A 57,671-nucleotide genomic window follows, 5' to 3' on the forward strand; every position below is an offset into this window, starting at 1 on the left:
GTACGCGTACCTGCAGACTACGACCCGCCCGCTGCCGCGGCAGGGATTGCCACATAGTCAGCGCCGCAGGCCGCTTCGAGAAAATCCGCTGTGGGATCGCGTCGAGTCAGGTCGAGCGGCCAGTGCCAGTGACGACTGTTTGGCTCGGCCAACTTTTCGAAGTGCTCGGCGACCGCCGCAATCAGTGTTGCGTCCGTGACCGGATCGAGCCCCTGATAGGGATGGCCGTTGTAGTTGCCTCGATAGGTCAGCACGGCTGCCACGCTCGAATTGCGCGCGTAGATGCTGCGGATCAGCTCGCATTCGAGATCCTGCTCGGCCGCCTCGCTCAGCGCATAGCGAATCGCCAACGCAATGGCGAACTCGAGCCCCGGAGTGGGGATGCCATGTTTTCTTGCCAGTGCGATGCTGCCGAGGATCCGTTCGCGCCTGCGCAGCTTGCGCAGCGGGTCGCGCCCCACGCGCTTGCAGGGATCTTTGAACGAAGAGCGGCAGCGCTCGATGAACGGCCGCATCATCATTGTGATGATCGCTTCCAGTTCCGGGCTCTCCAGCAGCAGCGCCGGCCGGATCTCATTCTCGATCAACTGCCGGACCAGCGCCATCACCCGCTCGTCTCCCATGCCGCGCCCGATCGTCGCATGACCCAGCAGGCTCGAGTACCAGGCGACGATGGCGTGTGTGCCGTTCCACAAACGATTCTTGATGGTTTGTATCTGGGCGATGTCGTCGACCGTCTTCACTTGCCGCAGACGGCGCAAGGCAGCGCCGCCGCCCTGCGCATACAGCAGCATGTCCGGCTCGCTGTTGAACAGGATCAGATGCAGCTGGTTCAGCGCCCGCGCCGGAGCCGAGGCATTGCGCAGCAGGTTTACGCGATCCAAGTCCAACGTAGGCTCGTCGCCCGTATCTTGCCTCGTGCTCTCCTGAGCGCTGTGAGCTGCAGCGAGGTTCTTCTCGAGCAGCTCACATTTGATGCGCAGTTGGCGCTGCAGCGATTCCCGCCCAAGGCGGGTAACGATGCGACTCACGACGGTCTCCGAGAAATGGGTCGCAGCCAGGACTTTCGCGCATTCGAAACGATTGGTCATTTCGAGCAGCGCAGTCTCGACGTGCCGGCGAACATAGCTCGCGCCGCCGACCTTGTTAAGCACCACGAGGATGGTGAGATCGCCTCGATCTTGCTGGCATCTGCGCAGCAGTCCGCGCGCAATCATCGGCGCCTGCTGTCGGATCGCCTGCTCAGGCAGCGCCAGACCGACGATCTCCGAATCGCAATACATCGCCGCGACGCCGTCCTCGTCGGCCATGTCGATCAGTCGCACATGCTCGATGGTCTGGTCGAACGAGTGCTTGCCGTAGCGGACGCTGAACTTGCCAAAGGCATTGACGGCGTCGCGCAGCAACTGGTCACCCGTAACACCGATGATCTCACAAGGGCGCGTGTAGCCATCCCAGTGCGAGAACACCTGCGTGAGATAACCGCCGCCCATCGCGCCGAAGCCGTGAATGCCGGCGCGCACTTGGCTGATCGCCTGCGGAAAGGGATCGATCACGGCGGGCACGTCGATCTCAGGCACGCAATCCGCCAGATCCGACAGGAAGTCCAGCATGCTGTCGTAAGCCTTGAAGGCGCGAGCCGCGATCTCCGCCCGCGGCGCCTTGATGTCATGAAGCAAGATCGGCTGACCGCCCGCATCGCTGGCCGACAACAAGCCGTTCTCGGAATCCTCGAACATCAGGCAGCGATCTGGCGAGCGGTTCAACTCCGTGGCGGCGCGCAGAAAGATTTCCGGATGCGGCTTGCCCCGCTGCACCTCGTCGCCACAGACCGTGATGTCGAAGTATTTCAGAACATTTGCATTGATCAGATATTCCTCGGCGATGGCGCGACGGCTGGAAGTGGCCACCGCCATCGTCAGCCCGCTGCGACGCAGACGCTCCAACACCCGTACCAGACCGAGCTTGACCGGCACGCCGTGGGTGCGAACGTGCTGCAGTTCCAGCTCATCCGCGCGACGCCTGATTTCGCGATACGGATAATCCTCACCGTAATGTTCCTTCGCCAGCGCTTCGGCGCGCGTGGCGCTCAGACCCAGCGAACCGATCAGCGTGCGATCTTCGATGGGCCGGCCGGCCAGCTCCAGCGAAGCCTGCCTGATCGTCTGGAAGCGCAGCCGCTCCGTATCGAACATGGTGCCATCCATGTCGAAGATGGCGCTCTCGATATGCTTGCCTAGGAAGTTGATCATCGGACTCAGTCACCTCCGTTGCCAGCGATGCAGCACCGCCACCAACCATTAACAAATCGTTCAGATACCTTACGGATTCGTGGAAAACGAAAACGGGTGCGGCCTCATGCAGCCAGCGCCCGGCCCAACTCGTCGAAGCGATGCAGACAGGATTCGTCGGGCGTCAGCCAGAGTGTGTCGCCGTGGCGAACCGCCAAGTCGCCCGCGGCGCGAGCAGCGATCGTGCCGAGCCCCGCGACCTCGACGTGCACGAACGTGTCCGCGCCGAGATGCTCCGCGAGACTCACCTTGCCCTGCCATCTGCCGTCGCTGGTCGACAGCGACAAATGTTCCGGCCGAATGCCGATCGTGGCCGCTGCATGTCGCGACGCTTCGACACCGCCAATAAAATTCATGCGCGGCGAACCGATGAAGCCCGCGACGAACAGCGAGGCGGGCCGGCGATAGAGCTCCAATGGCGAGCCGACCTGCTCCACTCGCCCCGCATTCAACACCACGATCCGGTCGGCGAGCGTCATCGCTTCGACCTGATCGTGCGTGACGTAGATCATCGTCGCGCCGAGCTGACGATGCAGCGCCGCGATTTCCATGCGCATGCTGACGCGTAAGGCTGCATCGAGATTCGACAACGGCTCATCGAACAGGAACGCCACGGGCTCACGCACGATGGCGCGACCGATCGCCACCCGCTGACGCTGACCGCCGGAAAGCTCGCGAGGCTTGCGATCCAGATAATCCTGCAGATTGAGCACGCGCGCGGCTTCGCTCACTTTGCGCTCGATGGTTTGCTTGTCGCGCCCCGCCATCTTGAGTGGGAAAGCGATGTTGTCGCGCACGCTCATGTGCGGATAGAGCGCATAGGACTGGAACACCATCGACAGCCCGCGCCAGGCAGGCGGCAACCGCGTGGCGTCGCGCCCATCGATCAGCAGTTGACCGCCGCTGACGTCTTCCAGCCCGGCGATCAGACGCAACAAGGTCGACTTGCCGCAGCCCGACGGGCCGACGAACACCACCAGCTCACCGCGCTCGATCTGCAGATCGAGGCTGGGAATGACCTCGTGTCCGCCGAAGCTCTTGGAAACGTTCTTCAGTGCAATACTGGCCATGACTCCTCCGCTACTTCACCGCGCCGAAAGTCAGGCCGCGGACCAGTTGTTTTTGCGACAGCCAGCCCAGCACGACGATCGGTGCGATCGCCAGGGTCGAGGCCGCCGACAGCTTGGCGTAGAACAGCCCCTCGGGCGCCGAGAAAGACGCGATGAATGCCGTCAGCGGGCCGGTGCTCGCCGCGGTGAGATTCAGCGTCCAGAACGATTCATTCCAGGCCAGGATGACGTTGAGCAACAACGTCGAGGCGATGCCAGGCAGCGCCATGGGCGCGAGGATGTGCAGCAGCTCGTGCCGGGGTGTCGCACCATCCATGCGCGCCGCCTCGAGAATGTCTCGAGGTATTTCCTTGAAGTAGGTGAACAGCATCCAGACCATGATGGGCAGGTTGCTGAGCATCAGCACGATGACCAGGCCAGTACGCGTGTCGAGCAGGCCGAAGCGCTTGAAGAGCAGGTAGATGGGCACGAGCACACCGACCGCCGGGAGCATCTTCGTCGAGAGCATCCACATCAGCACGCCACGCGTGCGCCGCGTCGGCGAAAAGGCCATGGACCAGGCGGCGGGCACAGCCACGAGCAGACCGATGAGAGACGAGCCCAGCGAGATGACGACGGAGTTCGTGAAGTGACGCAAATAGTCCGTCCGTGCCCACACCTCGGCGTAGTTCTCTGTCGTCCAGTCGAAGAACAGGAACTGCGGCGGTATCGCCACGGCGGCCGCTTCCGTCTTGAATGACGTGAGCACGGTCCACAGGATCGGAAAGAAGATTGCGAGGGCCACGACCCAAGCGATCAGGGTAACGAGCAGCTTGTGCCGATTGTCCGATGCGCGCGCCATCTGTCAGCTCTCCAGATTCTTGCCGACGAGGCGCATGAGAAAGATCGCCAGGATGTTTGCGAGCACGACAGCAACCACGCCGCCGGCCGATGCGCTGCCCACATCGAAACGCAACAAAGCCTGGGAATAAACCAGGTACGCGAGATTGGTGCTCTGATTGCCCGGCCCGCCATTGGTAGTCACCAGAATCTCGGCGAACAACGACAGCAGAAAAATGGTTTGAATCAGAATGACGACTGCAATCGCCCGCGCCAGGTGCGGCAGGGTGATGTGAACAAAGCGCGCGAAGGCGTTCGCGCCGTCCATCTCGGCCGCCTCCCGCTGTTCGGTGTCCAACGACTGCAGCGCCGTGAGCAGTATCAAAGTCGCGAATGGCAACCAGCCCCAAGCGACGATGAGCGTCAGCGAGAACAGCGGCACCTCCGCGAGCCAATCGATGGCACGCACGCCGAACACCTGCGCGAGCCAGGCGAACAGACCGTTCACCGGGTTCATGAACATGTTCTTCCAGACCAGCGCCGAGACGGTAGGCATGACGAAGAACGGCGAAATGATCAGCACCCGCACGATGCCCTGCCCGTGCATCGGCCGGTCGAGCAGCAACGCGAGCCCGATGCCGCCGGTCACTGTGATCGCCAGCACGCCCATGACCAACGCGAAGGTGTTCGCGAGCGACTGAAAGAACGCCGGGTCGGTCAGGAAATAAACATAGTTCTCGAGGCCCAGGAACTCATTGCCACGCGGCATCAGCAACTGATAGTCGTGCAGCGAATACCACAGCGTCATGGCCAGCGGCACGGCCATCCAGACCAGCAGCAATGCCACTGCCGGTGAAAGCATGAGACGGGCCGTGGCCCCGGTGTGGGTGCGTGCCATGAATCTCCTCAAGAAGGATGCTCGGCGCTTCCGTCGAGGAAACGGCTACTCGAGATAACGGGCGCGAGTCATCTCACGCTCGGCGATGTATTGCGCCTTGGCCAATGCGCGACGCGTGGAGATCTGACCCGCGACCGCGGCCGATATCTGCTGACCGACGACGGTACCGATGCCCTGATAAGGAGCGATCGAAACAAAATTTCCGCCCACGTACGGCACCGCCTGCTCGGAAGGCTGGCGCGTATTGGCCGCCTCGATGGCCTGCAGCACGATGCCGGCAAAAGGCGCAGCCTCTTGATACTCAGCACTCGCGTAGAGCGACTGACGAGTGCCGGGCGGCACGTCGGCCCAGCCGGACTCAGCGGCGACCAGCTGCATATAGGACTTGCCGGTGGCCCAGGCGACGAACGTTTTGGCCGCTTCGATTTTTTCCGAGGCCGCCGGAATCACGAAGCTCCAGGCCCACAGCCAATTGCCATGATTCCGCAGCTCGCCGCGCGAAGGAAACAAGGCGAAGCCCACGTCATCGGCCACCGTCGATTGCCGCGCGTCGGACACGAAAGATGCTGCGACGGAGGCGTCGATCCACATGCCGCATTTGCCCGCCTGAAACAGCGCCAGGTTTTCGTTGAAACCATTGGTCGAGGCGCCGGGAGGACCATATTTCCTGAGCAGGTCCACGTAGAACGAAACAGCCGCTTGCCAATCGTGCGACTGCAGCTGCGGCTGCCAATGCATGTCGAACCAGCGGGCGCCCCAGGAGTGCGCGAGCGTAGAGACAAATGCCATGTTCTCGCCCCAGCCCGCCTTGCCGCGCAGACAGATCCCATAGATACCATTGTCGCGGTCGGTAATCTTCTCGGCCGCCTCGCGAATGAAACTCCAGGTAGGACTCTCCGGCATCGCAAGTCCGGCGCGCTCGAACAGATCGCTGCGATACATGGTGAGCGCGCTCTCGGCGTAGAAAGGAGCGGCGTAGAGCTTGCCGTCGTGAGACAGCGAATCGCCGATGGCCGGTAGCAGATCGTCTCGGGCGAAGTCCTCGCCCAGATCGTCGAGCGGCACGAGCCAGTCGTGCGCCGCCCAGATGGGCACTTCGTAGTTGCCGACAGTCACCACGTCGTACTGGCCGCCCTGAGTGGCGACATCGATAGTGACCCGCTGGCGCAGCAGGTTTTCCTCGAGAGTCACCCAGCGCACCTCGATGTCCGGGTGCTGCCGCGTGAACTCGCCTGCCAGCTTCTGCATGCGAATCATGTCACCGTTGTTGACGGTGGCAATCGTCAGTGTCACTGCCTCCGCCTGCGCCGCACAGACAGTGGCAATGCCCGCACCAAGTGCGAGCAGGCGTTTTCTCGTTGTCATCAACAAGCCTCCTTCGTCAGGATTCGAACCTCCCCTGTGAGGCCCGCTCGGAAGGCTCGCCACTTGCGTGCACGAACCTTGAGTTGTCAACGAACAGCCGCCGTGTCTTGCCTGCGCGGTGGCTTGGGTGTTCGCCGAAAAACGTCAGTCGTGTGCGAACAAATCTCCTCTATCAGCGATGGGCAAAATGCGCCCGTCGGCACTGGCAACAATTTCGATTTGGGCAGCCGCAGGGCGTACCATCCCTGAACAGGATCGATGGACCGCTGGGCACAGGCAGCTGCTGTTCAGCTCCCGGCAATGCGCTCGCGACTACTGCGCAATGATGAGTCGCGAAGCTCGGACAACCGCGCGATGCTGGACGCTCATGTCGTCCACACGCGGGGCCCGTGTTATTTATGACTGCATTCTGTAGCAGTCGGCCGACAGTATAGTAGAACTTGCGCGGCGCGCCAACCCGTCGGGGCAAATTAGTGGCTCGCCTGTGATGGTGTCCAGCAATCCATTGATGCCAATGCATCATCCATTGACGTCAATGCATCGAGTCGTGACGGCGCTCACATCCTGCAGCGAACTTCAATCGATGCAGGATGTGACATTCGCGAAGGCAGTTACAGATCTGCCAGAGGTCGATCGGCGGCCGCTTCGTCTTTTATATCCAAAGCCGAGACGATCTGCTGCAAGCCCCTGCTCAGCCCGCGCAGCGTCGCCGGCGACAGCTCCGCAATGGCTTCGGGAAGCACGCCCTCTGCAGGCCCCGGAGCGCGAGCGATGGTCCGTCGCCCGAGCGTGGTGACGGACAATTCGACCCGCCGCTGATCCTCGACCCCTCGGGTCTTCTTCACCAACCCCGCGCGCACCAGCTTTTCCACGTGCAGGCTGCAGGTCGACTGATGGATGGAAAGTTTGTCGGCGAGCTCGGAGACACCCAAGCTGCCGTCGCGGGCCAACTCATGCAGCAGCCACAGCTGCGAGCCGGAAATTCCGCAGGTCCGCTGCACTTCGCGGAAATGCTCCCTCACGGAGCCATAAATGATTCGAAAGCTCTTCAACACCGCCATGCTCAGATCCGCCGTCTGGCGCGATCTGCCGATCGGGCGCTTGTTACTCATAAACTCGTGCACATTGCCTCTTGCTGCCGTAACTGCGCGAATCTTAGCAGAATCGCACGCTTCGCCATTGCATTGGCCTCAATGCATCTGCAGCGACGACGGGCCCACCGCAGGGCTCGTCGCATGTTCTCGATCTGCTACACTTGCACGCTCGCCACGCCGCCATCCGCCGGCATTTCGGCTCATTCGGCAACACTTACGTATCAGAGGTTCATGATGTCTGAGCTTTCCAGCCTCGCTCAGCTGCCCTTGTTCAATAACTCAGCGTTGGACTGGATGTTCGCGCTTGGCATCGCAGTGGCCGTGCTGCTCGTGCTGCTGGCGGTGCGACGAACTGTGCGCGCATATCACAAGAAATTGCTCGCCACGTCCCAGACGGAACTGCTCGAGATTCCCATGCAGGTACTGAGTCGCACCACGCTGCTGTCGCTGCTGGTCGTGTCGCTGTATGTCGCCGCGCAGTGGCTGACCACAGGCCCGAAGGTTGAGCAGATGCTCGGCTCGGCGATCACCATCGCGCTGTTCTGGCAAGTTGGCATTTGGGCGGTAGCGGCAGTGGCGGTTTGGCTCGAACGCAAGCGCCAGCGCAGCCTCGCGGTGGACCGCGCCGCCGTCGGCTCGCTCGGCATCATCGGCTTCGTGATCAATGTCGTGATCTGGGCGATGGTGCTGCTGCTGACGCTCGACAATCTCGGCATCGACATCACCGCGCTCATCGCGGGCCTCGGCATCGGCGGCATCGCGGTGGCGCTCGCGGTCCAGAACGTGCTCGGCGACCTCTTTGCCTCCCTGTCGATCACACTCGACCGGCCGTTCGTGGTCGGCGACTTCTTGATCCTCGGCGATTTTCTGGGCAGCGTCGAATACATCGGCATCAAGAGCACGCGGCTGCGCAGCCTGAGCGGCGAGCAGATCATCATTTCCAACAGCGATCTGCTGAGCAGCCGTGTACGCAACTACGGCCGCATGAACGAGCGGCGCGTCGTGTTTGGCACGCGCCTGACCCACGAGACACCGCTGGAGCAATTGGAGCAGGTGCCGGGCTTGATTCGCCAGATCATCGAAGGCCAGTCGAACACGCGCTTCGATCGCAGTCACTTCGCGAAGCACGGCGTGGACGCGATCGAGTATGAGACCGTGTATTACGTTCTGTCAGCGGACTACAACAAGTACATGGATGTACAGCAGATCATCAATGTCACTCTGCATCGCGAGCTGCAGAAGCGCGGCATCAGGTTCGCTTATCCGACGCAACGGCTGTATGTCGCTACGGAGAGTGGCGCCGCTAACGAGCCAGACGAGCGCCCCCTGCAAGCTCGCCGACAAAGATCGGAGGCCTGATCGACAGGAGCTGGCCGATCCTCTCGGCCAGCTCACCCCCGCCGGCGCGGCAGAGAGAATGCATTGCCACTTGCAATGCCCAGACCCATCTGGAACCCTCGCGCGATTGTCCAGGGAACAAGGGGACGGGGATGCGGCGGTTGCTTTTCGTGGTGGGCTCTGCGCTGATCTTTTCTGCGTCGTTCGCTCAGCAAACGCCCGGCCCCACTGACGACGACGAGTCCCGTTACGACATCCAGCAAGATGTCGCGATCAAGACGCCGGGCGGCGCAACCCTCTCCGCGGTGGTGGTGCGCATAAGGGATGTTTCAGACAAGCTCCCGACGCTGCTCACGCTCGATATCTACACCGACCCGGTGAACGCAGTAACTCGCTGCAAGTCCACCGCCCTGCGCGGGTATGTGTGCGTGCATGCGGACACCCGCGGCAAGCGCCTGAGCCCTGAGCCGATCGTTCCATACGAACACGACGCGGAAGACAGTCAGGCCGTGCTCGACTGGATCACCCGCCAACCTTGGAGCGATGGCCGAGTCGGCATGCACGGCGGCAGCTTCAGCGGATTCACGGCGTGGGCCGCTGCGAAGCGCAAGCATCCCGCGCTCAAAACCATCGCCACCTCGGCCGCTGCAATCCCAGGATTGGGGCTGCCGATGTATCGCAACATCTTCCTGAATGCGAACTATGGCTGGGCGTTCTATACGACCAATAACAAATATCTCGACGAGCGGACCTACAACGATCCGCAGCGCTGGTCCAACCTGTCGCGCAACTGGTTCGCGAGCGGCCGCCCCTATCGCGAGATCGACCAGGTGGATGGCACGCCCAATCCCTGGTTGCAGCGCTGGCTGCAGCACCCGACCTACGATGAGTACTGGCAACAGATGGTGCCTTACGGGCGCGACTTCGCGCACATCGACATCCCGGCGCTCACGATCACCGGCTATTACGACGACGGCCAGATATCGGCGCTGCATTATCTCAGCGAGCACTATCGTTACCGCCCCAAAGCGCAGCACTACGCAGTGATCGGACCATACGACCATTTCGGTACGCACGCGCCGAGAAAGGAGCCGGTGCTCCGGGGCTACGAACTCGACCCCGTGGCCCAATTCAGCACACCGGAACTGGTGTACGAATGGATGAATTACGTGCTGCGTGGCGGCCCCAAGCCGACGCTGCTCAAGGACAGGATCAACTTCGAAGTCATGGGCGGCAACGAGTGGCGTCACGCGCCCTCACTCGATGCAATGAGCGCGAAGCGCTTGCGGCTTTTCTTTTCGGATATACGCAACGGCGATCGCCTGCAGCTCGCCGCAACCAAGCCAGTCAAGAGCGGCAGCGTCTTGCATATCGTGGATCTGGCAGATCGCCGCGTGTACCACAACTTCAACTCCTATCCCTTTCCCATCGTCGGCGCAAAATTTCAGTACATCACCGAGCTGCAATTCATCAGTGAGCCATTTGCAGATTCCACTGTGATCAGCGGCGCGATCACAGGAACAATGAGCGTGGTGGTGAACAAGAAGGACTTCGATTTCGGCGTTACTGCGTACGAGGTGATGCCCGACGGGACGCTGTTCAATCTGGGCTATTCACTGCAACGTGCAAGCTTTGCCCGGGACCCGACTCGCCGACAGCTCCTGAGCCCGGGCAAGACCACCCGGCTGTCGTTCACAACGACCGTGGTGAGCCGCAAGCTCGCGGCCGGCAGCCGGCTTTTGATGCTCTTCGACGTGAACAAGAATCCCAGCGCTCAGGTGAACTACGGCACCGGCAAGGACGTCAGCGATGAATCAGTGGTTGATGCCGGAGAGCCGTTGCGCGTCCTGGTGCGCAACGACAGTTTCATTGACGTTCCCTGGAGCGATTGACTGCTTCGAGGCCCCGTCCGTGGACGATGGCGCTGTGCGGATATTTCGCACGATGTGAAACCCGCTGGTCCAGACGCGATGTAGTGTTACTCTCGGCGCCGGAGCAGCGGCCCGGTAGCGAGATGAGCGCAGAGGATCCCACGACAAAACCGGCTGACACAGACATTACCCACAGCAGAAGAGCTCGATGGCATGTTGCCGCGTCCGCCGCGGTGGTGGTCGTAGCGCTGGTGCTGTGGGCTCTGTACTGGCCGCGAAGCGACTGTGACCATCCCAGCTGCGCCCGCCAGCGCTATTCAGTGGCGCTCGAAGTCGACTCCCTCGCACACGTCGAGCCCATCAGCTTCGACGTGACCGAAGTGGACCAGCCGGTATCGCTGACCGAAATCCTGCGGGACGGCGGCATCGAGCTGAGCATCCACCTCGATGAGACCGCCCTGCCCTACGACCCGGCCAGCGGCCCGCTCGATCGCGCCGATCTGTTCCAGCTGGTCACGGCCTGGAAGAACAAGTCCGTGCCAGGGACGGATGCGACGCTCTACGCATTGTTCGTGAACTCCTTGATCGCCGACGATGGCGAACAGTTGTTCGGCATCATGTTTGATACAGCGGGGCGCGAAGGCTTTGCCGTGGCCCCCAGAACGACTGAACGTATCTTCCGTGAGCATGAGCCCGCCCAAATCGCGACGCTGCAACTGAGAACATTCGCTCACGAGCTGCTACACGCGCTCAATAGACATCACACCGATGCGGCGCAAACGCGCGAGGGCCGTCTGACGCTGGAAGCGCCGACACGTTGCATCTCCGAAATGCAGCCGCGCGGCTGGCGCTTGCGCGAGACACCGCTGATGACGATCAGTCCGAGCACCATCCGCTTCTTTCAAACCGCCAGAGCGCGCGACATTCTGCCGGGGCCAGCGAACTCGCCCTATGCCTCTCGGCGCGCCTCACCAACGGAATGTGACGATGTCCGGGCGCAAGTATCGGAGGATCGCTCGCGCCTGGCGTTGGCGATGCGCAGATTGCAAGTACTGCTCGGTTTCAGCAGCGCGGAAGCGGCTGAAGCGGAGCCAGCGCCACCCGCCGCGGACATTAGACTGCAGGCACAGTCGGCCGCGTATCCGCTCGGGTATCCAATCGCGATTCGAGTCACGGTCAATAACACAGGCGAGCAGTCCCTGCCGATCGTCGGCAGATTGAATCCCCGCTATGGCATGTTCGTGATCGAGCATCGACCGGTGGGCACGGATGAATGGCAGTCGGTGCTACCGCTCAACTGGTTCGAGCCGACCAGCGACGACAATGCTCGACTGGCCCCCGGAGCCGCCACCGAAGAAACCATTCCGATCTATTTCGGTGAGGATGGCTGGACCTTCGGCGCGGCGGGTGATTATGAGATTCGGGCTCGGCTGCAAGTCGGGCCGCCGCATGAGGATATCGTCAGCGAGCCGATCGCCATTGCTGTCGCCGGGCCGAGTACGCCCGATGATCTCGCCGCCCTGCAGGTGCTGCTCGACGCCGATGGTCAGCTGGCCAAGGACGTGGGCCGCTTGTTGTACTTCGGCGGACGCATCGGCGATAAAGATGACATCGAGCCTTTGGAGCGCACCGCCAAGACCTTAGGTCACACCTCCGTTGGCGGCGCCATGCGCTTGACCTTGCTGTCGCAGCGCCTGCGCAGGCCCATCGATCCGACCACGGGCGTTCGGCCTGCACCGAATTTCGAGGATGCGCTGGAATTGATCGAAGACACCTGCACCGACAGCGGCGTGGCAGCTATGACGTCCGAAGTCCTGGAGCAACGTTCGGGCCTGCCTGATCCACTCCGAGCGCGTGCGGAGACGGACGCTGCGGCATGGGATGGCATCACTGCCAGCGGACGCACTATCTCTACATATTCAGATCCATCGCTGCAACAACGCGGCCCGTCTTTGCATTTCTGTTTCAACGAATCCGAGCTGCGGGCACCGGTGCGGACCGCGGTTACAAAACTCGCCCGAGAATTGCGCAAAGAGCGCGCCTCGCGCGTCGTGGTAGTGGGCCATAGCGACGCGGTGGGAACCTGCCGTTACAACGACACGCTGGCACTTCGGCGAGCCCGCGCCGTGCAACGGGCGCTGACGGCATCAGGCTTGAGTCGTATCCCCATCGAAGTCGCCAGCGTCGGGGAACGCAGGCCAGTGAGCTTCTCGTCAGCGAATGAGGCCCAACAGTTGAATCGACGCGTCGAGATTCTCGTCGAAGGCGCGGCTGGCAACGACGCGAGCGCTCGCGTCATTCCAAAATGCCCCGCGAATCGCGTAGCGACGTCCCCGTGACCTCACTTCACCCTGCGTGCAATCGCATCCCAGTCCTGCACGTTCCAGCGGCGTAAGGTACATTCCATGAGACCGGTGGTGACGGCCGGATCTGCAGCAATGATCGACTGGGCAATTGCGTCGCTCTCTGCTTCGAACACCGCCGCGCCGCCATCCTCCGGAAAGCCGCCGGCCAGCCGCAGCTTTCCCTGCAAATGCAGCTGCAAAATGTATCGACCGTGCTCGCGCAACGGTTGCGATGCGGTCGGTTGTCCCTCGATCCAGGCGGGTCCTGGACGATACATCGCCAGGTACAGACTCGCCTTAGGCGGCGCCTGCTCTGCGCTGTGAGCGGCAAACGGCCGCATCAGGAATGCCGCTGCTCCAGCAAATGACAGCCGGAACAAGACTCTGCGCCCGATCTTATGCATATGCATGCGCCCATCCTCACTGACTCCCCCGGCAATACTGCGTTGACCGGCGCACTCGCGAAAGTGGCACAATCGACCGCATCATGGCGAAAACAGACACGCCTGCGGCCATTGGCATCCTCGCTTACGAGGGCTGTTCGGCATGGCTCACCGCCGGGCTGATCGAGCAATTCGCGATCGCGAATGTCGCGGCCGCCCACGCGCGCGGCAGCCGCACGATGAAGCTGCCGCCGTTTCGCTGCGAAATCATCGGAGCGTCGTCGGGTTTGATTCGTGGGTCGCATAACGTGCGATTCGAGCCGGCGCCGTTGCGGCGTCGCTATGATGCGGTCGTCGTGCCTCCACTTTGGGTCACATCTCCGCGCGAGGTTTCTGAGCGACTCATCGAGCTCGAGCACCTGAAGCCACTACTAGTCAAACTCGCCCGGCGGGCGAACATCATGTCGAGTGCGTGCAGCGGCGCCGCGTTGTTGGCGAACGCGGGACTGCTGGCTCGACATCGTGTGACGACTTGCTGGTGGCTGGCCCCATGGTTTGCCACGCGCTTTCCCGATGTGACACTCGTGGCAGATCGGCTCGTCATGACCGATCGGGATCGCTGGACCGCCGCCGCAGGCTCCGCATACATCCATCTGGGATTGGCGATCGTTCGTCGCCTCGCCGGTGCCCAGATCGCGAACCTGACGGCGCGATTGATGCTCGTTGAGCAACGTCGCGGCTCGCAGTCGCCATTTCTCACTCCGGCCGAGTTGCCTCAAGACGCCGATGACCCACTGATTCGGCGCGCCACGGCGCACCTTCGCAGTCATGCGACCGAACGCTTTTCCATTGTGACGCTCAGCCGCGCACTGAATGTCAGCGAACGAACGCTGTCACGGCGTTTTCAGAGCGCACTCGGCATGACCCCACTGACCTACCTGCAGACCCAGCGTGTGGCGCGCGCCAAACAGCTGCTCGAACGCGGCGAGACGCCGTTGGATCAGATCGTCGTCGCATGCGGTTATGAGGATGTTTCTTCCTTCCGCAAGTTGTTCAGCCGTCATGTGGGCATGACGCCGCGCGAATATCGCTCTCGCTTCGCAGAGAAATCCACGACGAGTGCGCAACAACTTACTTCAGACAGGATGGGAGTATAGTGTCCCAGTCTCGGGCGGGCAGTCGTCGTGAGCTCAATCGCTGATTTCGTACATACCCACACTTTCGACGAGCACGACGTGCGCGCCGAGCGCCGCACGCGGCTGGTCGTCTGGCTCACCGCCACCATGATGATCGTGGAAATCTTCGGCGGCTGGCTGTTGAACTCGATGGCGCTGCTGGCCGATGGCTGGCATATGAGCTCGCATGCGCTGGCGCTGGGAGTTTCGCTGCTCGCCTACTCCGTGGCACGGCGCTTTTCCGCAGATCGTCGCTTCAACTTCGGCACCTGGAAGGTTGAGGTGCTCGGCGGCTATACCAGCGCGGTGCTGCTGTTGGGCGTCGCTGCGCTGATGCTATTTCAATCGGTCGAACGCATGGCGGCACCGCGACCGATCCAGTATGACGAGGCGATCGGCATCGCAATCGTCGGCCTGATCGTGAATGCCGTATGTGCCGGACTGCTCCAGGTTGAAGGGCATCACCATCGTCACAACGAGCATGGGCATGCGCATCATCATGACCTGAATTTGCGCTCCGCCTATTTGCACGTCCTCGCCGATGCAGCCACTTCGGTCCTGGCCATCGTTGCGTTGACCGGCGGCAAATTCTGGGGAGCCGACTGGCTCGATCCGACCATGGGCATCGTGGGTGCTGTGCTCGTTGCCGTATGGGCCATCGGGTTGTTACGGGATGCCGGACGAGTCCTGCTCGATGCAGAACTGGATGTTCCTGTGGCGCATGAGATTCGAGAGGCGATCGAGCAAGGCCCGATTGCTGCCGAGATCAGCGACCTGCATGTCTGGCGGGTCGGCAAAGGCCAGTACGCCTGCATCGTAAGCGTGCTCACTTCGGTCCGAGCAGAGCCGGAAGACTTCAAGCAGCAACTGCGTGTGCACGAAGAGTTGGTGCACATGAGTATCGAGGTCAATTACGTGGGCAGCCGTCCGAATGGGTATCGCGGAGCGTCTTGCACGTGACGCGAGAGTGGCTGGAGCGAAATCAGATCGCGATCTACTTTGCGTCGGCGGCCCTCGCGGCAACTGCCGGACTCGCCGCCCCGGCGTCGACATCGGGCCTCGACGCGCTGGTGACGCCCGCGATTGCGGTGCTCATGTACGCAATGTTTCTGCAGATTCCATTTCTGAGTCTGCGTGACGCATTGGGCAACCGGCGCTTCATCGGTGCGCTGTTGCTGGCGAACTTCGTTCTGATACCGATGCTGGTGTGGGTGCTGACACTGCCGCTTACAGATCACAAAGCGCTTCTGATCGGCGCATTACTGGTGCTGCTGACCCCTTGCATCGACTACGTGGTTGTCTTCACCCATCTGGGCAAGGGCGATGCGCGGCTGACCCTGTCGGCCACGCCGATCCTGCTGTTACTCCAGTTTGCGCTGCTGCCCGTCTATCTATCGCTCATGCTCAGTGGCGATGAAGCCTTATCGATCCCCTTTACTCCCTTCATCGAGGCAATTTCGTAACTTTCTCAATCGCAGTGCCGCTGCTTCTCGCGGTCGCAAAACGGAAAAAGCGCTGAACGGCGCGCTCGAGTGCTGTGCGCTCGTGGCGTGACGGATGGCTGTGGATGCCGGTGCCAGCGATGGCCGCCGTGCTGGTCTTCGTCATTGCTTCTCAAATCGCCGGCATCTTGCAAGACGCAACGACGCTGATGGCGCTGCTTCCCGTCTACGCGGGCTTCGTCGTGCTCGCGCCTGTAGTCGGCGCTCTGGCTGCGCGCACGTTTCGCCTGCCCACAGCCGCCGCCCGAGCGGTCGCGTTCAGCTCGGCAACACGGAACTCACTGGTCGTGTTGCCTCTCGCCTTGGCGCTACCGCCCGAGCTGAGGACGCTGGCCGCCGCCACCGTCATCGCACAAACCTTGATCGAGCTGGTCGCAGAACTCATCTATCTCAAAGCGGTCCCTGCGTTGATACGATGAGATCTGCGAGCCAGGGCAGCTACTCGGGCGCAACCTCCGTGCACATGAACTTCGTATCCAGATAATCCTGGATGCCGTAGAACGAGCCCTCGCGCCCCAAGCCCGATTCCTTGACGCCGCCGAAAGGCGCGACCGCCGTCGAAATCAGACCGGTGTTGTGACCCACCATGCCGTAGTCCAGCGCCTCAGCGACTCTCCAGGAACGGCTCACGTCCCGGGTGTAGAGATAGGCTGCCAGGCCCGCACTGGTGTCATTCGCCATTTCGATGGCTTCCTGCTCGCGTTCGAAACGAACCAGCCCCGCCAGAGGCCCGAAGGTTTCTTCCGAGAAGAATTGCATGTCGCGCGTCGCGTTCTTGATGACGGTAGGCTGAAAGAAATTTGCACCGATGCGCTGTCCGCCCGCGAGCACCTCGCCGCCGAGACGGGTTGCATCGTCGACGTGACGCTGCACCTTTGCCACCGCCGCTGCGTTGATCAACGGCCCCTGATGCGTCACTCCGTCCAGGCCATCGCCGACGACGAGCGAGCCCACGCGCCGCGCCAGCCGCTGAGCGAACTCATCGATGACACCGCTTTGAACCAGAAAGCGATTGGCGCAGACACAAGTCTGACCGGTGTTGCGGAACTTCGACGCCACGGCGCCTTCGACCGCCGCATCCAGATCGGCATCGTCGAACACGATGAACGGCGCATTGCCGCCCAGCTCCAGCGAGACGCGCTTGACCGTCTCCATGCAGCGCGCAGCGAGCATCTTGCCCACGTTGGTCGAGCCAGTGAAGGTGAACTTCTTCACCCGCGGATCGGTGGTGAGCACATCGCCGATCGGCTGCGGCTCACCCGTGACGATATTGAAAACGCCACGCGGCACACCGGCCTCGTGACTCAGCTGCGCGAGCGCCAATGCGGAGAACGGCGTCAGCTCCGAAGGCTTGAGCACGACGGTGCAGCCGGCAGCAAGTGCCGGCCCGACCTTACGCGTAATCATCGCGGCCGGAAAATTCCAGGGCGTGATAGCAGCCACGACGCCGACCGGTTGTTTGAGCACGAGCAGGCGCTTGTCCGGCAAGTGTCCGGGGATGATGTCTCCGTAGATCCGTCTCGCCTCTTCCGCAAACCACTCGATGAAGGAAGCGGCATATGAAATCTCGCCGCGAGCTTCCGCCAGCGGCTTGCCCTGCTCGGCCGTCATCAATCGCGCCAGATCCTCGCGATGTTGAATGATCAGCTCGTACCAGCGCCGCAGGATGGCCGCACGCTCGCTTGCACCGCGAGCGCGCCATCCCTTGAACGCTTCATGGGCGGCAGCCACCGCCCGCTTCGTCTCGACCGCGCCCAATGCGGGCACTGAGCCGAGCGTTCGCCCGCTCGCGGGATTGACGACAGCGATGGCCTTCGAGGACGTCAGCCATTCGCCATCGATATACGCCGCCTCACGCAACAGCTCAGGACAAGCCAATGCAAGGCGATCGCGCTCCTCGCTGGAAACCTGGATGGTCATGGTCGCCTCACGCCGCCGCGATGGCTTCGGACAGGATTGACAGGCCGCGCTTCAGATCTGCGTCGTCGATGGTCAGCGGCACCAGAATGCGCAGCGTCTCGCCAAACGTTCCGCACGTAAGCACGATCAATCCGCGCTCGAGCGCGAGGCCGGCAATTCGTTTGGCGCGTGCGCCATCCGGCTCCTTGCTGTCGCGCGCCTTCAGCACATCGAAGGCCAGCATTGCACCGAGACCGCGGAGATTGGCGATGGGGGCGCCGTCGTTCGCGGCGAGCCTCGATTCCACGCTCGAGCGAATGATCTGACCGATCTTGTTGGCGCGTTCGAGCAGGCCTTCCTGTTCGATGACATCCATCACGGCCAGCGCAGCGGCGCAACCGATCGGCGAGCCGCCGTAGGTGCCGCCCAAACCGCCCGGCTCCACCGAGTCCATGATTGCCGCGCGCCCGATCACGCCGGACAGCGGGAACCCCCCCGCCAGCGATTTGGCGACGGTCACCAGATCAGGCTGCACGCCGCTGTGCTCGACCGCGAACATGCGACCGGTGCGGCCAAAGCCGGACTGGATCTCGTCGGCGATCAGCAGGATGCCATGGGTGTCGCAAAGCTCACGCAGCGCCTGCATCAGCTGCGGCGAAGCCACGTGGAATCCGCCTTCGCCCTGCACCGGCTCGATGATGATGGCCGCGACGCGCTTGGGCTCGACATCGCCGTAGAACAAAGAAGCCAATGCGCGCTTGGTATCTTCGAGGGTGATGCCGCGATGTTCGATCGGGAACGGCAGGCGGTAGATCTCGGCCGCCGAAGCGCCGGCGCCCTGCTTGTACGGAACGATCTTGCCGGTGAGCGATGCCGTCATCAGCGTGCGCCCGTGGAAGGCGCCGGTGAACGCAATCACCGCCGAACGACCGGTCGCGATGCGCGCGATCTTCACTGCGTTTTCGACCGCCTCGGCGCCGGTCGTGAAGAACACGCTCTTCGCCGGGCCCTTGAACGGAGCAATGGCATTCAAGCGTTCGGCGAGCTGGACGTACGACTCGTACGCCATCACCTGAAACGCCGTGTGCGTGAACAGGTCGAGCTGATTGTGAACAGCCGCGATGACGCGAGGATGCCGATGACCGGTCGCGAGCACGCCGATGCCGCTGGCGAAATCGATGAACTGACGGCCGTCGACGTCCGTGATCGCGGAATTTGTGGCAGTGGCCGCAAAGTTCGGCGTGGCAGTGGCGACGCCTCGGGCCACGGCGGCCTCACGTCGAGCGAGCAATGCGGAATTGGAAAGAGAGTTGGTCATGATGTGGAGCTTCCGAAAACTGCTGAAAGGGAAATTCAAGGTTTGTAGGGCGCACGGCACCGCAGGCGCGGAGTCAGCTCCGCACCGTGCACGAGCCGAGAATCGAATTGACTATTGGCGTTGTTGCCGCGACTCAGCCGTGGCGACTTGCGCGGGCTGTTGCGATTTGAGCGAGCTGATGAGCTCCGCCTTGGCGGCCTCGCCTTGCGGGTGTTGAATGAACACTTGCGTGAACTTGGCGTCCAGCGCGGTTGAGATCGCAGTGTTCTCGCCGGTCTTTGGATCCGGATGAGCATCCGCAAACCGGCGCAATGCCTTGTACAACGAGATGCCCGAGATCTGCCCGTTGCTCAAGTGATGCGTCGAGTCGTTGCGAATGAGCTGGCGATACCAGGTGTCGATGTCGGCATAGCCGGCCAGCAGCCCCTGTGCGTGGGTCGGCGAAACTTTGAGCACCAGCCGCATGTCACGGATCAACTGGAACGACGGCACACTCAGGTTCTGCCAGGGAATGATCATTTGCTGGGTGGGCTCGGTCGTCAGCACGCCGTTTTCGATCTTGCCCTTCACCTGCTGAATGAGCTTCTTGCCCCAGCGCGTATCGATGCGCTGAGTGCCGCCGGGCAGCACTTTGTTACCTGTGGCATCGGTCAGCAATCGGTCGCGACCGCGGAAGATCGTCACAGTGACGTCGTCATCCTTCACCCAGCTGTCGACACCGTTGAGCTCGATGATCGTGCGGTTGAACGTGTCCGAGGTGATCGCTTTGTTCTGGAAGATCACTTCCACGCCATCGGGCCCGCGGAAGCCGATGATGCAACCGACGGCGCGATAGACGCCGTTGTCGATGCCCGGTGTGCCATCGGGATGCGTGAAGTCGTTCGGACCGACTTTGCCATCCAGATTCAGGCCGTAGGAGTACTTGCCCTGCACGGCGTGGAACTCGGACAAGTCGGGGCCCGGGGCGGGCCACCAGGTCTGCCCTTCGAGCTTGAGCTGACTCTCGACCACGTTCACTTTGCGCCCATTCGGATACAGCTTGGCGTACTGCTCGCGCGGGCCATCGTTGAAGCCCTTCGGACATTCCTCTTTGCCGTTCGGCGTCTGATACACCGACCAGAACAAATCCGTGAGCGCATAGCCGACCGTTCCGCCCGGCGGCGGCGGCGCAGAGATCGCATCGTTCGCCGATGCGCTCGTGCCCACCAGCAAGGCGGTCGTCGCCAGTGCGGCGGACAATCCAGGACGGAAGGAGCGACTCACGTTGCACATATATCTAATCCCGAAGGAATGAACGTCAGAGAGTGCCGCCGAAATAATCGTCACGGACCCAGAAGGCTTTCAGACCGTTGCGTTGACCGCGCCACTCGCCCGTGCCTGCGCCGTTCACGTCGCCGGGCTGCACGTCGCCGATATAGGTGTAGACAGGTCGGTCGCGGTAGGCCCAAACGTCGATGGCACCGCTCTGTCCAGCTTTTGCGAGGTGTCCTGTCGACGGATCGATCGTCATCACCGACCACAAGCGACTGTCACTCTTCGCACCGGGCTCTGCCTTGACGTACGGCCAGTTGCGCAGACACTGCTCGACGTTACCTGCCCCGCACACGGCGAGCCGATAAACCTGTGTATCGCTCGGATGCTCGCAACTGAGCTGCTGCAACGAGTCGTCGCCGCAGACGTATGTATAGATCGTCATGCCTCGACTGTCGGCGAGCACCTGGCCGGCCAGCGTGTCCTGAACGGTGAAAGACGACGGGCGTGGCTGCACGGTCTGCACGTAGACATTGCGCCAGCCGCGCTCATCGCTGCCCTGGAGACTCCACAGCTGCGTCTCCCCTTCGAGGGTATATAGCGGCTGGTTTCTGAAAGCCCACTGCCGAACGCCGGGCGACGGCGTCACCATCGTCCATTCATCGTGCGGCTTTGCCGTTGCGGGCGCCAACACTGGCTTCCAACGCTGCAGACACGCAGCATCGCAGGTATTCCCGTTCTCAGGCGTGTAGACCGAGTAGTTGCGATCGGTGGACAGCAGCCGGCCGTTGACCGTAGTCGTGACTGCGAAGCCCGGAGGAGCAAGCGGTGGCGGCGACACCGGCACCCGGATCACGGGCCCATCACCTCGACTACGACGCGACGTGCCTCCCAATACATCTCCCGGCTGCTTATCCAGCACGGAGGTGTAGAGCGGCTCTTCGTCGTAGGCCCACTGTTTCTTCCCGTCCTTGCGCTCGATGATGGTCCACTTGCCCACTTTCTCGGCGCCTTCGGCTGCGAGCACCGGCGGCCACAGATCCGTGCAACTCGGACGCTTGTCCAGGTCCGGCAACAACACGCCGGCCGGATACGGGCTCATCAGGCCCGCGGTCTCTTTGAGCACCTCGTCGTAACAACGGGGCGTGCCTTTCTGTTCGCCCGCGAAGCCGTTACGCAACAGACGTGCCGGCCAGGCATATAACGTACGTCCCTTCTCATCCGCGAACACCGGCCCTTCCGCCTCGGAGATTTCGACGCGGAATCCTGGCGGCATGGGCACTTCCAGATAGTCGCGCGACGCGCTGGTCGCCGCCGATCCGGGCGCTGCAGCTTTTGCCGGAGCGCTGGCTGCCGTCTGCGACAGCAACACCGCGGCAATTGCCGCGAGCGGCAAGCCGACACTGGGCGCCGAACCTTTTCTTTCCAACCCCTGCACTTTGCTCACGTTCTTGGTTACCAGCGGCTCAAACCAGGATCTCGCCAATCTCTTTGGAGGTGTTGTTGCTCTGGTTACCCCAGGACGCAGCATCGACGCCCATCAACTTCATGGCGGTATAGCCCGCGCGAGTACCCGGCGTACCGCGACCGTCGATGTGCAGACCGGTCTTCACGCGACCGCCAGCGCGGCCCGCGGTGAACATCGGAATGCCTTCGATCGCATGCGTCTTGGCAAACGATTGATCGGTGAGCGCGAACACGAACACGTTGTCGAGCAGCGAGCCGCCGCCTTCCTTGACGTTGGCGAGCGCTTGAACGAAATACGCCCATTCCTCCATCGCGCGCCGCGTGTACCACGAAACGTTCGGCTGACAGTGCACATGCTCGTCGACCGCCTCTTCGTGCGTGGCGGTGTGATGCGGCTTGTCGTAACCGGGCTTGGTGGTGCCCGAGAACGCGGCCGCATAGAACATGTTGAAGACGCGCGTCTGATCGCAGGCCACCGCCATCAGCATCAGCTCGGTCATGATCCGATGACGCTTGGAGACCAGATCCGCATCGAGGCCAGCCGGCAGATCCTCGGGCTTGCCCGGGACCAGACAGGCTTCCAGAGGGTCGGGCTTGCGCAGCTGCAGATCGAAGCGTCGCTCCAGATCGCGCAGGCCGGTGAAATACTGATCGAGGCGCGCGCGGTCTTCGGCGCCCAGCGACTTGGTGAGCGACTTGCTCTCTTCCATCACCCCCGACAGCACGCTCTTGCGCGCCATGATGCGCGGGTCGGGCTTGAACTCCGAGGCGTTGGGATTCTGGAAGTCTTCACCGAACAGGCGCTGATAGAAGCGGATCGGCGACCACTCCGGCGTGTTGACCGAGTTGCCGTTCTCGTAGCTGAAGCTGTCACGCACGTCGCCGGTGGCGTTGGCGCTCAGATTCTTGAAGCGGGTTTCGTTACCGATCTTCTTGGCAATGGTGACGTCGATGGTTTCGCCAGGACGATTCTGCGCGGTCAGCGGCGCAATGCCACTGCGCAGGATCACCCAGCCGGTGTGATGACACAGGTTCGGCGCGGCGTCCTTGAAGACGTGATAGTTGGTCAGCAGGTTGACGTGCTGCTGAACCGGCTTGATCGGCGCGATTTCCGGCGGCAGATCGAAGTTTGCGCCGGTTTTCTTCGGCACGAAGATCGCCTCGCTCATGCCCAGCCCCCAGGACCAGGTGCCGAAACGCTGCGGGATCGGCCGGCCGTCAGCCAGCGCCGAGCCGTTGTCGTTGAGGAAGCAATTGAGCATGGGTAGCGCCACGCTCACGGCGGCGCCGTTCAACATGCCTCGCAGGACGCGGCGTCTGCTGAAATCGGTCATGGTCCGTTCTCCGTTCAACGAGTATGCGGGTCAGCGTGCTCGACCGCAGCGGGGGCTGAGCTCGCCAATGTAGTGTCGGGTTTCGGGGCCTTCGGCTCGCGCACCTGCGAGAACGCAGCGCTGAGCGCGATCTCGCGCAGCAGGTCGGGCAGCTTGTACCCGTCCTTGATGAACTGGTCTTTCAGATACGCGAGGATCTGCCGGTCGCGGCTCATCGATACGGGCCCGCCCACACCAAAGCTGTACATGCGGTTGACGATGCAAGAAGGCAACATCGGGTGGTCGCGCAGCGCCTCGTTGAGACCGTCGACATTCGTGAATTCGGTGCCATCCAGATCGCCGCTGGTGTCCAGCGCAGCGCCGTCCTCGGTCTCGCGGAACCGACCCGCGCCATCGAAGTTCTCCAGCGCCAGACCCATCGGATCTGTAATGAGATGACAGCCGGCGCAGGAAGGATTGGAAGCATGCACGGCGAGCCGCTCGCGGGCGGTCTTCAGGCTCGCGTCCGGATCCTCGAGCAAGGAGAAATCCACATTCGGGGGCGGCGGCGGCACCTTCTGGCACAACACCAGCTCACGCAGGGCCTTGCCACGAAGCGTCGGCGAACTGCGCGCCGGATGGGCGTGCGAAGCAAGGAAGCTCACCTGCGTGAGCAGCCCGGCTCGCGAGCTGCCCTCTGGAAATTCATACGGCACCCAGCCATCTGACGCCGGCACTTCGTAGATCGCGGCGAGATTCATCGACATGAAGGTCTTACGCGAGGTGTAGAGATCGCGATAGTCCTCGTTGCGCGTGATGAGGTGATCGACGATGGTTCGCAATGTCTGCTCGCGCGCATCGGCCAGCGTGCTGCCCGTGACGGCGGGATACGCCATCGCATCCTTGGCCAGGCTGTTGAACTTCTCGAACTCGAACAGATCCTCGAAGAAGGCGCGCACACCGTGTTCGAGCCGAGCGCTCTTCAACATCTCATCGACGATCCGCTCGCGACCTTTTTTGGTTTGCAGCTCGCCGCTTTCCGCGGCCCGCAGCAACTCGTCATCGGGCGCCGAATTCCACAGGAAGAAGCTCAAGCGGGAAGCCAGCGAATAGGCGTCCAGACGCTGGCGTCCTTTGTGGTCCGGATCGGGCTCGGCGACATCGACGACGAACAGCATCTCGGGGCTGATGAGCATGCCCTCGAGCGCGGTGCCGAGCCCCGCATAGAAGTCCTTCAGGTCATCGGCAGTGTGGCCGGCGATGTCCACCAACTCCTTGACTCGCGCTTCGGGCAAGGGCTTGCGGTACAAGAGTCGGCCGGTGCTGCTGATGAACTCAGTGGCACACTCCGCATCCGCGGCCTTCAGCGACTGGGGCTTGCAGGGCACGAGGAACTCGCGGTGGGATTCATCCACCACTTTGCTGGCGATCGCGGTTGCCGCCTGATGCAGTTGTCCCAACTGGTCTGAAGTGAGACCGATAGAAGCCGCGCCTGCTGCGAGGAGACCGTCGGTTCGCGGCAGCGGGGGCAGCGGTGCGGGGACCGCGGCGCTGATGTCCGCGCCAAAAATATCAGCGATGGTCTGCGAGTATTGCGAGGCGGACATCAGGCGAGCGCGCGCCGGCGAGTCGCTCTCCTGCGGGCCACGGCCAGACCCACCCGAGCACGCGGCCAGGGAGCCTGCGAGTAGAACCGCACCGGCTGCCGCACCTGCGAACCGCCACCTTCGACCCAACATCGGCACGTTACTCACACCAATCTCCGTCAAACCGCGGACGGCCACTATTCGAAACCTCAAACCCGCCGAGAAATTCACGCCAAACTGGATAACCGGGCGAATCGGCGGCGATTCAAATCGAATATTGCAGTCATACTAGGTTTAAAAAGACAAATTGCAATAGTCAAGCGCACAACCACCGGCATATATTCCGAAACGCGCCATCTGGACCGCATTTCTGAGAATCAACGCTCAACTGGCCTCGCATTATGCGCGCAAGGCCAGGGAAATCTTGCCATTTGGTGGGGCCTGCGGGCGAGGCTTAAGCGCCCCGACCGGGTTACGGCCTGGCGGCCAGGGCTTTGGCGATCGCCGCCGCTGTTTCCGAGGCCCGTTGCTCCAGCAACTCCCGCCCCCAGGCCAGCGCCTGCTGCCGGTCGGCAATGGAAACACCGTCGATCGTCGTCTTGCCCGCCTTTACACGCTGCTCCCAACGAACGGTGGCCGGATCGGTCTGCATCATCAGCAGGGTACTGGCGGGATCGTCGTGGATGCCATCGCGCACGCCGGGCTTCGTCAGGCCCTTCTTCAGTAACAGGTTATCGGCACTCTCCCAACTCGCGTAGTACTCGGGGATGTAGTACGCGCGGGCGGACGACCATTGTTCGTTCAACTGCTGGGCGACCCGGCGCTGGCCGTCCTGGTTGCTGCCGCCGTTGTCGCTGATGAAGACGATGTGCTCGAAGCCGTGCGCCTGCATGCTTTGCGCGACATCGGTGATGATGGCTTCGTAAGTCTGCTGCCGGACGCTGATGGTGCCGACCGTGTCCATGTGGCCGGTCTTCTTCTCGATGTCGCCCTCCGGCACGAACCCGATGATGGGCGCGCACAGCGCGTTGCCGAGCTTGCGAGCGACGGCCTCGCAGGTGGAACGTAACACGACGTTATGCTTGCCCAAGGACAGCCAGGGTCCGTTCGGCTCGACGCCGCCGGTCGGGATGATGATGGTGCGTGAACCGCGAGCCATCGCGTCCCGCACATCCATCCAGGTCATTTCTTCGAGCCAGACGATATCGGCTTTCGGCAGTGGATTCGGTGTGTCGGCGCAGTTGTAGACGCTCTTGGCGCAGTTGCCGCCACCCATCGAGCGGGGCGCCTCGGGCGCAGCCGCGTTCGTGGCCGCCGAGAGCAGCATCGCCGCACACAGCAAGCCTGCTTTTTCAGCAAGATTCATTTTGTTTGTCCCCCCAGTCCGTGAAAACGCGCGCAGCGTGGAGCGCACGAAGTCGCTCCACGCTGCACGCCCAAACTGCTACATCTTCACCCGGAAGCCCGCGCGGAACACGCGGCCGAGAGAGTCGTAGACGTTCGCATTGGTGGATACCGTATCGAAGGGCACGCCACCCGGGCCGCCCACCGCGATCACCGGATCCTTGTTCGCGATGTTCTTGACGTTGAAGAACAACTCGACCTGCGTATCCTGACTCGCACCGAGCAGCATCTTGTACGTCATCGCCCAGTCGAGGTAGATCGCGCCGGCCAGATCGTTCTCGTTGATGGTCGGACGGGCAATCGTCGATTCCGGACAGTTGGACGTACATTCGATCAACGTGTTGCTGTACACGCCCGCGCTCACGCCACGGACCGTCAGCGCGCTGTTGAACGACACGTTGTCGTAGCCCAGGACCGCGGTCCAGCGCCAATCCGGCGAGCCGGTGTTGCCGTAGTTCTCACCCGCAGTGTCGGTCGGCACGGTGAACGTGTCGTTCCGATAGTTCTTCATGAAATGCGTCGCGATCAGGCGGAACGACACGCGGCCGTCGTCGAACCCGAGGGTCGTCAGCGGCAGGCTGTAACCAGCCTCGATATCCAGGCCCTTCACCAGCTGTTGCGCCAGGTTGATCGGCGTGATGCGAATCGTGTTGCGGGGACCGGAGTTGTCCAGGCGCAGCGGCTGGCCATCGTTGATCAGCTGGCAGAACTGCTGGTTGCCCTGGAAGCACAGGTCCACCACCGCCTGGCGGCCGACGGTGTTGATCGCGTCCTTGAGGTCGATCTCCCAGTAGTCGACCGAGGCGCTCAGGCCGGGCGCGAAGCTCGGCTGGAACACGACGCCGAAGCCGGTCGAATCGGCTTTTTCCGGCTTCAGGTTCGGATTGCCGGTGGTGACGTCCTCGGTCAGGTAGTTCAAGCCGTCGACCGGATTGTTCACCTGGTTGTTCTGCAGCGCGCCGGCGTTGAACAGATCGTTGATGTTGGGGGCGCGAATGTCACGCGAGCGCGTGAAGCGGAAGCGCACATCGTCGTTGACCGAATAGGTCAGACCCGCTTTCCACGTGGTCACGAAGCCGGAAGTGCTGTAATCGGTGAGGCGCACCGCGGCGTTGAGATCCAGCGCACGCACGAACGGCAAATCGGCGGCCAGCGGCACGGCGGTTTCGAAGAACCCTTCCGTCACGTTGAACTTGCCGAAGGTCGGACGATAGTTGCCGGCGAAGAACTCGGCAGCCAGATCCTGGGGCGTCGACCAGCCGCTGGCGGACTCGCGACGATGCTCCAGACCGGTCGCGATCGAGATCGGACCTGCCCAGCTGGAGAACGGCGTGGCGCTGATCGACGCGGCCACCACGTCCTGCTTGAACGTCTGATTGCGATGCGAGATCTGGCCGGCGACGTAGTCGATGGCCGCCGCCGAGTTCACGCCGATACCGAACGGGTTGTAAGGCACGCAGCCGTTGTTCGGGGTGGTGAGCGTCGAACGGCACACGATGGCGCCGGTATTCGGGTCGAGCACCGAATCGAGCGCTTCGCGGTAACGCACGAGGTTGAGGCTGTTGACCGCCGATTCGGAAGCGCGCGATTCGCCGCGCTGGTAGTAAGCGTCCCAATTCCAATCGACATCGCCGACGGTGAAGCCGCCGTTCAAGCCGATGACGTTACGAAGCACTTCGCGGCCCGTGTCGATCACGACGCCGCCAACGTCCGCCAGCGAGCTGCCCATGTTGAGGTTGCCCGTGAGGCCCAGCGCCTGCACGCGAGCGGCGACCGAGGCCGGCATGAAGGGATTGTTGACGCTCACCATCATGCCGCCGAAGTACTGGTCGTTCGGATAGGCATGGGAGATGTTGTCGTTGCTGTACCAGTTCGACTGGATGTAGGCCTCGACGTTGTCGCTGACCTGGTAGCTCAGTCGCGCGAACAGGTTCTGAGCGGAGAGCTTCGGCTCGATCGACTGGCCGATCTCGTGCAGCGAGGTGGAGCGCCAGGCGCCGCCCTGCATCGCGCTGCCGGAGATCAGGTCGCCATACTGGAATTGATAGGGCGCTCCGCCCTGGCCGAACGCCGTGCCCCGCAACGGGCCCTGCGTGATGATGCCGCCGGGAGTCATGTTCTGTGGGGCGATCTGTGGCAACAGCAGGCGGCGCGGCTGGCCGTTGGTCGCCGTGTAGTTCGGGTTGTTGATGATCTGCCAACCCTTCGTGTTCCAGGGGCGATCGCCATCGAGGATGCCTTCCTGCTGCTGCTGCTGACCGCTCAACAGCAGGTGGCCGCGACCGTCCGCGAACGGCGTGCCCATGCTCATTGCCACTCGGTAGCTGGCGTTGTCGCCATAGCTGGTGATACCGCCGGAGACTTCGCTCTTGAAACCGGTAAACTTCTTGTCGAGGATGAAGTTCACCACGCCGCTGACCGCGTCCGAGCCGTACGCCGCCGAAGCGCCGCCCGTCACTACTTCCACGCGCTCAATGAGTTGCGCCGGAATCGTGTTGATGTCGACCAGACCGGTGACCGTCGAGGGCACCGAGCGCTGACCGTCGATCAAAACCAGCGTGCGATTTGTCCCGAGATTTCGTAAGTTCACGGCGCTGGTGCCGGCGGTGCCAGCGCTGACGTTCTGCGTGCTGCTCTGGGGAGTGTAGTTGCCGGAGAACGCGGGCAGCGTCGTGAGATAGTCGATCAGATTGGGCGTGGCTTGTTGCGCAACCTGCTCGGAGCCCACCACCGTGAGCGGTGTCGGGGCCTCGTAGCCATCACGTACCAATCGGCTGCCTGTGACCACCACCGTGTCGAGCTGAGACGAACCCGCAGCTGCTGTTTCTGCTGCCGGTGTCGAAGCGTCCTGAGCCAGTGCCGGGCCGGCGACCAGAGCCGAAGCCAGCACAGATGCGACCGCGAAAGCCAGGCCGCATTGAGCCGGCGAGTCGCTACCTACTCGATAAAAAGCGCGCGAGAGCATGCCCCACCCCTCTATTTTTTGGGAAATCAAAAATGCAAATATTGGCGGTGCCAACCGTCAATTTGTCTTGAAAAATAGGATTTATTTTTCAGATATGCATGTATACTATTCCTATCGTAACAAATTGCAAGCGGCACAATGCCTTGCACCAAGCCGCGGCACGACGGGTTTTCGATGCCCCGCCGTGGGGCAGAAAACCCGGCTCAAGTTGACCTGGCAACGGCTCGATCCTTTCGACACATTCGATAAAGCGACACTCAAGGCAGTGGGGATTCGGTAATGGCGCTGGACGTATTGGTCTTCATTCTTTATGCGCTCGGCATGCTGCTGCTCGGCTGGGTCGGCCTGCGGCGCTCGAAAACGCAGGAAGACTTTCTGGTCGCGGGCCGCAATCTCGGGCCCGGCATGTACATGGGCACGATGGCCGCGACAGTGCTGGGTGGCGCGTCGACGATCGGCACGGTGCGCTTGGGCTATGTGTACGGCATCTCGGGTGTGTGGCTGTGCGCGACCATCGGTCTGGGAATCATCTTTCTGAATCTGTTCCTCGCGCGCCCGCTGGTGAATATGAAGATCTTCACCGTCACGCAGGTACTCGAGCGGCGCTATAACCCGATGACGCGCCAGGTCAGCGCCGCAATCATGTTTGTTTACGCATTGATGATCGGCGTGGTCTCCACGCTCGGCATCAGCACTGTGATGCAGGTGTTCTTCGAGCTGCCCTTCTGGAGCGCCGTGCTGCTCAGTGGCGGCCTGGTCGTGGCCTACTCCACGATCGGCGGCATGTGGGCGCTGACGCTCACGGACATCGTGCAATTCATCATCAAGACCATCGGCCTGATGTTGTTGCTGCTGCCGATCTGCATTAGCAAGGTCGGCGGCTGGGATCAGCTGGTGGCGCAACTGCCGGCCAGCTCATTCAGCTTCGCCACGCTGGGCACCGAGAAGATCATCACTTACTTCCTGATCTATACGTTCGGCGTGCTCATCGGTCAGGACATCTGGCAGCGCGTGTTCACTGCGCGCTCGCCCTCCGTCGCAAAGTACGCCGGCACCGCGGCGGGCATTTACTGCGTGATCTATGGACTCGCGGCGGCGCTGATCGGCATGTGCGCGAAGCTGCTCCTGCCGGAGCTGCAAGATCCGAACAACGCGTTCGCGTCCATCATTCAAGTCGCGCTGCCGGACGGCATTCGCAGCCTGGTAATCACAGCCGCGATGGCAGCGATGATGTCCACGGCGAGCGCCGGCCTGCTCGCTGCATCGAGCACGCTGACCGAAGATTTGTTGCCCAAACTGCGCGGCGGCAAGGAATCGACTCTGAGCCTGAATCGTGTGTGCACGCTCGCCAGCGGCATTGCCGTGCTCGGCATCGCATTGGTGGTGGACGATGTTCTGAGCGCGCTCACGCTCGCCTATAACATTCTGGTCGGCGGCATGTTGATTCCGCTGATCGGCGCGATTTACTGGAAGCGCGCCACCGCGGCAGGCGCCACCGCGAGCATGGTGCTCGGTGCCGCGACCGCAGCCCTGTTCATGTTCAAAGATGGCATCGACGCCAACACTCCGATCTTCTACAGCCTGATCGTCGGCCTGCTCAGCTACACCGTCGTAAGCCTGATGTCCCGCCAGTCCCCGATCGCTGTGAGATCCACCTGAGCATCTCATCACCAGCATCACATCGTATCGACACGCCGCTTGCACGGAGCGCAACGCGAGTTTCACTTGAGGTATCCAGATGGACCGCGACGAACTGCAACGATTGCGCGCCAAGTATTCCGGCGACAACGACAAGACGACTTACGACCCGCGGTTTCGCCGCGTCGTAGATCAGATCTTCAGCAACGACGGCACGCGCGATGCGCCCTACGCTGGCGTGCCCACATTCATGTCCGCGCAATACATGCCGGACATCAGCGATAGCGAGCTGCGCAAGTTGCAAGTCGCCGCGGTCGGCGTTCCCATGGACCTCGGCGTCAGCAATCGCAATGGCGCCCGTTTCGGACCGCGCGCGCTGCGCACGATCGAACGCATCGGACCCTACAATCACATTCTCGATTGCACGCCGCTGAGCGAAATGCGCGTCGCCGACATCGGCGACGTGCCCTTCCGCAGCCGCTTCTCGCTCGAAGGTTGTCACGAGGACATCGAGCAATTCTTCCGCCGTATCGTTGGCGCGGGCGTCGCGCCGCTTGCGGTTGGCGGCGATCATTCCGTGACTCATCCCATCCTGCGTGCTGTCGGCGCGCAAGAGCCCGTCGGCCTGATCCATATCGACGCACATTGCGACACCGGCGGCGAGTACGACGGCACCAAGTTTCATCATGGCGGCCCGTTCCGGAATGCCGTGCTGGATGGTGTCCTCGACCCGAAGCGCACGATTCAGATCGGCATCCGCGGCGCCTCCGAGTATCTGTGGGAGTTCTCCAAGGATGCGGGCATGACCGTAATCCACATCGAGGAATTCAATCGCATCGGCTGCGACGCAGTCATCGCCAAGGCGCGCGAAGTGGTCGGCGAGGGCCCGGTTTACGTCACCTTCGACGTCGATGGCTTGGATCCAACGTTTGCTCCGGGTACCGGCACTCCGGAGATCGGCGGACTCTCGACGCGCGAGGCATTGCATCTGCTGCGCGGACTCAAGGGACTGAATGTCGTCGGTGGTGACGTCGTCGAGGTTGCTCCTCAATACGACGCCACGACCAACACCGCGCAGGCGGGCGCGCAGATGTTGTTCGAGATCCTGAGCCTGATGGTGTTCAGCCCTTCGATCGGGCGACGCGCAGTGCCGTAGACCACTTCGGGCGCGTCATCGTCGACGCGCCCGTCGGCAAGCGCAGCCAACCAATAAACAGTGCGAGCTCTGGGGGAGCGAGGCAATCGTGAATCGGACCGTAGCATCGAATCATCAAGCGCCGCGGCATGGACGAGCATCGGTCGCAGCTGTGCTGTCGATTTTGGCGCTGGCACCCAGCGTCATCTCACATGCCAGCAACTCTGCCCGGCCGGCACCGAGCTCCACTGAAGAGCTACCTGCAGCGGCGCAAGGCAATCTCGAGCGCGGCGAATGGCTCGCAATCGCGGGCAACTGCGAGACCTGTCATACCGCTCCAGGCGGCAAGCCCTTTGCCGGCGGCCTCGCGTTCGACACTCCTTTCGGCAAGGTTTACTCGACCAACATCACGCCGGATGAGCAGACCGGCATTGGCCGATGGACCCGCGAAGATTTCGCCCGCTCGCTGCGACATGGAGAGCGGCCGAATGGCGAACATCTGTATCCGGTATTCCCATATACCGCGTTCACCAAGATCACGGACGCCGATGCGAATGAGCTGTACGCGTATCTGAAAAACGTAGCGGCGGTGAACTACACGCCGCCGGACAACGAGATGTCCTTTCCTTTCAACCAGCGCTGGCTGCTGGGCGCGTGGAAGGCGCTGTTCTTCGATGCAGGCGCTTTCGAGCCGGATCTCGAACGCCCGGCGGAATGGAATCGCGGCGCGTATCTGGTGGACGCGCTCGCGCACTGCTCAGCCTGCCACTCGCCACGCAATTTCATGGGTGCCGAGAGCAAGAAGCACGCGCTGACTGGCGGCACCTACACCGACAAGATCCCGGGCGGCGAGTTGCGCAAGTGGTCGACCCCGAATATCACTTCCGCGAGCAACGGCGTGGGCGCCTGGTCGGTGGATGAGCTCACCGCGTATCTCGCCACTGGTCAGAACTCCTTCCTGACCACCTTTGGCCCGATGAACGAAGTCATTCTCAACAGCACGCGGCGCTTGCCTGAAGCCGATGTGCGAGCGATGGCCGTGTATCTGAAAGACTCGCCGGCAAACGAAGGCAAGCTGCAGGGCCCGCCGGGGGCCGCCGAATTGAAGACCGGTCGCATCCTCTACAACGTTTACTGCGGCACCTGTCATCTGCCCACCGGACTGGGCGGCGAAGATATCGGCTCGCGGCTTGCTGGCGGCAGCCTGGTCGTGCAGGCGAGCGATCCGGCAGCGCTGATCAACGTCATTCTGTATGGCCCGGAGCTGCCGGTCCCGCATCTGCCGTCGAAGCGCTCCAAGGTGATGGACGCCTTTGGCGACCAGTTGAGCGATGAGGACGTGGCACTCATCGCAAGTTATATCCGCAGTTCCTGGAACAACAAGGGCGGTCGCGTCACGCCCGCGCAGGTTGCCGAGCAGCGATGAGACTCGCTAGCCCAGCAATCCCGGAGACGAATCAATGCTGACTTGTGGAGAGCTGCTGGTACAGCTGCTCGAGAGTTATGGGGTCGAGGTCGTCTTCGGAATACCTGGCGTACATACAGTTGAGTTGTACCGCGGATTGCCGGCCACGCGGATTCGCCACATCACACCGCGCCACGAACAAGGCGCGGGCTTCATGGCAGATGGATACGCACGCGCCAGCGGCAAGCCCGGCGTATGTTTCATCATCACCGGCCCGGGCATGACCAACATCATGACGGCCATGGGCCAGGCCTACGCCGACTCGATTCCCATGCTGGTGATTTCGAGCGTCAACCGCGTAGCGGAGCTGGGCATGGGCGGCGGCCGGTTGCACGAGCTGCCCTCGCAGCGACAAGTGATCGCGGGTGCTTCCGCATTCAGCCATACATTGATGCGACCGGATGAGTTGCCGGCCGTGCTGTCGCGTGCGTTCGCGATATTTGCCAGCGGGCGGCCGCGACCGGTGCACATCGAGATTCCCATCGATGTCATCACCGCCAACGCCGAGCACGTCAATCGCAAGCTGGGCGCACCGCCGAGCCGACCCGCGCCCTGCCCCGACGCGATCGCTCGGGCGGCGAAGATGTTGAAAACAGCCAAGCGGCCAGTGGTGTTGCTCGGCGGCGGCAGCTGCGATGCCAGCGCCGAAGCAACGGCTCTGGTTGAGGCGCTCGATGCGCCAGTGGCGAATACCATCAACGCCAAGGGAGTGCTGCCGAAAAATCATCCTCTCAGCGTCGGCTCGAACCAGAGCCTGGTCCCCGTGCGAGAGCTGGTGTTGGACGCCGACGTTGTGCTGGCTATCGGCACTGAGCTCGGCGAGACGGACTACGACGTGGTCTTCGACGGTCAGTTTCGCATCGGCGGCGCGTTGATACGAGTAGACATCGACCCCGCCCAGCTGCACAGCAACTTCATCGCCGACCTCGCCATTCTGAGCGACGCCAAGCTGGCCATTCGCTCGTTACTGCAACATCTCGGCGCACCAAAATCGATCGGCGCCGACAGCCCAGGCTCGACGCGAGCCGCAAAGGTGCGTCGCGAACTCGCACAGCAGTGGCCAGAAACATGGCGCGGGCAGCGCCGAACCCTCGAGACGGTGCAAGAGGTGCTGCCGAATGTCCTCATCGCAGGCGACTCGACTCAGCCTGTTTACTCGGGCAATCATCTCTACGAGCCCACGCAGCCGCGCTCCTGGTTCAATTCCTCCACCGGTTACGGCACGCTCGGCTACGGCTTGCCTGCTGCGATCGGCGCAAAGCTCGCTGCGCCGACGCGACCAGTGGTCGCGCTCATCGGAGACGGCGGTCTGCAATTCACGTTCGCCGAGCTCGCCTCTGCCGTGGAGGCCGAAGCGGGTATCGTCGTATTGCTGTGGAACAATCACGGCTATGGCGAGATCAAGCGCTACATGGATCGCCGCGACATCCCGCAGATCGGCGTCGACATCTTCACGCCGGACTTTCTCGCAGCCTCGCGCGCGCTGGGCTGTGACGCCGAGCGCGCCACCAGTTTCGAACATCTCTCTGAACTGCTCCAACGAGGCGCGCGCGCCAAGAAACCGCTCGTGATCGAGCTGATGGAGTCGGCAGACTTCATGAACACGGAAAATTAGACCGTGAGCAACAAGCACACATTGAACAAACATTTCATCGGCGGTGAGTGGGTCGTATCGGCCAATGCCGTCACGATGCCCATCATCAATCCGGCGACGGCTGAGTCCATTGGCACGCTGGCTTTGGGAAATGCAGCAGACGTCGACAACGCCGTTCGGGCAGCACGTAAGGCTTTCGCAAGCTGGAGCAAAACTTCCGGAAGGGAACGCGCGAACTATCTGCGCGCGATTGCCCAACAGATCCGAGACAAGGCCGAATCGCTGGGCCAGCTGTCGTCGCTCAACAACGGCAAACCGCTGAGCGAGTCGAGCATGGACATGGGCGACGCCGCTGCCACCTATGAGTACTACGCGACGCTCGCCGAACAATTGGACTCTCGCCAGGGCACATCGGTGCCGCTGCAGGCGGATCAATTCTCCTCCACGACGTATCTCGAGCCTGCGGGTGTGGTCGGTTTGATCGTGCCGTGGAATTTTCCATTCGTAACTACTGCATGGAAGGTCGCGCCTGCTCTCGCAGCGGGCTGCACGGTCGTATTGAAGCCTTCCGAGGTCACGCCGCTCGTGGAATTCGAGCTGGCAACCATCGCTCAAACCATCGGGTTGCCGCCTGGCGTGCTCAACATCGTCGGCGGCGATGGCGCTGGTGTGGGAGCTGCGCTCGTCGATCATCCCGACGTTGCGAAGATTTCGTTCACTGGCAGCAATCGCGTCGGTGAGCGGGTGATGCAAGCGGCCGCTCGACGTATGGCCAACGTGTCGCTCGAGCTCGGCGGCAAATCTCCCATTCTGGTGTTCGAAGACGCCGATCCGCAGCAGGCTGCAGAGCTGATCGCCGGCGGTATATTTTTCAATTGCGGGCAGATGTGCTCGGCCACATCGCGCCTGTTAGTGCACCGTGATGTCGCACCAGCCGTGCTCGAACGCCTCAAGGCAGTCGCCGAGGCCACGATCGTTGGAGACGCCTTCGCAGAGGGCGTGACCATGGGACCGTTGACGAGCGCCAACCAGCTGCAGACTGTGTGCGGTTACATTGAACGAGGCATCGCAGAGGGCTTGCAGCTGCTCACCGGTGGCGCGCGCTTGTCCCGGCCCGGTTACTTCGTCGAACCCACGATTTTCCTCGACGTTCCTTCGAGCAGCGCGCTGTGGCGCGAAGAAATCTTCGGGCCCGTGCTGTGCGTGCGCACGTTTGCAACGGAGCAGGAAGCGCTGGAGCTGGCGAACGACACCGATTTCGGGCTCGCTGCGACCATTGTCACTGCCGACGCGGAACGCGCACGACGCGTCGCTCGGGCATTGCAGGCCGGACACATCTGGATCAATGGCCCGCAGGCAGTCTTTCCCGAGACCTCATGGGGAGGCTTCAAGCGCAGCGGTCTGGGACGCGAGCTTGGACCGTGGGGACTGCAGGCATTCCTCGAGGTCAAGCAAGTCACGCAACCCGTGCAGTAAGGCGCCCTTCCTTGCCCATCCCCGTCGCGCGGCCGCCGAGCTGATTCGGCACGGCCGCCGCCCTCGGCCAACATTCGACACGAAGCCGTCGTGATCGCATAAACTGCGCGCGCCCAGCAACTTCGCGAACGCTGATCACGCGGCAGCTCCGATTGTCTGTATGGATCAACTCACAAAAAAGATAATCCTCATTCTGCGGCGGCACGGACGCAGCTCGTTTTCGGACATCGCCCGCGAGCTCGACATTACCCGCGAACAGGTGGCGAGCCGCGTCAACCCGCTGTTCCAGTCCGGCCAATTGCGTGTCATCGCCGCTCCGCACCCGCGTGTGCTCGGACTGACCGTGAGCGCACATATCTCCATCAAGGTGAGCGGCTCCATTCAGCCCATCGTCAAAGCACTGGAGGGCATGGACTCACTGGTGTTCATCTCGGTCGCCGCCGGTGCCTTCCAGGTGATCGCAGAGACCGGTTTGCCAAGCATGACCGAGCTGCGCCAGCAGATCTCGACGATCCGCGCGATCAAGGGCGTCACCGACGTTCAGGTGCTGGTGTACGAACGATTGCTCAGCAGCTTTTTCCTGGGCGAGGAGCCGGAGTCGTTCAACTATAACTTCGACGAGTACGACATCAGCATCATCACCATCCTCCAACAGGATGGGCGGGCGAGCTATGCGGACATCGCGGAGCGGGTCGGGCTGTCATTGAGCGGCTGTCGCATCCGTGTGCAACGACTGCTGGAATCCGGCGTGATGCAGATCGGCGCGATCAAGCAGCGTTCGGACATGACCGACGACCTGCTGTTTGGCATCGGCATCAACGCGCACGGCGATCTGCAAGATGTTACAAAACTGCTGCGTGCAGAAATGGGGCTCGAGTTCATGGCGCGCACCGTAGGACGCTACGACATCATCGCCACCCTCAGCTTCAATTCGTTGCGCGATTTCAACAAGCTCATTTCGCGGCTGCTGGAGTTGCCGACCGTGACCTACTCCGAGCAGTGGCTGCATGTTCAGCTGGTGCGCGAGCGCTATGACCGGCCGCTGGAGCATTTGAAAGTTACCCGGGTGTAACTGCCACCGCGCCGGCGCTGTCCCGACCTTGCAATAAGTTAGTAGCGGCCTTGATTTTTTGCAATTATGGGATCCACTGATCTCATGCTCAACTGATATTGCATTTTAAGCCCTCGTTATCGAACATACCGGAACAGGGCGCGGCGCGACTCTTCGCTCGCAGCGCCAGGCACACCGCTAGCAGTGTTGGGAGTTTCAGCCAGGTGTTTTCAGTCTCCACCGGACAGCTCGGCATCCGGGCTGCGCGCACCAGCCAGTCGGCTCGAGTATTGGCAACGTTGCAATCGGATCTGCTGCAGCATGCACGCGGACCGATGACGGTCGGCAAAATCCGCGTCGGCCGTCAGGTCCATCGACTGACCTGGCGCGATGGCCGCGATCTGCGGTTCATCTTCGACCTGGATGCTGGCGCAGTGACTATCTCGGGCCTGATCAACACCACCGCTGCAAGGATGGACCAGCGCGGCGTGCGGCAGTTGTTACGACCGTATCTCACACCGAGCCCCGAGCGAGAGGTGCTCGATCCCCGCAAGGGAGAATTGCGGGCGTTCGTGCAGCACGGCTCTTTGTCGTTATCTATTACGGTGTTCGACGACGCGTTCGAGTACTGCACGAGTACGCTGCTGCGAATTGCCGATCGCGTGATCGAGTCGCAGGCCCAGTGACGTTGCGTTAGCTCGACCTATTCCTCAAAGCGACTCGTGCTGTCACGATCGCGGTCATAGCGCCTCGTGAGAGGAAACGGCGGCAACCAGGACTCGCGCCGGAGGGTCCAAAGCTCATATGTCGGCTGCAGCTGGTCAGGGGCATCCAGCGATCCCAAGTTCAGTTCGATTTCATCTGCGCTGCGCGAGAAAACGGACGAGCCGCAGTGGGGACAGAAAAACCGCCCGGCGTAGTCGCGTGTTTCGCCCTCGATCGTCACCGCATCCTGAGGAAACACTGCGGAGGCATGAAACAGGGCGCCGTGATACTTGCGGCAATCCAGACAATGACACAGACCGACCCGGTACGGTCGTCCTAATGCCACGATTCGAACGTTGCCGCACAGACAACCGCCGGTAAAGCGCTCCATGGTGCGTCTCCTCTAAAATATTACTCAGCCGTCGGCACGCATTGTCCGCTCATCCCAGGCAATCATCATCTCCCGCCAAAGCGCGCCTGCAGCATTCAGCACGAAGAAATATTTACGACTACCCTGCGAGGCCGGAAAGCGAGACTATCGCGCGTCCGCCAGATAACAACGATGGCCGCCAAGGGGAAACACGCGTGAGCATCACTGCGCTGTGGTCGACGAAGGGCGCCTCCGAAAGCACCCGTGCACATTGGCGCGTGCTGGTCGCGCTACTGCCGCTTGTGCCGCTGTGGTACTTCGGAATGTTTGGTCGGGAAATCTGGACGCCCGACGAGCCGCGCGAGTTCAACATTGCATACAACATGCTGGTCACCGGCGACGTCGTGCTGCCACGCCTGGCAGGCGAGCCATTTCTCGAGAAGCCACCCCTCGCCTACTGGGCGGGATCTGCAAGCATGGCGGCGATGGGCCCCTCCGCACCTGTCGCGCGAGTTCCCAATCTAATTTGGGCTCTGCTCGCAACGCTCTGCGTCGCCGTGCTGGCCGCGGATTTCGTGCCGAAAGAGAGACGAGGCCAGGCCGCAATTCTGGCGGCGCTGAGCTTTAACAGCATGTCGCTGATAGCGCAGACACAGATCTGGCTGGCGACGGATGCTCCTCTGCTCGCGTTCACCGCCGCGGCCTTGCTGAGTCTCTGGCGACTCATGCAAGCGTCTTCCCCCTCGCTGCAATTCGCCTGGGCCATTGCGTTCGGCACCAGTCTGGCCGGTGCATTTCTGTCGAAGAACGGCGTCGGGCTGCTGGTGCCGGGAGCGACGCTGCTCGTCTGGCTTGCCTGGGAACGCCGCCTCGGCGCGCTCCTGCGATGGCCAGTGCTCGTGGCCGCAGGATGGTTCTGCCTTTGCGTCGGCCCGTGGCTGATAGCGCTGCTGCGCTCACCCGAGGGATCGACGCATCTAAGTACGCTGCTCTGGGACAATCTGGTCGCTCGCTTCCTGCCGGTCGAGTCCAACTCGGACTATGACCTCGGCCATCGCAGCTCTCACTGGGAATTCCTGCTGTCGTTACCTGTTTACGTCCTGCCGTGGACGGTTGCATGGTGGGCCGCTGGGCGCTGGGGCGTGCGAACGCTGCGATCGCAGTCCTCACCCACGTTGCGAAGTGCGACCCGCTTCTGTCTCGCCGCCACTGTACCGGCCTGCATCGTGTTTCTGCTGTCGCGCACGGCGCGTGGCGTTTACTTCGGTCCGGCCTTGATCGGCGGAGCGTTGCTGGTCGCGGCCTGGCTGACGATTCCCAGCGAACAACTCACGTCGGCCGAGCAGACGATGCATCGGTGGACCCGGCGCACTCTGTACGCCCTGGCAATCCTGCTAGCGGGGCTTTCATTGGTCTTGCTGGCGTTCGCGGGCCTGGGCACCACTGCGGTTCTGCTGTTGATCGTAGCTGCCCTTTGCATCATCGCGGCGAGCAACGCGATCCGGCAGTTACTGGATCCTCTACAACGCTCCATCGCCGGCGCGGCGAGTGCATTCATCCTCGCGCTCGTGTGCCTCGAAGCGGTTGCGTTTCCGGTGTTCGATCGCAGCCAGGACCTGGGCAGGCTGCTGAGCCAGGCCGCGCCCCAACTGCCAGCTGCAGCCCTGTATTGCGGCGATGAAACGACGCGCGCGGTACTCGATACTCGCACTGGGCTGCGCTTGCCTGGCGTGTGCGGCGCGGATTCGGCGCGCGCGCTGCTCGCACGTGAGCCGAATCAGAAATTCCTGGTACTGCTAAAACGACCGTCCACGAAAATTCGACTGCGAGAACTGTTCCCCGCCACTGGGCACGGCACCGAGCCACAGCGCCCGCCAAGCGGCCCGAATGCCGCCGCGCTGAGCCAACTGGGATTGCAACCGCTTGCGCAGTGGACCTTGCCCGGAGGGCGCGCTTACGCACTGTACGGCGCGAAACAAGAATGAGCCTGACTGCAAATGAATCAGCACTCGCTCTCGCTGAGGACTTTCGCGCACGAGACGTTTAGAGTAAGCGCACAGAGAACTACAACGTCGCCGAGAGCACGGAAATGGCGGGGACCAAGAAGTCGAAAGTGGCAGCTGCCGGGGTGTGCAGCGTGAGCCTGTTGCTCACCTCATCGATGTGGGCGAACGATGCGCCTTGTGCGCCGACCGAGGCCAGCGCCGAGAGCGCGAGCATTTGCGTCTATAACGTCGGCAAGAAGCCTGCGTTTAGCACACTCAAGGTGGTCGTGAATGGGGCCATGCAAGGCAAGCTCGTGAACAAGCGGCCCTGGGTGATGGTCAACGTCCGTCCCGGCATCAATCTCGTAGGCATCGACATCGGCAATGCGCCGCACGCGCGGCGCAGGGTCGAGGCCCTCGCCGGGCAGGTGACGTACTTGCGCTACGCATCTACAGCCACCGCCAAAGCCGGTTTCTTCGACGTGACGCGCGAAGCGCAAACGCTGCTAGAAGAGGTGACAGCAGCCGATGCCCTCACCGATTTCGATCAGTTGCCTGGCAAACCGCGGTCCAAGCGCGGCCGGACGTGAGGATGCGCTAGCTCTTCTCCCAGCGCGATCCTTTCAGGGTCACGATCAGCGTTCCTGCATCCACGTAGTTCACCAGCTGCTTGGAGTCGGTCCCCGAGATCCAGTAACCCGTCGCGATATATGTTGTCTGTGCTCCCATCGAACTGCGCGACTCACCGCGTCCGAGCGACGCAGGATCGGGATACAGCACCAGGTAACGCTCGTCGGCATTCTCTTGATTGACGAACACATCCATGGACAACGAGTCGCCGCGGCTCTTGATGTCGGTGCTGCCGAGACTGCGACGCTGCATTTTTGTGGCGTCGAGCACATCCACGCGCGGCGCCAACACCGTTCCGCCAAGCAGGCTGCGGATGTTCACCACGTAAGGCTCCACAAACGGCGGCAGCTCGACCAGAACGGCAGGCAGACTGATGCCCTCGCTGGTGACCAGGCACTCGCTTTTCTTACCGAGGACGAACTTGCCTTTCTTCTTCTTGACGTGTTCTTCGAGCGCTACCGCCTTGAGGTCGGCGTTGCTTGCCGCGCATACGCGCGGCTCTTCCTTTTTCCCCGCGGCATGCGCGGCATTGCTCGCCAGGCACGCTGCTATCGCGAGTGTAATCGCGCGAATGAGGGGCCGTTCCAATGCAGCCATGTCGTGCCCCCAGGTCTACTTGAACTGTTTGGCCAGTTCGCTGGTTGCCGCCCGCACCGCCTGCTGAATTCCTGCGGTCACCCGCTGCGGATCCGCCTGCATCGCGTCGCGATCCTTGAAGCGGTATTCGTCCGACGGCTGTACGACGATCGCCTTGGTACCGGCTATCGCATTGTAGTGCACCTGATCCTGGAACAGCGTCGCACGGTCACTGACGCGCACCAGCTTCGCGGTCATGTGCACAGTCGGGACATAATCAGTGGTCGCACCGGCCGACATGTACCCGAAGTACGTGAGGAACACGTCGAGGCAAGCATCCGCGTCTGGCGTCGCCGGACAGGTGCTCAGGAATTTGGCCTGCTCTTTGGCAGGCCGCTCGCCAGAAACGGAACCCAGCGGCATCGAGACTTCGGAGAATGCCAGGGACAGTGAGTCCTGGATGTCTTTGCGATAGTCGTAATTGGACTGGGCGAAGATTTCCTGCAGTTCCTTGCTGGCGGCCGCTGCGCGACTCTCTTCGATGGCCGCACCGATCAAACCGAAGTTGCCGCCGACCGAGGCAAGAATGCGTACGGAAGGCGTCTTGGGAATGCCCATGGGCGCAAGGCTGACCGACTTAACGTTGCTGGCGGCCTTGTTGTAAGCCGTGGTCGGCAGGCTTTGACAGGCCGACAACCCCACTACACACGCCAATACGCTGAGAACACGAAGAACGCGAGCCATGCGTACACCTCCCGGTGCGATAACGGACAATCCGCTTATGCCTTGTTATGTCTGCCGCGCTTGTCTTCTAGGAATCGCGATCGGCGTCGGCACATATAGTCTCGCGCAGGTTGTGCAAAATTTGCAAGATAGCAACCCTCGATCATCCCGGACCTGATTGCCACCGGGATAGGGCGCTGGGTACCCTGATGCGCAAAGGAAACTCATGCCAGAACGCCCCCCGCTGTTATTGTTGCCCGGCCTGTTATGTGATCAGAGATTGTGGCGCGATCAAGCTCGTGATCTCGGCGACGTTGCCGAGACAAGCATCCCGGACCTCACCCTCGACGACAGTTTGAGTGCGATGGCCAGGCGCGTCCTCGACGCCGCCCCCCAGCGTTTCGCGTTGGCTGCGCTCTCGATGGGCGGTTATGTCGCGTTTGAAATCCTGCGTCAGCAGCCAGAGCGGGTGACGCGGCTTGCGCTGGTGGATACCAGCGCCGCGCTCGACTCGCCGCAACGAGTGACGCAACGACTCGCGGGCATCAAGTCGCTCAAGCACGGTCGCTTCTTCGGCGTCACGAGTCGCATGTTGCCGCAGCTGGTTCATGCCAAGCATGTGCACGGCCCGATCGGTGCAGAAGTGCAAGCCATGGCAAAGCGAGTCGGCGGCGACGCCTTCCTGCGTCAGCAGCATGCCATTCTGAATCGGCCCGACTCGCGCCCCTTGCTGGCGTCGATCAATGTTCCCACCCTGGTGGCTGTGGGCGACTCGGACATTCTCACGCCGCCGAGCGATGCCGAGGAAATGCACCGTCAGATCGCAGGCTCGACTTATTACGTGTTTGCTGCGTGCGGCCACCTGCCGCCGATGGAAGTACCCGAGGAGACGACACAGCTGCTGCGCCGCTGGCTGCTTGAATAAATTCCATAGCTGGCGACGGGTTGCCACCGTATAGCGTCGAGTCACGGGCCGGCGCATCATCGCCGGCATGACTCGCATCGCTGCACTCGTCGTCAGCCTGGTCAGTATCGTCGTGCTCGCCAGCTGCGCCACTGCGAAATCACCGCCGGCCGCGCCCCCGCACTTGCGTTTCCAAATCGACGAGGGGCGCAACATCAACAGCTTCCTGCGCGAAGGGGCCGTAGCTGCACACTTGTTGTTACGATCAGGCACGGATCCGCGCATCCTCGTCGCCTTCCCGGCCGGCAACAGCGGCGTCGGTCTCTGGTTCAACAAGAGCGATCGTCCGGTCGAGTGGACGCTCTCACAGTCGCCCACTGGGGTGAACGACAAAGACGCGCAAGGCAGACCGCTTCACGGCATCGAAGCGGAAGTCAGCGTCGATACGGGAACGCTCAACATCCACGAAGCGGTGCTGTCCTCAGTGCGAGTGCTGCGTGATTATCAGACGCTTGGCACAGTTCCGGATGGCATCGCGAGCGCCCCGAGCGTGACAGGCAATCGCATCGTCTGGGCACGATCCAGGCTCGATGGCGCGCCCGGGTATCGCCTGTCGATCGAAGCGCTCGACGGTGCACAAGTATCGAAGGAAGCCATTACCAGCGCCGACGGCAAGCTGCGCCTGAAGGTCGTCGCGTTGACCGGCGAGACGCCTCTCACGCCGATCGACAATACATCGCTACTAACCGCAACCGCCGCACGCGACGCACGCGCTCGCGATGTGCTCACCTTTCTGAGCTATCGCGAAAAATATCTGGCCGGCTCGTGGCGCTTCGATACGTACTTCGGCCGCGACACCATGATGTCACTGACCCTGCTCACGCCAGTCTTGCAGCACCTGGCCATCGAGAGTGGCATCGGATCGGTGCTCACTCGGCTCGCGCCGAATGGCGAAGTCGCACACGAAGAGGACATTGGGGAGTTCGCCGTGCTGCGCAACTCCAAAGAAGGCCGCGGAGCAGTCGATACGCCGATCTACGACTATGGAATGATCGATGACGACTTCATGCTCGCGCCGCTCACCGCCAGTTGGCTACTGGATAACGATGGCCGGTCCCGTGCAGCAAAATTCTTCGCGGAGAAGAACGCCGCGGGCCAACGACGAGGCGATGCGCTCGTCAAGAACTTGATCTGGATCGTGGAACGCACGGCTGCGTTCGCCTCCGATCCCAAACCAGCAAACCTCGTTGGCCTCAAAGAAGACCGCATGACGGGGCAATGGCGGGACAGCGAGGAAGGCCTCGGGCGCGGGCGTTACGCGTATGACGTGAATGCCGTCTTCGTCCCCGCGGCGCTCGAAGCCATCGATCGGCTCGTGAAAAGCGGCTTGATCGACGCCTATCTCTCGGACACCCAACGTCGCACGCTGCAAAAGGCTCGCGATCAACATGACGTATGGTCACGCAGGGCACCCCCGATGTTCGTCGTCACCGTTCCCGCGAAACAGGCGCAGGATCAGGTGGCCGCTTATGCCGTCGCCATCGGCGTAGATCCGAGAGAACCGCTAGCCACACTCGACAGTGGCCTGCGCGGCCAATCGCTGACGTTCAACGCACTGTCACTGGACGGGAACGGCAAGCCGATTCCCATCATGCATTCCGACGACGGGTTCGCCCTGTTGTTCACCCAGCCAACGCCCGCACAGCTGCAACGTTCGATCGACGCCATCATGCGTCCGTTCCCTGCGGGATTGATGACACCCGTCGGCTTGCTGGTCGCCAATCCGGCGTTTACCGATAGAGCAACGCAGTCTCGGTTCGGCAACGACGCTTATCACGGCACGGTGGTCTGGTCGTGGCAGCAAGCGGTACTTGCGGCGGGGCTCAGTCGTCAGCTCGCGCGAACCGACCTGTCCGCGGAACTTCGCTCGCGATTGCGGATAGCAAAGGCTCAGCTATGGAAGGCGATCGATGCAACCAACGCGCTGCGCTCGTCGGAGCTGTGGTCGTGGTCGTTTGCGAGTGGTCAGTATCGTCCCGAAGCGTTCGGACAGCACAACACGCATGCGGACGAATCGAACGCGGCTCAGCTGTGGAGCACGGTGTTTCTCTCGTTCCAGAACGGAGAATGGCGGGGCGCGCAGCCCGCTAAATGATCTACTGATTCGTCGTCGAGCCGGCCGCGGCGCGCCGGCGTGAAATCACGACCGGCACGAGCGACGCAAGCAACAGGAAACCGATCACTGCCCAGGCGGGCGGCAACCAGGATTGATCGTCGGCCGCCGCTTCCTTCTCGATGAGCTGCGGGCGGGCGTTAGCGACCGCTTCGATCTCGACATCCACGCCGTGGCCTTCGGCGGCGTACGCGGAAATCCGATAGCGATGACCTTGGGTTACCGGGAAGCTGAACTTGCCGGCGTCGTCGGTATCCGCCGTAGCGGCGACAGCATTTGCAGTGGAGAGGTCGAGCAGTTCGACAGGCTCACGCACGGCCAGCTCACCGTTCGAGTAATACACCGTGCCTTCGATGTGATCGCCCACGTGCTTGGCGTCGAGCAAAAGACCGTGCGCGGCCGCCAGGCCTGGCAGCAGGAACACCAGGCAAGCCAACGTGCGCAGTCGTGCGATGAACTGCATGGCCTTACTTCGCATCGAACCCGAAGGAATATTCATAGCTCAGCTCCGTGTATTTGGGATTGCCGGTGACGGCAATACGCTTGCCCGCCCACAGCCTGTTGAAACCTTGCTTCGGCACGAAGGCCGCGACGCCGTCGGCATCGGTAACCGGATCCGCCGCCGTACCTTCCTCACCGTGGCCGAGCTTCACACCGGCGACCGGCTTGCCATCCTGAAGCACACGAACGCGGAACGGCTGATCGGCCACCGGCTGCTGCGCCGACAGGGGAACGACTTCGAACGGCTGACCCAGCGTCTTGGTCACCAGGGGCGCCCAATCCAACACAGTCTTGTGATACTTGACCGCATAGGTTGCGCGTGTCGCGCCGGGCACTTCATTCATCGGCTTCTCGACGCTCGGGCCCGTCGCTGGGCGCGCGTGAATGCCGTTGTCGAAGTGCATCGAGATCAAAGCGGGCACGCCCTCGACATGCAAGCGCACGCCGTCATCGGTCACATCCCGGCTCAGGCCCAGCTTCTTGCCTTGCTTGTCGACCGCTTCGACCTGCTTGATCTTCTGCGGCTGGTAGGTCTCGAGCTTGCCGGCGTGTCCGCCAAAGAAAACCTGGTAGTCACCCTGATTCTGCGGCACGGGCTCGAGCCATACCGTGTGTGCCATGACGCCCGATGCGCAGCACGTGAGCATCGCGGAAAGAATCAACTGACGTGATCTGCTGAACATATCAATGTCCCATTAGAAATCGAACTGGATGCCGGCGCGCACGGTGCGCGGCGCGCCTGGAGCGAACAAGAGCTGACCGCCGATGATCGAAACCGACGTCGCGTACTTCTCGTCCGTCACGTTGTCGAGCCGCGCGTAGACGCGATACTTGCGGTCGCCGCGGTTTGTGTATGAGACGGCGATGTCGAGCAGATCGTAGCTTTCTGCCTGTAGCGTGTTCAGCGCGTCGACGTCGTACTCGCCGACGTAGCGCCAGAAAGCGTTGATGCTCCAGTCCGCTGACGGACGGAAGGATGCTTCGAGGTTGCCGGAATTCGCAGGCACGCCCGCCACAGCCAAGCCCAACAATCGGGCATCCGCGTTCTGCTGCACTTTCGTATCAGTGATGCCATAGACGGCGCTCAGTTCGAAGCTCTCGACGGGCTTCCATCTCGCGCTCGCTTCGATGCCTTCGCGCAGGGTCGCGCCGAAATTCTCATAGACGCCCGGCGCGACCGTGCGCACTTCGCCCGTCGACTTCAAGCGATAACCCGCGACGTCGAACTCAAATGCCGCTGCGGCGACGCGCATGCCGACCTCGGTCTGACGGAACACGTTCTCGTTGAGCGGCTGACCGCCGATCGCATACTTCACGAAGCCGTTCGCCAGCGCGAAACCTTCGGCCCAGCTGGCACGCAACTGCAACCAATCGGTTACCTGCGACTGCAAGCCCACCTTCGGGCTCACGTGATCGGCCTTGTTGAGCGCGCCGCACGGATCAGTGCCTGTCTCCGAGGCGCGCAGCTCACAGCCACCGGTGAAGCGATCGGCACGTAAACCCAGCGATAGCTGTGCGAGTGGATGCACGTTCGCTCTCACCTCGCTGAACGCCGAGACGCTGTTGAGCTCGGTCTCGCGATCGGACTGTGCCGGCAGCACACGGCGACGATGATCCAGGCCGTCGAAGAACTTGTACTCGGTGGCCTCGCGGAACGTCTCGACTCCCGCGATGTAACTCACCGGAATGGAGGCCAGAGCCGTCACGCCATTCAGGCTGGTGCCGGCGCCATAGACGCTGCGGTCGTAGGTTTCTTCGCGCTGACGCCACGTCGTCGCGCTGACGGGCCGCGAGAACCAGCGAGTGAAGTCCTGCTGAGTCGTGTACGCGAACGTCAGCAGCTTCAGCTCATCGTTGATCTGATAGTTCACGTCGCCGCGGACGGTCAGGAATTCTTTGTCCGCGCCGTCGTTCTGAGTGTTTGGATCGATGCCACGAGGATTCGACCGGAACTGAGCCGCAGTAAGGTACGAGGCGGAATCACTCTCCGACTGCAGATAGCGCGTCGACACAGCGACCTGCAAATCTGGTGTCACCCGCGCCGACCAGCGACCAGCGAACGTGCCACGTTCGGTCTTGCTCTGCGGCCGATAATTGTCGGTGCGAAACAGCTGTCCTGCGAGATTGACCTGCTGCGTCTCGCCGAGCTTCGCGCCATAGGCGGCCTGCAGATCGACAGTGTCGTATGACGCAAGCGAGAAATCCGCCTCGGCATAGTCTCCGCTCTTGCGTGTCTGAATGTCGACCAGACCACCGCGATTGTAGTTGCCGTACAGCGCCGACACAGGGCCTTTGAACACAGTGAACGACTCGATCTCCAGCGGCACGACCGTGTTCAGGTCGACGTAGCCATCGGCGTGCGACATGGCTTCATTGAGTGGGATGCCATCGATGACGGCGCCAAGATCGCCGCCGTGCCCGCCGTTGCCGAAGCCGCGAATCACAATATTGCTCGCGACCGAGCCGAGCTGCAGATCGCGCACGATCATGCCCGGGACGAAGCGGAACAGCTCATCGACGTCAGCGAACGCTTGCTCACGGATGGCCGTCGTATCCAGCACCGTCGCGCTGTACGCCGATTCACTGGAGCGCAGCAGCTGCCCCTTGACGACCACTTCATCGATGGCGGCCTCAGCCGGCAGCATTTCCGCCACCGCGCCGAACGATAGCGATCCTAGCGCGCAGGCTACCGCCCATCGCAATACGTTATTCGACATAGACATCGCCACGACCGTTCTCCATCACGACGGGTAGGAAACACCTTCAGACACTGCGATCACATCCTGCGACGATGTGACATAGCCATGAACTTGCATCACCAACAACACCGCGCTCGCTGCGATCAAAGCGCCGTTGGTCGCGCGCGTGATTGCCGGGAAGGCAGTGCTCGTGCGCCAGATCTTGACGACCGCAGTCATCAACACGAGCGCGGCGATCTGACCGAATTCGACGCCGACATTGAACGCGATGATCTTGGTCACCAGCTCCGGATCTTTCGCCAGCGTCATCTGCTGCAAGCGGGTCGACAGGCCGAAGCCATGGATCAAGCCGAACACGAACACCATGAACAGCAGATTCGGCGCCGGGCGGCCGAACCAGCGACGAAACAAGTCGAGATTCTCGAACGCTTTGTAAGTCACGGTCAGCGCGATGACCGCGTCGACCAGATACGGATTGGCCGTGATGCCCGCGAGCGTCGCGAACAACAGCGTGATCGTGTGGCCTGCCGTGAACGCCGTGATGAACACGACGATCTGACTGAAGCGCGTCAGAAACAGCATCACGCCCAGCAAGAACAGCAGATGATCGTAGCCAGTGAGCATGTGCTCGGCGCCGATCCATGCGGCATCGGAGAAACCGCCGATCAACATGCGCTGCTGCGCCTGTTCACTGACCGAGTGCGCCATCGCGGTGGCAGCGGCGAGCATCATGCCCACCGCGCCGCTCACAACACACAACAACCTTGAAAATCGACTTCTCACCGCGCCTCACGCCCTTTGTCGAGTTATTCGCATCGAACCGTCCGGGGCGCGAGCAGGTGTATGATGATTTCTGAATATTTCACACTTGTTTCAGAGCGCCAAATTTTTCTGCCGCTGCATGACGCACGCGAATGCGTGTATGCCATTGAGTTATGCTGCCGGCCTCGCACCCGAGCACAGCCATGCGACGACTCACCATTTCCATCGACGACGATCTTGCCGACACTTTCGATCGATTCATGCAGCAGAAGGGTTATCAGAACCGGTCCGAAGCCTTTCGCGATCTGTTGCGCGGAGAGTTGGACCGAGACAGTCTGAATCACGGCGGTGCGCACCATTGTGTGGCAGCGCTGAGTTACGTCTACAACCACCATGAGCGTCAGCTCGCTGGCCGGCTCGCGCAGATTCAGCACGATCATCACGACGTGACGGTCTCGACCATGCACGCGCATCTCGATCACGACAATTGCATCGAGACCATGATCCTGCGCGGCCATACGCAAGAGGTGGTGCAGTTCGCCGAAGCGCTGATCGCCGAGAAAGGCGTGCGCCATGGCAAGTTCAACGTCATTCCGGTGGAGTCGGAGTCCAACGGCCGGGCGCACCACTCCCATCACCACGTCCACTTGCGACCGCACCGCTGAAGCCGCGATTATCATGCTGGGCAGGACGCCCTAATGCAGCGGGCACATGGACGTGCAGGAGCTGCCGCCCCGTTTCGTGGAGATGACCGATGCGATCCAAGTTGTTCACGCCCGCCCAGGTCGGCCCGCTCACGCTCGCCAACCGCATCGTGATCGCGCCCATGTGCCAGTATTCGGCCGACAATGGCTGCATGACCGATTGGCACGTGATTCATCTCGGACAGCTGGCGCTGTCGGGTGCCGGGCTGCTGACCATCGAAGCCACGGCCGTCAAACCCGAAGGCCGAATCACTTATGCCGACGTGGGGCTGTACTCGGACGAAACCGAGAGCGCGATGCGACGGGTCGTGGAGTCGGTGCGCCGCTGGTCGGATATGCCGATCGCGATTCAGCTCGCACACGCCGGTCGCAAGGCGTCCACCGATTTGCCTTGGAAAGGCGGCGCTCAACTCGCACCCACTCACGCGCATGGCTGGCAAACTGAAGCGCCCTCCGCCCTTGCCTTCCACGACAGCGAAAATGCGCCCGTCGCTTTGGATCGCGATGGATTGAAAGGCGTCCGCGATGCCTTCGTCGCATCTGCACGCCGCGCCGTGAACATCGGCCTCGATGCGATCCAGCTACACGGTGCGCACGGCTACTTGCTGCATCAGTTTCTGTCGCCGCTGTCGAATCGACGCACGGACGAATACGGCGGCTCGCTCGAGAATCGCATGCGCTTTCCGCTCGAAGTGTTCGACGCCGTCCGCGCCGTCGTGCCTGCCGACAAACCGGTCAGCATTCGAGTCTCGGGAACGGATTGGGCACCCGGCGGCTGGGACATCGAACAGACCGTCGAATTCGCGCGAGCCCTGGATGCGCGCGGCTGCAATGCCATCCATGTTTCCAGCGGTGGGCTGACACCGGCGCAGAAGATCGGGGTCGGGCCCGGCTATCAAGTGCCACTGGCACGAGCAGTCAAGGCAGCGGTAAAGATGCCCGTGATCGCCGTTGGCTTGATCAGCGATTTCGAGCACGCCGAATCCGTGCTCGTGGCTGGCGATGCAGATTTCATCGCGCTCGCGCGAGCCATGCTCTACAACCCGCGCTGGCCGTGGCATGCCGCAGCTCATTTTGGCGCGCATGTGAAAGCGCCCGATCAGTATTTGCGCTCTCAGCCGGCGCGATTTCGCGGTTTATTCGATGTGCGTGCGGACGACTGACTGAGCTCAGGGGCCCGACCTTGCCGACGTTACAGCGAACGTTGGGCCCTGATGTTCTCTGCTTGCTCCGGGTGCAGCTCTTGCATGAGCGCGTCCAACTTCTCTCGCTGCTTGGTATCGACGTAGAAGCGAACTACGCGGCTGCGCGCCAACTCGCGCGTGGCCGAATCGACTCCGTCAGCGGCGACCAGGATGCGATAGCTGTCGACGAGTTTCCGTTCGGCTTCCCGGAGTTTCCCTTCCTTGTGCAAGACCTCACCAAGTGCACTGGTCGATCGCGCTACTCGCCATTCGGGTGCCCCGGTACGCGCCCAGCGATTTGCCGCCGCCGTGAAATGCGCTTCGGCATCGGCAAGCTTGCCCGTTGCCGCCAGGACCTCTCCAAGATAATGCTCAGCGGACGCGACGTATTGATGGTCGGGGGGCAGACTCTTGCCAAACAATTCGAGTGTGTCGCGCAGCACTGGCTCGGCTTCGTCGAACCTCGATTGCCGTATCAACACCGTGCCCAGCATCGTTTCCAGAAATCCTATCTTCGCGTACGCCGTACTGTTCGCATTCTGATGGATCGCAATCGCCTCTCGGACCAGTTTCTCGGCTTCTGCAGTATTGCCTTGCGCCAGGCGCACTTGAGCCAGCGACGAAATGGTTTCTGCCACCGCCGGATTGGATTTGAACAGCGCTCGCTGAGTCGCTAGGGTGCGCTCATAAATCGGCGCGGCCGCGGCGAGTTTGCCCTGGTACAACAGCGTCTCGGCAAGCACGAAGTCCGCCTTGACCCGATCGGGATGGCGCACATCGACGGTTTCATAGATCCCGACCGCCTCGCGTGCGACGGCTTCCGCTCGAGCATAGTCGTCCAGCCAGGTATAGAGATTGGCCTGTTCGCTCAGAATGCTGGCGATCTCCGGATCTCGCGCGCCCTTCACACGGCGCATCAGCTCCAGTGCCGAATTGAATGCGGCCAGTGCCTCGACGGGGCGACTGCGCATCGTTTCGAGCCGACCGATCTCCGCCAACAGCTTCGCTCTGGCCTCTTCGTCGGTCTCGCCGAGGCTCGCCATCATCTCTTGCGCCTGGCTGAAGTGCTCATCGGATTGTTGCGCGAGTCCGGCATCCCGCTCGGCCACCGCAAGCTCGATCAGGGTCGTCAATACCTTCGGACTCTGGCCCGCGGACTCACGCCGCAGTCGCAGCGCCTTCTCGAGCTGATCGACAGCTTCGTTGGGCTCGCCCAGACGCCGGTACGCGACGCCCATGTTCACGTGCAGCTCCGAGCGCACCGCTGGATTTACGTTCGGATCTGCGTCGATCACCAGCTTGGCCTGATCGAGCAGCTCGCGGGCCGACATCTCGCGGCCGAAATTCACATAGGGGTTGGCCGCGGCAAAAATGTCGCGAAAGTGCCCGGATACCCGTTCCTGCGTTTCTTTTTCCTGTGTCATCAGCTCCAGCGCGACCTGAGTTTTGGCGCGCTGGATAGCCACGGTAATGAGCGAGCCCACGACGAACGCCGCCACGACGGCACCCGCCGAGACAGTCAGCCAGTTGCGCCTGACGAAGCGAGACGAGTAGTAGACCCAGTTTCCCTGGCGCGCCTGGACCGGCTCGTTCGCCAGGTGGTGGCGAATGTCCCCGATGAACTGATCGATCGAGCTGTAGCGATGCTGCGGCTCTTTGCGCATCGCGCGCATGATGATGGCATCGAGATCGCCAACGAGAGCGCGTTCCAGCTTGTCTGGTGTCGTGCCACGAGCGTTGGCCAGAACGGAGATGGAGGGTTCATCGCCTTTCGGGCCAGCGCGCAGTGCTGCCTGCAGTGCGGCGCTTGGACGCATTGGATCGGTAACGCAGATCGCGCGTTCCAGCTCCAACTGACTGGCCGCGGAGGATGACAATGTGTACGGGCGCAGTCCCGTGAGCAGTTGATAGAGAACGACGCCCAGTGAATAAACATCGCTCGCAGTAGTCACCGGTCTGCCAAGAATCTGCTCGGGACTCGCGTACTCGGGGGTGAGCAGACGGTCGTTCATGCGCGTCAGATCCGACGGCTTGGTGACATCGCTCGCGTCCAGCAGCTTGGCAATGCCAAAGTCGAGCAGCTTGGGCACGCCCTCGCCTGTCACCAGAATGTTTGCAGGCTTGAGATCGCGATGCACGATCAGGTTTTGATGCGCGTACTGTGCCGCGGCGCAGACCTGGAGAAACAACTCGAGTCGCTCACGCAAGCTCAGCTGCCGCTCATCGCAGAACCGATCCATGGGCTCGCCATGGATGTATTCCATTACCAGATAGGGCTGATGCCCCTCGGTCTCGCCGGCATCCAGCAACCGTGCAATGTTGGGATGGTTGAGGCTGGCAAGAATCTGCCGCTCGGCACGAAAGCGCAGCCCGAAGGAAGTTGCGGCACTCTCATCGATGATCTTGATCGCGACCTGCGCCGAATATTGCTTATCCGCGCGCTCCGCCAGATAGACAGTGCCCGACCCGCCGCGGCCGAGTACCGAAACTATCTTGTAGCGATCGGCGATGACGCGACCCAGCAGGCTCGGACGGTGTGCCTGACTGGTGCGTAAGAACGCATCGGCGACTGCCCGCGAAATCGGGCCGCTCGTGACCGACTCAGGATAGACAGCGAGCAGCCCAAGGGCTTCCTCCAGCTCCTCTGGCTCGGCGATCTGCTCTCGAAGGTAAGTCTCCCTATCCTGAGGGAGAAGCTGCATTGCTTCTTCGAGAACCGTCGCTATCCGCGATAGGTGCCGCTCACCAGCGGCTCTCGGAAATGTCATTAGACAAGCATTGATTGCTACAAAACGTCAGTGGCACGTAAGGCAGGTGATGTGCAGTGGCACACCGAGGCCAGCGCGATTCAACAACTCAAAACGACGCGTACCTCGCCTACGAGGCTAATTCTCCTTACTAATTAGGACGGTTGCGTGTCGGACGTCGAGTTTTTGACGTTCTCGTTTTCGCGCCAACCACTTAAGGCGGCAGAACCTACGCCTGCCTAAGCAATACCCTGATTTTTCGCACTATCTAACATAATTGCACCGAACAGGTGTGATGAAGATCACAATCGCTTATCGCTTATGTCTATGATTGACTCCGTTCGAGCGGGTGCTTACTAAATTTTTTCGGGAGCGACGTTGATATGCGTAGCAGAATCCTCCAGGCGTTTGTTTTCTCCTCCATCCTGCTGGCAGGCGCCGCTTCGGCGGATGGCATCGTTGGCGGTAAGCGCCCGCTGCTCGCAGACGGCATCGTGGGCGGCAAGCGCCCCCTGATCGTGGAGCAGCAGCTGGCGGATGGCATCGTTGGCGGCAAGCGACCCCTGCTCGCAGACGGCATCGTGGGCGGCAAGCGCCCGCTGCTTGCAGACGGCATCGTTGGCGGCAAGCGACCCCTGCTCGCGGACGGCATCGTGGGCGGTAAGCGCCCGCTGCTCGCGGACGGCATCGTTGGCGGCAAGCGTCCCCTGATCGTCGAACAGCTGGCCGACGGCATCGTTGGCGGCAAGCGTCCTCTGATCGTGGAACAGCTGGCCGACGGCATCGTTGGCGGCAAGCGCCCCCTGATCGTGGAGCAGCTGGCCGATGGCATCGTGGGTGGCAAGCGCCCCCTCCTGAACCTCGCCTAATCAGCCGCCAACCCGGAGAAATCACATGAAACGTTTCTATTTTGTCTGTGTTGCGATCGGCCTGATGTCCACTGCCGGGGCTGGCATTGTCGCAGCGGGAACCAGCGACACCTCCAAACTCGACACAGCAGCGACCTACCAGTCGGCTGCCTTGGAGCAGTTGAAGGCGCAGGCGTCTTCCACGAACACCACGTGGCAACGCCCGCTTTAAAGTCCGACCCAGCTCGCCGCAGCAAGCGAGCAAGACTTTAAGTAAACAAAAGGCGCGTGGCTCTGGTGCCAAACCAGTAGCCACGCGCCTTTTCAATTACCGCCGGGTATCCGAGCCACCGCAGCTTGAGAATGGGCAGCTGCGGCACCCGCCCATCCCGGTTTGTAAATTTTTCCCAAACCCGCCGGCTGCCGTCGAGCCCTCAGCGCTTGCCTTGCTGGCGCTCGATCTCAGCTCGCAGCTCCTCTCCCTTGGCGCGCAGCTCCGGCGTGAACTCGGGGCCGAAATCCTCCATTTCGTACAGCGGCCGGATCTCGATCTCGGTGTCTTCGCCAGGCATGGGATGCGGGCAGCGGCGGACCCATTCGATGGCCTCGTCCATGGACTTCACCTGCCAGACCCAGTAGCCGGCGATCACTTCCTTGGTCTCGGCGAACGGTCCGTCGATCACCAGCCGCTTGTCGCCGGAGAAACGCACGCGCTTGCCCTTGCTGGTCGGCTGCAAGCCGTCGCCACCCAGCATGATGCCGGCCTGGACCAGCGCTTCATTGAATTTGGTCATGTCGGCGGCCAGCTGCTCGGTAGGCGCCGCGCCGGCTTCGGAGTTCTTGGTTGCCTTGATCATTACCATGACGCGCATCGGTCGTGCTCCTGTGAGTGCCTGTGATCTGACTGGAAGACGATCGTGCCGCCGCCGACCCGACACTTCGATGCGGACTTTGGGGCGTTGCGCGGTCGGCGGATCAGCCGGGGGCCCAGGGGCGCAGCTCTTCGAGGCGCTGCCTGACGTACGCCATGACTTGCCGGCGCTTTTCCGGCCCACGCTTGCCGTCGTCGCCGCCGCCGGCATCACCGAAGAAGGCGGGCATGCGGTCCTCGATGCGCTCATAAATGCCGCGCCACAGTTTCTTCAGGCCATGGACCGACACGTCGAGCAGCGGCATCAATGCCTCGTCCGATTCGTCGAACAGCGCAAACCACAGCAAGCGCCGCTGCGAGGCAGAGAAACAAAACAGCGGCGGCTGATGCTCGAAGCTGTTGCGAGTCGGCGGACCGGGCTGCTGCTGCCACGCCTCTGCGCGGGTCAGCCCGAAGTACGCCGGCCGGACCTCGAGCGGCAGAGGCGTGAGCTCCGCTTCGTTTACAAAGCGACGACGAAGAAATCCCGAGGGCACGGCCGCGTATTGATCGGCCGCGTTCGTTTCATAGTAGATGGCGCGCAGGTTGTAGCCATCATGAAAGGTCCGGTAAGTGTCGTTGGCCACCGCGATCAGGCTGTGGCCATAGGGACTGCCGGGCCCGTACTGACGCGCCGAGAAGTGCATGATCAACATGGTCAGCTCGCCGGCCGCGTTCTCCTGTCCGATCTCGCGATCGGTCATCGGCCGGAAGCGCCCGTCCAGCAACGATTGATAGACGCGGCGGGTAACAAAAGCCTCGGGCTGCCGATCGAGCTGCAACTCGCCAACCAGCGGCTTGGGAAGGATGAGGGTGACGCCCCACCCCTGGATGCGCTCGGCCGGTAGCGCCATGTCTTCGACGATGGCGCTGATCATGGAGGGCTCGTCGACGAGTTGCTGCCACAAGCGGGGTAAGGCCTGCTTCTGCTCCGCGCTGAGACCCAGCCACGGCGGCAACAGGTTCATGCATTCGTCCAGGTCGCGTCGCGTGACCGGCCGATAGCGCAGGCGGGCAATACGGCGGGGATTGTGGAGCGGCGGCGCTGACATCGAAGCAAAGTTTAGCCGAACGCCGCGCCTGGGCGGCACCGATCTGGCATAGGAGTTCGTCTATCGGCGCCATGGGATCAATCGATTTCTGTAATGACCGGCCAGCGCGTACCTTGCCTGCGTCCACTCACAAGAAGCAGGTGCCGCTCCATGAGCAAGCCAGAGATCAAATCCGCGCCTCCCGCCACGCTCACCACCAGCGCCGGCAATCCGATCAGCGACAATCAGAATTCGCTGAGCGCCGGCGCACACGGCCCGCTGCTCCTGCAGGACTACCAATTGATCGAGAAGCTCGCCCATCAAAATCGCGAGCGCATTCCCGAGCGCGTCGTACACGCCAAGGGCTGGGGTGCTCATGGCACGCTGACCGTGACAGGTGATATCTCCGCTTACACCAAAGCAAAGGTGTTACAGCCTGGCGCGAAAACCGATCTGATCCTGCGGTTCTCGACGGTCGCCGGCGAACTCGGCGCCGCGGATGCGGA

At 62.0% G+C, this 57,671-nt stretch carries 46 protein-coding genes and 1 pseudogene (1 of these 47 running past the window's edge); 22 read left to right on the top strand and 25 right to left on the bottom strand.

Annotation, left to right across the window (positions count from 1 at the left end):
- Window positions 1-17: 17 nt before the first annotated feature.
- The 6 genes from mtlD to D0550_RS04470 form a co-directional block, all read right to left on the bottom strand.
- A complete protein-coding gene (mtlD, locus tag D0550_RS04445) occupies window positions 18-2,252 on the bottom strand; it encodes a bifunctional mannitol-1-phosphate dehydrogenase/phosphatase (protein WP_116807910.1) in 2,235 nt (744 codons plus the stop codon).
- A 104-nt stretch (window positions 2,253-2,356) separates the two neighbouring features.
- Complete coding sequence (locus D0550_RS04450; protein ID WP_116807911.1) at window positions 2,357-3,361, bottom strand: ABC transporter ATP-binding protein; 1,005 nt, start codon at window positions 3,359-3,361, stop codon at window positions 2,357-2,359.
- Between the two features lie 10 nt (window positions 3,362-3,371).
- A complete protein-coding gene (locus D0550_RS04455; protein ID WP_116807912.1) occupies window positions 3,372-4,202 on the bottom strand; it encodes a carbohydrate ABC transporter permease in 831 nt (276 codons plus the stop codon).
- 3 nt (window positions 4,203-4,205) lie between these two features.
- Complete coding sequence (locus tag D0550_RS04460) at window positions 4,206-5,078, bottom strand: carbohydrate ABC transporter permease (RefSeq protein WP_116807913.1); 873 nt, start codon at window positions 5,076-5,078, stop codon at window positions 4,206-4,208.
- 45 nt (window positions 5,079-5,123) lie between these two features.
- Window positions 5,124-6,443 (bottom strand): ABC transporter substrate-binding protein, encoded by a 1,320-nt coding sequence (locus tag D0550_RS04465; protein WP_116807914.1) that lies wholly within the window; start codon window positions 6,441-6,443, stop codon window positions 5,124-5,126.
- Between the two features lie 611 nt (window positions 6,444-7,054).
- Window positions 7,055-7,555: a MarR family winged helix-turn-helix transcriptional regulator gene (locus tag D0550_RS04470; protein WP_174842469.1), complete on the bottom strand. Its 501-nt coding sequence runs from the start codon at window positions 7,553-7,555 to the stop codon at window positions 7,055-7,057.
- A 213-nt stretch (window positions 7,556-7,768) separates the two neighbouring features.
- Between D0550_RS04470 and D0550_RS04475 the strand changes: the two genes are divergently transcribed.
- The 3 genes from D0550_RS04475 to D0550_RS04485 all read left to right on the top strand — a co-directional run bounded on the left by D0550_RS04475 (window position 7,769) and on the right by D0550_RS04485 (window position 13,085).
- Window positions 7,769-8,896, top strand: coding sequence for a mechanosensitive ion channel family protein (locus tag D0550_RS04475; RefSeq protein WP_161965630.1), 1,128 nt, complete (start codon window positions 7,769-7,771; stop codon window positions 8,894-8,896).
- Between the two features lie 131 nt (window positions 8,897-9,027).
- The gene (locus D0550_RS04480) at window positions 9,028-10,767 is read left to right on the top strand and encodes a CocE/NonD family hydrolase (RefSeq protein ID WP_116807916.1); all 1,740 of its coding nucleotides are present in this window, start codon (window positions 9,028-9,030) and stop codon (window positions 10,765-10,767) included.
- A gap of 299 nt (window positions 10,768-11,066) precedes the next feature.
- Window positions 11,067-13,085 (top strand): OmpA family protein, encoded by a 2,019-nt coding sequence (locus tag D0550_RS04485; protein ID WP_161965631.1) that lies wholly within the window; start codon window positions 11,067-11,069, stop codon window positions 13,083-13,085.
- A 2-nt stretch (window positions 13,086-13,087) separates the two neighbouring features.
- Here the strand turns inward: D0550_RS04485 and D0550_RS04490 are convergent, their stop codons facing one another.
- Window positions 13,088-13,501: a YciI family protein gene (locus D0550_RS04490; RefSeq protein WP_116807918.1), complete on the bottom strand. Its 414-nt coding sequence runs from the start codon at window positions 13,499-13,501 to the stop codon at window positions 13,088-13,090.
- 77 nt (window positions 13,502-13,578) lie between these two features.
- On the opposite strand from D0550_RS04490, the gene D0550_RS04495 reads away from it, so the two are divergent.
- The 3 genes and pseudogenes from D0550_RS04495 to D0550_RS36770 all read left to right on the top strand — a co-directional run bounded on the left by D0550_RS04495 (window position 13,579) and on the right by D0550_RS36770 (window position 16,570).
- Window positions 13,579-14,631 carry a GlxA family transcriptional regulator gene (locus D0550_RS04495; RefSeq protein WP_116807919.1) on the top strand — a complete coding sequence of 351 codons (1,053 nt, stop codon included), beginning with the start codon at window positions 13,579-13,581 and terminating at the stop codon, window positions 14,629-14,631.
- A gap of 27 nt (window positions 14,632-14,658) precedes the next feature.
- Complete coding sequence (dmeF, locus tag D0550_RS04500; protein ID WP_116807920.1) at window positions 14,659-15,609, top strand: CDF family Co(II)/Ni(II) efflux transporter DmeF; 951 nt, start codon at window positions 14,659-14,661, stop codon at window positions 15,607-15,609.
- Window positions 15,606-16,570: pseudogene (locus tag D0550_RS36770) on the top strand (arsenic resistance protein). The gene dmeF and the pseudogene D0550_RS36770 overlap by 4 nt, the downstream one beginning before the upstream one ends.
- 19 nt (window positions 16,571-16,589) lie before the next feature.
- Here D0550_RS36770 and D0550_RS04510 read toward each other — a convergent pair.
- The 8 genes from D0550_RS04510 to D0550_RS04545 all read right to left on the bottom strand — a co-directional run bounded on the left by D0550_RS04510 (window position 16,590) and on the right by D0550_RS04545 (window position 29,354).
- On the bottom strand, window positions 16,590-18,071 hold the full coding sequence (locus D0550_RS04510; protein ID WP_116807921.1) for an NAD-dependent succinate-semialdehyde dehydrogenase: 1,482 nt from the start codon (window positions 18,069-18,071) through the stop codon (window positions 16,590-16,592).
- Between the two features lie 7 nt (window positions 18,072-18,078).
- The gene (gabT, locus tag D0550_RS04515; RefSeq protein ID WP_116807922.1) at window positions 18,079-19,368 is read right to left on the bottom strand and encodes a 4-aminobutyrate--2-oxoglutarate transaminase; all 1,290 of its coding nucleotides are present in this window, start codon (window positions 19,366-19,368) and stop codon (window positions 18,079-18,081) included.
- Between the two features lie 111 nt (window positions 19,369-19,479).
- Entirely contained in the window at window positions 19,480-20,640 is a 1,161-nt protein-coding gene (locus D0550_RS04520; protein WP_116807923.1) for a hypothetical protein, read from the bottom strand.
- A 25-nt stretch (window positions 20,641-20,665) separates the two neighbouring features.
- Complete coding sequence (locus D0550_RS04525; RefSeq protein ID WP_206606089.1) at window positions 20,666-22,066, bottom strand: COG4315 family predicted lipoprotein; 1,401 nt, start codon at window positions 22,064-22,066, stop codon at window positions 20,666-20,668.
- 19 nt (window positions 22,067-22,085) lie between these two features.
- The gene (locus tag D0550_RS04530; protein WP_116807925.1) at window positions 22,086-23,420 is read right to left on the bottom strand and encodes a DUF1552 domain-containing protein; all 1,335 of its coding nucleotides are present in this window, start codon (window positions 23,418-23,420) and stop codon (window positions 22,086-22,088) included.
- Between the two features lie 14 nt (window positions 23,421-23,434).
- Window positions 23,435-25,006 carry a DUF1592 domain-containing protein gene (locus tag D0550_RS04535; RefSeq protein WP_206606090.1) on the bottom strand — a complete coding sequence of 524 codons (1,572 nt, stop codon included), beginning with the start codon at window positions 25,004-25,006 and terminating at the stop codon, window positions 23,435-23,437.
- A gap of 451 nt (window positions 25,007-25,457) precedes the next feature.
- The gene (locus D0550_RS04540) at window positions 25,458-26,351 is read right to left on the bottom strand and encodes a creatininase family protein (protein ID WP_116807926.1); all 894 of its coding nucleotides are present in this window, start codon (window positions 26,349-26,351) and stop codon (window positions 25,458-25,460) included.
- A 78-nt stretch (window positions 26,352-26,429) separates the two neighbouring features.
- Window positions 26,430-29,354 carry a TonB-dependent receptor plug domain-containing protein gene (locus D0550_RS04545; RefSeq protein WP_116807927.1) on the bottom strand — a complete coding sequence of 975 codons (2,925 nt, stop codon included), beginning with the start codon at window positions 29,352-29,354 and terminating at the stop codon, window positions 26,430-26,432.
- Between the two features lie 279 nt (window positions 29,355-29,633).
- On the opposite strand from D0550_RS04545, the gene D0550_RS04550 reads away from it, so the two are divergent.
- The 7 genes from D0550_RS04550 to D0550_RS04580 all read left to right on the top strand — a co-directional run bounded on the left by D0550_RS04550 (window position 29,634) and on the right by D0550_RS04580 (window position 38,399).
- The gene (locus D0550_RS04550) at window positions 29,634-31,013 is read left to right on the top strand and encodes a sodium:solute symporter family protein (protein WP_116807928.1); all 1,380 of its coding nucleotides are present in this window, start codon (window positions 29,634-29,636) and stop codon (window positions 31,011-31,013) included.
- A 73-nt stretch (window positions 31,014-31,086) separates the two neighbouring features.
- Window positions 31,087-32,148, top strand: coding sequence for an agmatinase (speB, locus tag D0550_RS04555; RefSeq protein WP_414717264.1), 1,062 nt, complete (start codon window positions 31,087-31,089; stop codon window positions 32,146-32,148).
- 88 nt (window positions 32,149-32,236) lie between these two features.
- Complete coding sequence (locus D0550_RS04560; RefSeq protein ID WP_206606091.1) at window positions 32,237-33,553, top strand: c-type cytochrome; 1,317 nt, start codon at window positions 32,237-32,239, stop codon at window positions 33,551-33,553.
- Between the two features lie 34 nt (window positions 33,554-33,587).
- Entirely contained in the window at window positions 33,588-35,207 is a 1,620-nt protein-coding gene (locus tag D0550_RS04565; protein WP_116807930.1) for a 5-guanidino-2-oxopentanoate decarboxylase, read from the top strand.
- A gap of 3 nt (window positions 35,208-35,210) precedes the next feature.
- A complete protein-coding gene (locus tag D0550_RS04570; protein WP_206606092.1) occupies window positions 35,211-36,662 on the top strand; it encodes an aldehyde dehydrogenase family protein in 1,452 nt (483 codons plus the stop codon).
- 160 nt (window positions 36,663-36,822) lie between these two features.
- Window positions 36,823-37,734, top strand: a complete 912-nt coding sequence (locus D0550_RS04575) for an Lrp/AsnC family transcriptional regulator (RefSeq protein ID WP_116807931.1) — start codon at window positions 36,823-36,825, stop codon at window positions 37,732-37,734.
- A 203-nt stretch (window positions 37,735-37,937) separates the two neighbouring features.
- Window positions 37,938-38,399 carry a hypothetical protein gene (locus D0550_RS04580; protein WP_116807932.1) on the top strand — a complete coding sequence of 154 codons (462 nt, stop codon included), beginning with the start codon at window positions 37,938-37,940 and terminating at the stop codon, window positions 38,397-38,399.
- A gap of 17 nt (window positions 38,400-38,416) precedes the next feature.
- Here D0550_RS04580 and D0550_RS36775 read toward each other — a convergent pair whose 3' ends face one another.
- Complete coding sequence (locus tag D0550_RS36775; protein WP_116807933.1) at window positions 38,417-38,809, bottom strand: GFA family protein; 393 nt, start codon at window positions 38,807-38,809, stop codon at window positions 38,417-38,419.
- Between the two features lie 194 nt (window positions 38,810-39,003).
- On the opposite strand from D0550_RS36775, the gene D0550_RS04590 reads away from it, so the two are divergent.
- Window positions 39,004-40,773, top strand: coding sequence for an ArnT family glycosyltransferase (locus D0550_RS04590; protein ID WP_161965632.1), 1,770 nt, complete (start codon window positions 39,004-39,006; stop codon window positions 40,771-40,773).
- Between the two features lie 104 nt (window positions 40,774-40,877).
- On the top strand, window positions 40,878-41,363 hold the full coding sequence (locus D0550_RS04595; RefSeq protein WP_116807935.1) for a hypothetical protein: 486 nt from the start codon (window positions 40,878-40,880) through the stop codon (window positions 41,361-41,363).
- A 7-nt stretch (window positions 41,364-41,370) separates the two neighbouring features.
- Here D0550_RS04595 and D0550_RS04600 read toward each other — a convergent pair whose 3' ends face one another.
- Complete coding sequence (locus tag D0550_RS04600; RefSeq protein ID WP_116807936.1) at window positions 41,371-42,000, bottom strand: hypothetical protein; 630 nt, start codon at window positions 41,998-42,000, stop codon at window positions 41,371-41,373.
- 15 nt (window positions 42,001-42,015) lie between these two features.
- Window positions 42,016-42,723 carry a hypothetical protein gene (locus D0550_RS04605; protein WP_153067031.1) on the bottom strand — a complete coding sequence of 236 codons (708 nt, stop codon included), beginning with the start codon at window positions 42,721-42,723 and terminating at the stop codon, window positions 42,016-42,018.
- A gap of 205 nt (window positions 42,724-42,928) precedes the next feature.
- On the opposite strand from D0550_RS04605, the gene D0550_RS04610 reads away from it, so the two are divergent.
- Window positions 42,929-43,627, top strand: a complete 699-nt coding sequence (locus D0550_RS04610; protein ID WP_116807938.1) for an alpha/beta fold hydrolase — start codon at window positions 42,929-42,931, stop codon at window positions 43,625-43,627.
- Between the two features lie 67 nt (window positions 43,628-43,694).
- Window positions 43,695-45,761, top strand: a complete 2,067-nt coding sequence (locus D0550_RS04615) for a hypothetical protein (protein WP_116807939.1) — start codon at window positions 43,695-43,697, stop codon at window positions 45,759-45,761.
- Window position 45,762: 1 nt separating this feature from the next.
- Here the strand turns inward: D0550_RS04615 and D0550_RS04620 are convergent, their stop codons facing one another.
- From D0550_RS04620 to D0550_RS04635, 4 genes are read right to left on the bottom strand one after another with little or no spacing between them, the layout of a single operon-like run.
- Window positions 45,763-46,278: a hypothetical protein gene (locus tag D0550_RS04620; RefSeq protein ID WP_153067032.1), complete on the bottom strand. Its 516-nt coding sequence runs from the start codon at window positions 46,276-46,278 to the stop codon at window positions 45,763-45,765.
- Window positions 46,247-46,963, bottom strand: coding sequence for a DUF4198 domain-containing protein (locus D0550_RS04625; protein WP_116807941.1), 717 nt, complete (start codon window positions 46,961-46,963; stop codon window positions 46,247-46,249). Before D0550_RS04625 ends, D0550_RS04620 begins: the two co-directional genes overlap by 32 nt.
- Window positions 46,964-46,975: 12 nt before the next feature.
- Entirely contained in the window at window positions 46,976-48,997 is a 2,022-nt protein-coding gene (locus D0550_RS04630) for a TonB-dependent receptor (protein ID WP_206606093.1), read from the bottom strand.
- A 24-nt stretch (window positions 48,998-49,021) separates the two neighbouring features.
- On the bottom strand, window positions 49,022-49,729 hold the full coding sequence (locus D0550_RS04635; RefSeq protein WP_241520725.1) for a HupE/UreJ family protein: 708 nt from the start codon (window positions 49,727-49,729) through the stop codon (window positions 49,022-49,024).
- 215 nt (window positions 49,730-49,944) lie between these two features.
- On the opposite strand from D0550_RS04635, the gene nikR reads away from it, so the two are divergent.
- Complete coding sequence (gene nikR / locus D0550_RS04640; RefSeq protein ID WP_116808083.1) at window positions 49,945-50,406, top strand: nickel-responsive transcriptional regulator NikR; 462 nt, start codon at window positions 49,945-49,947, stop codon at window positions 50,404-50,406.
- Between the two features lie 89 nt (window positions 50,407-50,495).
- A complete protein-coding gene (locus D0550_RS04645) occupies window positions 50,496-51,608 on the top strand; it encodes an NADH:flavin oxidoreductase/NADH oxidase (RefSeq protein ID WP_116807943.1) in 1,113 nt (370 codons plus the stop codon).
- A gap of 29 nt (window positions 51,609-51,637) precedes the next feature.
- Here D0550_RS04645 and D0550_RS04650 read toward each other — a convergent pair whose 3' ends face one another.
- The gene (locus D0550_RS04650; protein ID WP_161965633.1) at window positions 51,638-54,331 is read right to left on the bottom strand and encodes a serine/threonine-protein kinase; all 2,694 of its coding nucleotides are present in this window, start codon (window positions 54,329-54,331) and stop codon (window positions 51,638-51,640) included.
- A gap of 428 nt (window positions 54,332-54,759) precedes the next feature.
- On the opposite strand from D0550_RS04650, the gene D0550_RS04655 reads away from it, so the two are divergent.
- Together D0550_RS04655 and D0550_RS04660 are read left to right on the top strand one after the other, a co-directional pair.
- Window positions 54,760-55,245, top strand: a complete 486-nt coding sequence (locus D0550_RS04655) for a hypothetical protein (protein WP_116807945.1) — start codon at window positions 54,760-54,762, stop codon at window positions 55,243-55,245.
- Between the two features lie 25 nt (window positions 55,246-55,270).
- The gene (locus D0550_RS04660) at window positions 55,271-55,456 is read left to right on the top strand and encodes a hypothetical protein (RefSeq protein ID WP_116807946.1); all 186 of its coding nucleotides are present in this window, start codon (window positions 55,271-55,273) and stop codon (window positions 55,454-55,456) included.
- A gap of 202 nt (window positions 55,457-55,658) precedes the next feature.
- Here the strand turns inward: D0550_RS04660 and D0550_RS04665 are convergent, their stop codons facing one another.
- Together D0550_RS04665 and D0550_RS04670 are read right to left on the bottom strand one after the other, a co-directional pair.
- Window positions 55,659-56,096 (bottom strand): YciI family protein, encoded by a 438-nt coding sequence (locus D0550_RS04665; RefSeq protein ID WP_116807947.1) that lies wholly within the window; start codon window positions 56,094-56,096, stop codon window positions 55,659-55,661.
- Between the two features lie 103 nt (window positions 56,097-56,199).
- Window positions 56,200-57,102 carry a BAR domain-containing protein gene (locus tag D0550_RS04670; protein ID WP_153067033.1) on the bottom strand — a complete coding sequence of 301 codons (903 nt, stop codon included), beginning with the start codon at window positions 57,100-57,102 and terminating at the stop codon, window positions 56,200-56,202.
- 234 nt (window positions 57,103-57,336) lie between these two features.
- On the opposite strand from D0550_RS04670, the gene D0550_RS04675 reads away from it, so the two are divergent.
- Window positions 57,337-57,671, top strand: partial view of a catalase gene (locus D0550_RS04675; RefSeq protein WP_116807949.1) — the start only. Its footprint extends 1,213 nt past the window's final position; the window shows 335 of its 1,548 coding nt (coding positions 1-335); its start codon is at window positions 57,337-57,339; its stop codon lies beyond the right edge, outside the window.

Source organism: Steroidobacter cummioxidans (genome assembly GCF_003104955.1).

Excerpts from the sequence above, each read along its gene's own strand:
- D0550_RS04630 (WP_206606093.1), bottom strand. The coding sequence starts at position 48,997 with ATGTCGAATAACGTATTGCGATGGGCGGTAGCCTGCGCGCTAGGATCG.
- D0550_RS04645 (WP_116807943.1), top strand. The coding sequence starts at position 50,496 with ATGCGATCCAAGTTGTTCACGCCCGCCCAGGTCGGCCCGCTCACGCTC.
- D0550_RS04470 (WP_174842469.1), bottom strand. The coding sequence starts at position 7,555 with ATGAGTAACAAGCGCCCGATCGGCAGATCGCGCCAGACGGCGGATCTG.
- nikR (WP_116808083.1), top strand. The coding sequence starts at position 49,945 with ATGCGACGACTCACCATTTCCATCGACGACGATCTTGCCGACACTTTC.
- D0550_RS04575 (WP_116807931.1), top strand. The coding sequence starts at position 36,823 with ATGGATCAACTCACAAAAAAGATAATCCTCATTCTGCGGCGGCACGGA.
- D0550_RS04540 (WP_116807926.1), bottom strand. The coding sequence starts at position 26,351 with ATGAATCTTGCTGAAAAAGCAGGCTTGCTGTGTGCGGCGATGCTGCTC.
- D0550_RS04605 (WP_153067031.1), bottom strand. The coding sequence starts at position 42,723 with ATGGCTCGCGTTCTTCGTGTTCTCAGCGTATTGGCGTGTGTAGTGGGG.
- D0550_RS04520 (WP_116807923.1), bottom strand. The coding sequence starts at position 20,640 with ATGTGCAACGTGAGTCGCTCCTTCCGTCCTGGATTGTCCGCCGCACTG.
- D0550_RS04615 (WP_116807939.1), top strand. The coding sequence starts at position 43,695 with ATGACTCGCATCGCTGCACTCGTCGTCAGCCTGGTCAGTATCGTCGTG.
- D0550_RS04480 (WP_116807916.1), top strand. The coding sequence starts at position 9,028 with ATGCGGCGGTTGCTTTTCGTGGTGGGCTCTGCGCTGATCTTTTCTGCG.
- D0550_RS04660 (WP_116807946.1), top strand. The coding sequence starts at position 55,271 with ATGAAACGTTTCTATTTTGTCTGTGTTGCGATCGGCCTGATGTCCACT.
- D0550_RS04475 (WP_161965630.1), top strand. The coding sequence starts at position 7,769 with ATGATGTCTGAGCTTTCCAGCCTCGCTCAGCTGCCCTTGTTCAATAAC.
- D0550_RS04510 (WP_116807921.1), bottom strand. The coding sequence starts at position 18,071 with ATGACCATCCAGGTTTCCAGCGAGGAGCGCGATCGCCTTGCATTGGCT.
- D0550_RS04530 (WP_116807925.1), bottom strand. The coding sequence starts at position 23,420 with ATGACCGATTTCAGCAGACGCCGCGTCCTGCGAGGCATGTTGAACGGC.
- D0550_RS04610 (WP_116807938.1), top strand. The coding sequence starts at position 42,929 with ATGCCAGAACGCCCCCCGCTGTTATTGTTGCCCGGCCTGTTATGTGAT.
- D0550_RS04545 (WP_116807927.1), bottom strand. The coding sequence starts at position 29,354 with ATGCTCTCGCGCGCTTTTTATCGAGTAGGTAGCGACTCGCCGGCTCAA.
- D0550_RS04455 (WP_116807912.1), bottom strand. The coding sequence starts at position 4,202 with ATGGCGCGCGCATCGGACAATCGGCACAAGCTGCTCGTTACCCTGATC.
- D0550_RS04490 (WP_116807918.1), bottom strand. The coding sequence starts at position 13,501 with ATGCATATGCATAAGATCGGGCGCAGAGTCTTGTTCCGGCTGTCATTT.
- D0550_RS04495 (WP_116807919.1), top strand. The coding sequence starts at position 13,579 with ATGGCGAAAACAGACACGCCTGCGGCCATTGGCATCCTCGCTTACGAG.
- D0550_RS04650 (WP_161965633.1), bottom strand. The coding sequence starts at position 54,331 with ATGCAGCTTCTCCCTCAGGATAGGGAGACTTACCTTCGAGAGCAGATC.
- D0550_RS04625 (WP_116807941.1), bottom strand. The coding sequence starts at position 46,963 with ATGTTCAGCAGATCACGTCAGTTGATTCTTTCCGCGATGCTCACGTGC.
- D0550_RS04565 (WP_116807930.1), top strand. The coding sequence starts at position 33,588 with ATGCTGACTTGTGGAGAGCTGCTGGTACAGCTGCTCGAGAGTTATGGG.
- D0550_RS04460 (WP_116807913.1), bottom strand. The coding sequence starts at position 5,078 with ATGGCACGCACCCACACCGGGGCCACGGCCCGTCTCATGCTTTCACCG.
- D0550_RS04670 (WP_153067033.1), bottom strand. The coding sequence starts at position 57,102 with ATGAACCTGTTGCCGCCGTGGCTGGGTCTCAGCGCGGAGCAGAAGCAG.
- D0550_RS04595 (WP_116807935.1), top strand. The coding sequence starts at position 40,878 with ATGGCGGGGACCAAGAAGTCGAAAGTGGCAGCTGCCGGGGTGTGCAGC.
- D0550_RS04450 (WP_116807911.1), bottom strand. The coding sequence starts at position 3,361 with ATGGCCAGTATTGCACTGAAGAACGTTTCCAAGAGCTTCGGCGGACAC.
- D0550_RS04465 (WP_116807914.1), bottom strand. The coding sequence starts at position 6,443 with ATGACAACGAGAAAACGCCTGCTCGCACTTGGTGCGGGCATTGCCACT.
- D0550_RS04535 (WP_206606090.1), bottom strand. The coding sequence starts at position 25,006 with ATGTCCGCCTCGCAATACTCGCAGACCATCGCTGATATTTTTGGCGCG.
- D0550_RS36775 (WP_116807933.1), bottom strand. The coding sequence starts at position 38,809 with ATGGAGCGCTTTACCGGCGGTTGTCTGTGCGGCAACGTTCGAATCGTG.
- mtlD (WP_116807910.1), bottom strand. The coding sequence starts at position 2,252 with ATGATCAACTTCCTAGGCAAGCATATCGAGAGCGCCATCTTCGACATG.
- D0550_RS04550 (WP_116807928.1), top strand. The coding sequence starts at position 29,634 with ATGGCGCTGGACGTATTGGTCTTCATTCTTTATGCGCTCGGCATGCTG.
- gabT (WP_116807922.1), bottom strand. The coding sequence starts at position 19,368 with ATGACCAACTCTCTTTCCAATTCCGCATTGCTCGCTCGACGTGAGGCC.
- D0550_RS04655 (WP_116807945.1), top strand. The coding sequence starts at position 54,760 with ATGCGTAGCAGAATCCTCCAGGCGTTTGTTTTCTCCTCCATCCTGCTG.
- D0550_RS04665 (WP_116807947.1), bottom strand. The coding sequence starts at position 56,096 with ATGCGCGTCATGGTAATGATCAAGGCAACCAAGAACTCCGAAGCCGGC.
- D0550_RS04620 (WP_153067032.1), bottom strand. The coding sequence starts at position 46,278 with ATGAATATTCCTTCGGGTTCGATGCGAAGTAAGGCCATGCAGTTCATC.
- D0550_RS04600 (WP_116807936.1), bottom strand. The coding sequence starts at position 42,000 with ATGGCTGCATTGGAACGGCCCCTCATTCGCGCGATTACACTCGCGATA.